43 protein-coding genes and 1 pseudogene (1 of these 44 running past the window's edge) are annotated in these 57,671 nt (G+C 70.7%); 19 read left to right on the top strand and 25 right to left on the bottom strand.

From position 1 onward, the window contains the following. Positions 1–707: 707 nt before the first annotated feature. The 8 genes from AMK21_RS32305 to AMK21_RS32340 all read right to left on the bottom strand — a co-directional run bounded on the left by AMK21_RS32305 (position 708) and on the right by AMK21_RS32340 (position 14,041). Complete coding sequence (locus AMK21_RS32305) at positions 708–2,057, bottom strand: cytochrome P450 (protein ID WP_073882716.1); 1,350 nt, start codon at positions 2,055–2,057, stop codon at positions 708–710. After that, positions 2,054–2,602, bottom strand: a complete 549-nt coding sequence (sgcE6, locus tag AMK21_RS32310; protein WP_073882755.1) for an NADH-dependent FAD reductase SgcE6 — start codon at positions 2,600–2,602, stop codon at positions 2,054–2,056. Before sgcE6 ends, AMK21_RS32305 begins: the two co-directional genes overlap by 4 nt. 118 nt (positions 2,603–2,720) lie before the next feature. Then, positions 2,721–8,594, bottom strand: coding sequence for a type I polyketide synthase (locus AMK21_RS32315; protein WP_199863328.1), 5,874 nt, complete (start codon positions 8,592–8,594; stop codon positions 2,721–2,723). Continuing rightward, entirely contained in the window at positions 8,591–9,718 is a 1,128-nt protein-coding gene (locus AMK21_RS32320) for an enediyne biosynthesis protein (protein WP_383854895.1), read from the bottom strand. Before AMK21_RS32320 ends, AMK21_RS32315 begins: the two co-directional genes overlap by 4 nt. Further along, positions 9,715–11,643, bottom strand: coding sequence for a CRTAC1 family protein (locus AMK21_RS32325; RefSeq protein ID WP_079181312.1), 1,929 nt, complete (start codon positions 11,641–11,643; stop codon positions 9,715–9,717). Before AMK21_RS32325 ends, AMK21_RS32320 begins: the two co-directional genes overlap by 4 nt. A gap of 12 nt (positions 11,644–11,655) precedes the next feature. Beyond that, positions 11,656–12,624 (bottom strand): DUF1702 family protein, encoded by a 969-nt coding sequence (locus AMK21_RS32330; RefSeq protein ID WP_079181313.1) that lies wholly within the window; start codon positions 12,622–12,624, stop codon positions 11,656–11,658. A gap of 78 nt (positions 12,625–12,702) precedes the next feature. Beyond that, positions 12,703–13,701, bottom strand: a complete 999-nt coding sequence (locus AMK21_RS32335; protein ID WP_199863329.1) for a DUF1702 family protein — start codon at positions 13,699–13,701, stop codon at positions 12,703–12,705. A 43-nt stretch (positions 13,702–13,744) separates the two neighbouring features. Beyond that, positions 13,745–14,041: a hypothetical protein gene (locus AMK21_RS32340; RefSeq protein WP_073882720.1), complete on the bottom strand. Its 297-nt coding sequence runs from the start codon at positions 14,039–14,041 to the stop codon at positions 13,745–13,747. A 989-nt stretch (positions 14,042–15,030) separates the two neighbouring features. On the opposite strand from AMK21_RS32340, the gene AMK21_RS32345 reads away from it, so the two are divergent. Beyond that, positions 15,031–15,279: a hypothetical protein gene (locus AMK21_RS32345; protein ID WP_073882721.1), complete on the top strand. Its 249-nt coding sequence runs from the start codon at positions 15,031–15,033 to the stop codon at positions 15,277–15,279. On the opposite strand, the gene AMK21_RS32350 is transcribed toward AMK21_RS32345, so the two are convergent. Continuing rightward, positions 15,256–15,723 carry an acyl-CoA thioesterase gene (locus AMK21_RS32350; protein ID WP_199863330.1) on the bottom strand — a complete coding sequence of 156 codons (468 nt, stop codon included), beginning with the start codon at positions 15,721–15,723 and terminating at the stop codon, positions 15,256–15,258. The genes AMK21_RS32345 and AMK21_RS32350 overlap by 24 nt on opposite strands. 561 nt (positions 15,724–16,284) lie before the next feature. Here AMK21_RS32350 and AMK21_RS32355 point away from each other — a divergent pair. From AMK21_RS32355 to AMK21_RS32365, 3 genes are all read left to right on the top strand, one after another. After that, on the top strand, positions 16,285–16,713 hold the full coding sequence (locus AMK21_RS32355) for a carboxymuconolactone decarboxylase family protein (protein ID WP_234422114.1): 429 nt from the start codon (positions 16,285–16,287) through the stop codon (positions 16,711–16,713). 276 nt (positions 16,714–16,989) lie between these two features. Then, positions 16,990–18,891, top strand: a complete 1,902-nt coding sequence (locus tag AMK21_RS32360; protein WP_073882722.1) for an FAD/NAD(P)-binding protein — start codon at positions 16,990–16,992, stop codon at positions 18,889–18,891. After that, complete coding sequence (locus AMK21_RS32365; RefSeq protein WP_073882723.1) at positions 18,892–20,118, top strand: putative PEP-binding protein; 1,227 nt, start codon at positions 18,892–18,894, stop codon at positions 20,116–20,118. A gap of 485 nt (positions 20,119–20,603) precedes the next feature. On the opposite strand, the gene AMK21_RS32370 is transcribed toward AMK21_RS32365, so the two are convergent. The 3 genes from AMK21_RS32370 to AMK21_RS32380 form a co-directional block, all read right to left on the bottom strand. Next, the gene (locus AMK21_RS32370; RefSeq protein ID WP_073882724.1) at positions 20,604–22,259 is read right to left on the bottom strand and encodes an FAD-dependent oxidoreductase; all 1,656 of its coding nucleotides are present in this window, start codon (positions 22,257–22,259) and stop codon (positions 20,604–20,606) included. Further along, on the bottom strand, positions 22,256–22,816 hold the full coding sequence (locus AMK21_RS32375; RefSeq protein ID WP_073882725.1) for a DUF5987 family protein: 561 nt from the start codon (positions 22,814–22,816) through the stop codon (positions 22,256–22,258). The genes AMK21_RS32370 and AMK21_RS32375 overlap by 4 nt, the downstream gene beginning before the upstream one ends. A 1,637-nt stretch (positions 22,817–24,453) precedes the next feature. Continuing rightward, positions 24,454–25,170 carry a helix-turn-helix transcriptional regulator gene (locus AMK21_RS32380; RefSeq protein WP_073882758.1) on the bottom strand — a complete coding sequence of 239 codons (717 nt, stop codon included), beginning with the start codon at positions 25,168–25,170 and terminating at the stop codon, positions 24,454–24,456. Positions 25,171–26,401: 1,231 nt separating this feature from the next. Here AMK21_RS32380 and AMK21_RS32385 point away from each other — a divergent pair. After that, entirely contained in the window at positions 26,402–27,205 is an 804-nt protein-coding gene (locus AMK21_RS32385; protein ID WP_073882726.1) for a TIGR03084 family metal-binding protein, read from the top strand. An 87-nt stretch (positions 27,206–27,292) separates the two neighbouring features. Here the strand turns inward: AMK21_RS32385 and AMK21_RS32390 are convergent, their stop codons facing one another. Further along, the gene (locus AMK21_RS32390) at positions 27,293–27,700 is read right to left on the bottom strand and encodes an SgcJ/EcaC family oxidoreductase (RefSeq protein WP_073882727.1); all 408 of its coding nucleotides are present in this window, start codon (positions 27,698–27,700) and stop codon (positions 27,293–27,295) included. A gap of 535 nt (positions 27,701–28,235) precedes the next feature. On the opposite strand from AMK21_RS32390, the gene AMK21_RS32395 reads away from it, so the two are divergent. From AMK21_RS32395 to AMK21_RS32405, 3 genes and pseudogenes are all read left to right on the top strand, one after another. Beyond that, entirely contained in the window at positions 28,236–28,646 is a 411-nt protein-coding gene (locus tag AMK21_RS32395; RefSeq protein ID WP_073882759.1) for a RidA family protein, read from the top strand. 195 nt (positions 28,647–28,841) lie between these two features. Then, positions 28,842–30,215, top strand: a pseudogene (locus tag AMK21_RS32400) (NF041680 family putative transposase). A gap of 158 nt (positions 30,216–30,373) precedes the next feature. After that, the gene (locus tag AMK21_RS32405) at positions 30,374–30,595 is read left to right on the top strand and encodes a hypothetical protein (RefSeq protein ID WP_073882728.1); all 222 of its coding nucleotides are present in this window, start codon (positions 30,374–30,376) and stop codon (positions 30,593–30,595) included. 275 nt (positions 30,596–30,870) lie between these two features. On the opposite strand, the gene AMK21_RS32410 is transcribed toward AMK21_RS32405, so the two are convergent. From AMK21_RS32410 to AMK21_RS32425, 4 genes are all read right to left on the bottom strand, one after another. Next, a complete protein-coding gene (locus AMK21_RS32410; RefSeq protein ID WP_073882760.1) occupies positions 30,871–31,170 on the bottom strand; it encodes a hypothetical protein in 300 nt (99 codons plus the stop codon). Positions 31,171–31,229: 59 nt separating this feature from the next. Beyond that, entirely contained in the window at positions 31,230–31,595 is a 366-nt protein-coding gene (locus AMK21_RS36485) for a hypothetical protein (protein ID WP_234422115.1), read from the bottom strand. A gap of 700 nt (positions 31,596–32,295) precedes the next feature. Next, complete coding sequence (locus AMK21_RS32420) at positions 32,296–33,486, bottom strand: acyl-CoA dehydrogenase family protein (RefSeq protein WP_073882729.1); 1,191 nt, start codon at positions 33,484–33,486, stop codon at positions 32,296–32,298. A gap of 123 nt (positions 33,487–33,609) precedes the next feature. After that, positions 33,610–33,828 carry a hypothetical protein gene (locus AMK21_RS32425; RefSeq protein WP_143194909.1) on the bottom strand — a complete coding sequence of 73 codons (219 nt, stop codon included), beginning with the start codon at positions 33,826–33,828 and terminating at the stop codon, positions 33,610–33,612. 538 nt (positions 33,829–34,366) lie between these two features. Here AMK21_RS32425 and AMK21_RS32430 point away from each other — a divergent pair. Both AMK21_RS32430 and AMK21_RS32435 read left to right on the top strand, forming a co-directional pair. Then, a complete protein-coding gene (locus tag AMK21_RS32430) occupies positions 34,367–35,383 on the top strand; it encodes an alcohol dehydrogenase catalytic domain-containing protein (RefSeq protein WP_073882731.1) in 1,017 nt (338 codons plus the stop codon). 249 nt (positions 35,384–35,632) lie between these two features. Beyond that, a complete protein-coding gene (locus AMK21_RS32435; RefSeq protein ID WP_073882732.1) occupies positions 35,633–36,829 on the top strand; it encodes an acyltransferase family protein in 1,197 nt (398 codons plus the stop codon). Between the two features lie 57 nt (positions 36,830–36,886). Here AMK21_RS32435 and AMK21_RS32440 read toward each other — a convergent pair whose 3' ends face one another. The 3 genes from AMK21_RS32440 to AMK21_RS32445 form a co-directional block, all read right to left on the bottom strand. Beyond that, the gene (locus AMK21_RS32440; protein ID WP_073882733.1) at positions 36,887–38,452 is read right to left on the bottom strand and encodes an MFS transporter; all 1,566 of its coding nucleotides are present in this window, start codon (positions 38,450–38,452) and stop codon (positions 36,887–36,889) included. 568 nt (positions 38,453–39,020) lie between these two features. Beyond that, positions 39,021–39,176, bottom strand: a complete 156-nt coding sequence (locus AMK21_RS35205) for a hypothetical protein (protein WP_158070744.1) — start codon at positions 39,174–39,176, stop codon at positions 39,021–39,023. 177 nt (positions 39,177–39,353) lie between these two features. Further along, positions 39,354–40,115, bottom strand: a complete 762-nt coding sequence (locus tag AMK21_RS32445; RefSeq protein ID WP_073882734.1) for a DUF2306 domain-containing protein — start codon at positions 40,113–40,115, stop codon at positions 39,354–39,356. A 510-nt stretch (positions 40,116–40,625) separates the two neighbouring features. On the opposite strand from AMK21_RS32445, the gene AMK21_RS32450 reads away from it, so the two are divergent. The 3 genes from AMK21_RS32450 to AMK21_RS32460 all read left to right on the top strand — a co-directional run bounded on the left by AMK21_RS32450 (position 40,626) and on the right by AMK21_RS32460 (position 44,296). Further along, positions 40,626–42,113, top strand: coding sequence for an FAD-dependent oxidoreductase (locus tag AMK21_RS32450; protein WP_107430031.1), 1,488 nt, complete (start codon positions 40,626–40,628; stop codon positions 42,111–42,113). Positions 42,114–43,154: 1,041 nt separating this feature from the next. Next, positions 43,155–43,409, top strand: a complete 255-nt coding sequence (locus tag AMK21_RS32455) for a phosphopantetheine-binding protein (RefSeq protein WP_073882735.1) — start codon at positions 43,155–43,157, stop codon at positions 43,407–43,409. A 5-nt stretch (positions 43,410–43,414) separates the two neighbouring features. Next, positions 43,415–44,296 (top strand): phytanoyl-CoA dioxygenase family protein, encoded by an 882-nt coding sequence (locus AMK21_RS32460; protein WP_073882736.1) that lies wholly within the window; start codon positions 43,415–43,417, stop codon positions 44,294–44,296. A gap of 222 nt (positions 44,297–44,518) precedes the next feature. Here the strand turns inward: AMK21_RS32460 and AMK21_RS32465 are convergent, their stop codons facing one another. Then, positions 44,519–46,021, bottom strand: coding sequence for an FAD-binding oxidoreductase (locus AMK21_RS32465; protein ID WP_073882737.1), 1,503 nt, complete (start codon positions 46,019–46,021; stop codon positions 44,519–44,521). Between the two features lie 122 nt (positions 46,022–46,143). On the opposite strand from AMK21_RS32465, the gene AMK21_RS32470 reads away from it, so the two are divergent. The 4 genes from AMK21_RS32470 to AMK21_RS32485 all read left to right on the top strand — a co-directional run bounded on the left by AMK21_RS32470 (position 46,144) and on the right by AMK21_RS32485 (position 50,357). Then, positions 46,144–47,412 carry an RNA polymerase sigma factor gene (locus AMK21_RS32470; RefSeq protein ID WP_073882738.1) on the top strand — a complete coding sequence of 423 codons (1,269 nt, stop codon included), beginning with the start codon at positions 46,144–46,146 and terminating at the stop codon, positions 47,410–47,412. A 183-nt stretch (positions 47,413–47,595) separates the two neighbouring features. Continuing rightward, positions 47,596–47,808, top strand: a complete 213-nt coding sequence (locus AMK21_RS32475) for a hypothetical protein (protein WP_073882739.1) — start codon at positions 47,596–47,598, stop codon at positions 47,806–47,808. A 34-nt stretch (positions 47,809–47,842) separates the two neighbouring features. Next, positions 47,843–49,189: an FAD-binding oxidoreductase gene (locus tag AMK21_RS32480; RefSeq protein ID WP_073882761.1), complete on the top strand. Its 1,347-nt coding sequence runs from the start codon at positions 47,843–47,845 to the stop codon at positions 49,187–49,189. A 394-nt stretch (positions 49,190–49,583) separates the two neighbouring features. Next, entirely contained in the window at positions 49,584–50,357 is a 774-nt protein-coding gene (locus tag AMK21_RS32485) for an SDR family oxidoreductase (protein ID WP_073882740.1), read from the top strand. A gap of 518 nt (positions 50,358–50,875) precedes the next feature. Here AMK21_RS32485 and AMK21_RS32490 read toward each other — a convergent pair. The 4 genes from AMK21_RS32490 to AMK21_RS32505 all read right to left on the bottom strand — a co-directional run bounded on the left by AMK21_RS32490 (position 50,876) and on the right by AMK21_RS32505 (position 55,520). Then, positions 50,876–52,135, bottom strand: a complete 1,260-nt coding sequence (locus tag AMK21_RS32490; RefSeq protein WP_073882741.1) for an acyl-CoA dehydrogenase family protein — start codon at positions 52,133–52,135, stop codon at positions 50,876–50,878. Between the two features lie 9 nt (positions 52,136–52,144). Further along, positions 52,145–53,479 (bottom strand): condensation domain-containing protein, encoded by a 1,335-nt coding sequence (locus tag AMK21_RS32495; protein ID WP_073882742.1) that lies wholly within the window; start codon positions 53,477–53,479, stop codon positions 52,145–52,147. Positions 53,480–54,069: 590 nt separating this feature from the next. Beyond that, positions 54,070–54,912: an SAM-dependent methyltransferase gene (locus AMK21_RS32500; RefSeq protein ID WP_073882743.1), complete on the bottom strand. Its 843-nt coding sequence runs from the start codon at positions 54,910–54,912 to the stop codon at positions 54,070–54,072. A gap of 230 nt (positions 54,913–55,142) precedes the next feature. Then, the gene (locus AMK21_RS32505) at positions 55,143–55,520 is read right to left on the bottom strand and encodes a YciI family protein (protein WP_073882744.1); all 378 of its coding nucleotides are present in this window, start codon (positions 55,518–55,520) and stop codon (positions 55,143–55,145) included. A gap of 399 nt (positions 55,521–55,919) precedes the next feature. Here AMK21_RS32505 and AMK21_RS32510 point away from each other — a divergent pair, with 399 nt between their 5' ends. Both AMK21_RS32510 and AMK21_RS32515 read left to right on the top strand, forming a co-directional pair. Next, positions 55,920–57,152 (top strand): cytochrome P450 family protein, encoded by a 1,233-nt coding sequence (locus tag AMK21_RS32510; RefSeq protein WP_073882745.1) that lies wholly within the window; start codon positions 55,920–55,922, stop codon positions 57,150–57,152. Positions 57,153–57,634: 482 nt separating this feature from the next. Beyond that, on the top strand, positions 57,635–57,671 hold the start of the coding sequence (locus tag AMK21_RS32515; RefSeq protein ID WP_073882746.1) for a non-ribosomal peptide synthetase. 3,122 nt of this gene lie beyond the right edge of the window; 37 of the gene's 3,159 nt are visible here — the first part of the coding sequence; its start codon is at positions 57,635–57,637; its stop codon lies off the right edge, out of view.

Below are 57,671 nucleotides of genomic sequence, written 5' to 3' on the forward strand. Positions count from 1 at the left end.
GTTCGACCAGGCCTTGGGCGTGGTGTGGGGTGGTGGCTTTTACGTGCCGTATCTGTCGTAGAGAGTTTCGTAGCACGGCCCGTACGAGTGGTCTCATGGTCTTTTCTCTCTGTTGTGTTTGGTGGGGGTTGGTTTCTCGGGAGGCCGGGTGCTCCGGGTGTGTTCTGCGCGGGGTGGTGGAGGGTGCGCCGGGTTGCGGGATGGGTTTTGTGTTTCTGTTGTCGGGGTTTCGGCGTGGTCTGTGGGTGTGGTGGGGTCGGGAGTCAGTCCGAGGTGCTCTGCCAGTAGGCGGATCAGGGCGGTGGCTGTTTCCCGGGCGGTGGAGGCGTTGTGCGCGGTGGGTGAGGCCGCTGTGCGGAGGTCCGTCGGGCCCGTGGGGGGTGCTGCTTGGGCCGGTGCCGGGGTGGTGTGGCCGCTGTTCCTCGTGGGCTGCCTCCTCGCGGGGGCGGGCCCCCGCCCGGCCGTCTGCCCGGCGTGGTCCGCACGCTCCGTCTGCCCGGCGTGGTCCGTCCGGTCCGTCCGGTCCGTCCGGTCTGTCCGGTCTGTTTGTCTGGGGTGGTCTGTCTGGTCTGTTCGCTGCTTCCGGTGTGTCTGTTTGGGGTGGTGTGTTCGGTGCGGTCGGGCTTGTGGTGGGCGGGGCCGTGGTGGGCGGGGCCGGACGTGAAGGCGTATCACTCTGGGGCCTGTCGGGCGTTCCTGTTCGTCCATCAGCTTGCCGCGCTCACCGTCATCGGGAGCCCTCCGCGCATTCGTAGCGACAGCATCGGCTCGGGGACCGCCCGGTGCCCGGGGGCGGTACGCAGGTCGAGGTCCCGGGTGAGTAGCGCGGTCACGAACACCGCTTCCATCATGCCCAGGCTGCTGCCGACGCAGAACCGCGGTCCCGCGCCGAAGGGAAGGTAGGCGTACCGGGGGCGGCTGGCCACCGCCTGCGGGCTGAACCGTTCGGGATCGAATTGTTCGGGATCCTCCCACAGACGCGGGTTGCGGTGCATGATGTACGGGCAGATCAGGACGTCCGCGTTGGCCGATACCGTGTACCCGCCGACCTCGTCTTGCTGCTGGGCTGTCCGCGGCAGGATCCATACCGGCGGATAGAGCCGCATGGCTTCCTGGACGACCATGGTCGTCCAGGTCAGCCGGTGCAGGTCCTCGATGTTAGGGAGACGGCCGCCCAGGACGTCTCTGGCCTCCTCGCGGACAGCGGCACGGACCTGGGGATGACGTTCCAGCAGGTGCAGTGTCCAGCCCAGGGTGCTGGCTGTCGTCTCGTGTCCCGCGAGGAGCAGGGTGACCAGCTCCTCCCGGAGCTGTCTGCGGACCTGTCGGGGCCGCGTGTTTTGCAGCCGGGCCGCCTCGATGATCCGGGACAGTGCGTCGTCACCCCGCTCGCCGTCGGCCATCCGCGCGCTGCGGTCGGCCACCAGGAGGTCCGCCACCCGGTACAGCTCCCGGCGTGCCCGGCGGAAGCGGGCCTGTGCGGGCAGCGGGAGCCACCCGGGCACCGTGCCCTGGGAGACCATCTCCAGCATCGCCTGGTCCTGCACTTCCTCGAAGGCCGGGGCGAGGGTGTTGTGGGAGGTGAGGTCGGAGTCGAGCAGGGTACGGCCCAGTACACCGAGGGTGAGGCCGGTGATCTCCTGGAGGACGTCGACCGGGCCGTGTCCGGCGTGGGCGCGCAGAAGGGCGACCAGTCTGGCCGCTTCCTGTCCGACCGCGTGTGCTTGCCGGTTGACCCGCCCCGGCTTGAACGCGGGCTGCACCGTCTGGCGCTGGGCCCGCCACACCTCACCGTCGCTGGTCAGCAGGCCGTCGCCCAGGACCCGGCGGGACTGCACGAGCCCGATGCCTTTGTGGTAGTTGGCGCTGTTGTCGGCGAGGACGTGTTTGGCGTAGTCGGGACGGTTGAAGATGTAGAGCTTCCTGGGCCCCAGGGACACGCGTACGGCGTCGCCCAGGGCGGCCGCGTCCTTCATCATCCCCAGGCGGTCCACCGCGAACTTCTTCAGCAGCCCCGGCAGGGCACCGGCCGGCGGACCTGGCGGGTCGGTCCTCATGTCACCTGCCCTTCGCCGTGTTCAGGGGCGAACCGCCGGAAGCGGCCGCCGGTGAACAGCAGGGCCTCACGCAACGGCCAGCGCACCGCGGAGAGCACCTCGCCGAGAAAGATCGTGTGGTCACCGCCTTCGTACAACTTCTTCTTCGCGCACTCCAGATGCGCCACCGCACCGGCGATCAGCGGTGCGCCGGACTTGGGCCCGGGCTGCCAGCCGACGGTGTCGAACTGGCCGGCCCCCACGGGACGCGAAGGGTCGGCGAAGTGGCGTGCCACGGCCTCCTGGCCGGCATCGAGCACCGACACCGAGAACGTCTGCGAACGCTCCAGGCTGCCGTGCATCAACGCGTCCTTGCCGACGCAGACCAGTACCAGGGGCGGGGAGAGGGAGACGGAGGTGAACGAGTTGGCCGTCATGCCCCGCGGGCAGTCCCCGCCGACGGCCAGCACGGTGACCCCGGTGGGGAAGGTGCCGAAGGCGCCCCGCAGTTGTTTTCGGTCCTCCAGATCGACGCGTTCCATGGACGGAACAGTGGTCGGGCTCATGTCTGCCTCCCTGTCAGCGGCCGGGATCCGGCCGCGCAGGACGCCGGCGCTCGTGCCGGCGTATCGGGGATCAGTACGGGTACGGGGGCGGTGACCGGGAGCCGGCCCGTGCGGCCGGTCACGGACAGGTCCCCGCGGCGGTGGCGGCGCTTTCCGCGCCGATGGCGCTTTCCGCGCTGATGGTGCCGATGGTGCTTTCCGTGCTGATGGTGCTTTCCGTGCCGTCGGTGAGGAAAGCGAACACCGCCGGCTCCAGGGTGTCGCGCAGCGCCGTGACGAAGGTGGCGATCCGCAGCCTCCCCGCGGTCAGGACCACCCAGTTGTCCTTGCCCGGCGGAGCCAGGGCCAGGGGTGCCCCGGCCATCAGCCCGGCCTTCCTGAGACATTCCACGGCGCCCCACACACGCGTCGCCGCGGTGTCGGGGGCCTCGCCCGTCTCCTTGGCCACCAGAGCGGCCAGCTCGGCATGCTCACCGAGCAGCCCCGCCCATTCGGTGGTGCCGCGCACGCAGACCGCCTCGATGTCGCAGGCCACGGTCTGCGCGGCGGCGACCCCGAGGGTCACCCCCAGGCCGTGGGCGGCCGAGATTTGGCGGCCGTCGGCGAGTTCGGGGCGCCCGTCGGGCCGGTAGCGCACCTCGACGCTCTCTCCCAGTGCTCGCTGAACGGCCCGTGCGGTGGCCGCACGCCGCTCGTTCCTGGACCCCCCGGCACCGGGCAGGTCCGGTTCGACGGCGACGTCGAGATGGACACCGAGGACCTCCTCCACAGTCCGCTCCAGGTAGGAGCCGAGCAGCGGGGCGACCCACGGACCGGACCCGTCCCTCTTGCGGACGGCGCGCAGGGTGAGCCCCTCCCACCGTTCGACGACAGTGCCGTCGGGAGTGCGTACCGCGATGTCGTACACGTAGGTGTCGCCGTCCCGGTGACGCTCGGTGGCGCAGTAGCGCACCTGTCGCGGCAGATGGCCGCCGGCGGCCATCGGGTACAGCCGCTCGATGCCGGACGGCAGCAGGGTCGCGTCGGGGACACACACCTGGTTGCCGTGCATCAGCGCGTCCCGCATCCCCGGGTCGGCCAGCAGCAGCGTGCCCGGCAGGAACCCGGCGAACCAGCCGGAGGGCTCGGCGACCGCCACATCGGCGTCGACGTGCCGGGCGGCCGCCCGGTGGAAGCGGCGCAGCCGCTGAAAGCGATCGCCCTGGAAGAGGACACCGCCGTACAGGTCGGCCGCCGGGTCCAGCGGAGCGGCGGGGACGTCATCGCCGGCCTGGGCCGGGGGCCCCTGCGGGATGGCGGCCCCCGAGTACACCAGCCGGGCCCGGAAGTGTTCGGCGACGAAGCCGGTGTCCTGCGCGTGAATGACCACGTCCACCGTGTCGGTGTCGGTGACGGTGGCCGCGATCCGGATACGGGTGCTCCCCGCGGGCGGCACCACGATGGGCCGCAGGAACTGCGCCCCCTCGATGACCGGCACGTCACCGCGCCCGGTGACCGCGGACGCCACCTGGACCATGGCCTCCATACCGATCACCGCGGGCAACAGCATGTGGTCGTCCAGGAGGTGGTCGGCAAGGTAGAGATCGGTACCGCCGTTCAGTTCGGTCTCGGTGACCAGTTCGACGCCGTGGTAGCGCACCAGCGGGGACCCGGTGAACCGCAGCAACGGCATCGGCGGGAGGTCGCGGCCTACCGTTGCGATCCCTTCGGTACGTCCGCTGATCACCGTCACCACGGGGGCGTCCGGGTCCGAGATCAGCCGCAGGAGGATCTCGACGCCCTGGTCGGGCGAGACGGGGACGATCCCCTCGCGCGACAGGGACTCCACGACGGAGAGTTTCTCGCCCATGCCGACACCGGACCACACGGACCATTCCATGCACAGGGCACGGCAGCCCGGATTGTCGCGGGCGACCTTCTCGGTGAGGTCGGCCAGCCACTCGTTGGCGGTGGCGTAGTGCGCCTCCCCGCGTAGCCCGGACCGGCCGATGATGCTGCCGAAGGACACCAGGAGTTTCAGGTTCTCCTCGCCGACGGCGTCCAGGACGGTGCGCAGCCCGTCGACCTTGGGGGCGAACGTGGCGTGGAAGGCGTCCATACCGAGGCTGGTGAGGGAGGCGGGCTCGTTACGGCCCGCCCCGTGGAGCACGGCGGTCACGGGGCCGAGCGCGGCGGTGAGCACGGCGACGGCCGCGGCGACGCTCACCGGGTCGGTGACGTCGGCAGCGGCGTACCGCACCACCGCCCCGCTGTCCTCCATACGCCGCAGGTTCGTGGCGAGATCCTCGTCCAGGGCGGGGTCCGACCGGCCGATGACAGCCAGCTTGACGCCGGTCTGCCGGGCCACGGCCAGGGCGCACTCGGCGGTGATGCCCTTGCCCCCGCCCGTGACGAGCAGGACGTCAAAGTCCTCCAGGACCTGGTCGCTACGCCCGGCGCGGACCGGCAGGGCACGGAGCACCGGGACGCGGCGGGTGCCGTCCTGGGCGAGATGGACCTCGCTGAAGCGGGTGGTCGCCGCGACCTCCGCGGCCACCCGCTCCGCGGCACCGTCGGTCACCGGGGTGTGGACGACGGTGGTCCGCAGGTGCGGTGCCTCCAGATGGAGGGTCTTGGCCAGCCCGGCCGCGCCCCGGCCGTGCTGCACCAGGACGAAGCGGCGCTCCCGGTCGCCCGCGAGGGCGGCCTTGGCGCCGTTCAACGCGTGCTCGACCTGCTCCCGGGTGCAGGCGGGCGGCAGGCAGACCAGGACCCCGGAGCCCACCGCGGCGCTCTCCAGGGCGCTGCGCACGTCCTGGGCGAAGGGGTGGTCCTGGGCGGTGAACAGCTCCCAGGAGCCGTTGCCCCCGCCCGGCACGGGGGCGGGCAGCGGGACCTCGTCGAAGTCGACGGCGAAGGGGCGGGCCCACGCGGCGGCGCCGGCCACGACGGGTGCCGCGCCCCCACCGCCCTCTCCCGTCTCGGCGAGGGTGGTGAGCGCCTGGGCCAGTTCGGTCATCGTCGCGGTGGCGAAGTTGGTCGGTACGTGGGCGGCGGTGAGGCCGAGCCGGGCGGCCGCCTGGTTGACGATCTGGCCGACCGTGATCGAGCTCATGTGCAGGTCGTCCAGGAGACTGCTGTTCTCGTCGACCAGTTCGGGCGGCAGTTCCGCCCGTTCGGCGACCAGGGCGCGCAGCACGCCGAGCGCCGACTGTCCCGCCGAGCCGCCGGCCTGTCCGGTGCCGCCGTCGCCGGCGTCCTCGGTCCGGGGGCCGCGCGTGGCGGGCAGGGCGACGTCGGGTGCCTGCTCGCAGGGGTTGGCCAGGAAGCTGAACTCGGCGCCGACCTCCAGCGGCCGGGTCAGCCGGTCGTTGAAGAGCCGCTCGTGGACGAGCGGGGCGCCCAGCACGTAGGCGGTGCCGGCGACCTGGAGCAGTCCACGCAGGGACTCGTCGTCGGTGTCGAGGGCGACGGCCGGCACGTCGGCGGTGGCTGCCGCCATGCCGCTGAGCACCCGGCCCGGACCGACCTCGACGAACAGGTCGACATGGGGGGCGGCCGACCGTAGCGCCTGGGTGAACAGGACCGGGTCGGTGATCTGCCGCCGCAGCAGCTCGGACAGGTCGGTGCCGCTCTCCAGTTCGCCGCCGGTGACGGTGGAAAAGACCCGGCGGTTCACCTCGCCCGTGCCCACGGTGGCGAGCCAGTCACCGAAGGCGTCGGCTGCCGGAGCGACCAGGGGCGAGTGGAAGGCGTGCGAGACAGCGAGCCCGGTGCAGGTGACACCGGCCTGTGCGGCCCGTTCGGTGACAGCGGCGATGGCGTCGACCCTTCCGGCGACGACGGTCTGGTGGGGGCCGTTGTAACCGGAGATGACGACGGGCAGCCCTTCGATGAGCTCCCCGGCCTGCTCGGGGGTGGCGGCCAGCGAGGCCATGGTGCCCGAGGCGCTGTGCTCGGCCATGGCCGCTCCGCGGACCCGGGCCGCCTCCAGCACAGTGGCGGAGTCCAGAGCACCCGCCCAGTGCAGGGCGGAGAGTTCGCCGAGGCTGTGGCCGACGGCGATGTCGGCCTCGATGCCCAGCGCGTCCAGGACGCGCAGTCCGGCGGTGGAGCCGGTGACGATGCGGGGCTGAGCCACGTCGGTGGCGACCATGTCGCCGCCGGCCGGCAGCCCGGCCCGCCCGTACACGTCGGCGGCCTCGGTGAAGCGGCGGGCGAGCGCGCCACCGCCGGCCGAGGTCCCCGAGCCCTGGCCCGGGAAGAGGAACCCGATGCGGGCCCCCTCGCTCGCCCGGCCCAGGACGGCACGGCCGTCCGGGGAGAGCGTGATGCCCCCGTCCCCGGTCGACGCCTCGGCCAGCCGGCGCAGCCGCAGTTCGGCGTCCTGCGGCGAGGTGACCACGGCGGCCGCCCGGTGGGGCAGTTCGCGCAGTTCACGCTGGAGGGTGGCGGCCAGGTCGGCGAGCTGGGCGTAGGAGAGCGTGCCGGCGAAGTCGGCGACCTGGGTGAGGCGTTCCTTGAGCGCCTGCGGTGATTCGGCGTCCAGGAGCAGCAGTTCGGCGTCCTGGAGCGAGTTGGCCAGGGTGATGGCACGGCGGCTGGTGACCTGGCGCTTGGCGGGAGCCGCCCTGTCGAGTACGACATGGGTGTTGATCCCGCCGAATCCCATGGCGGTGATCCCGGCGCGCAGCGGTGCGTTCCCGGGCCAGGCCTCCGCCTTGCGCAGTACCCGCAGGCCGGCCGACTCGCCGGTGAGCAGCTCGTGCGGGTCGACGCAGCCGATGGCCGGTGGCAGCATCGCGGCATCCAGCGCCATCGTGGCCTTGATCAGCCCGGCGATCCCAGCGGCGGCCTTGGTGTGTCCGATCATGCCCTTGATGGAGCTGATGACGGCGCGGGGGGCGTCGGGACCGGCCTGGGCGCGGGCGCCCATGATCGCCCTGAGCTCGGTCGCGTCGCCGACGGCGGTGCCGGTGCCATGGCCCTCGAAGAGGGGGACGGTGTCGATGCCGAAGCCGGCCCGTTCGTAGGCGCGGGCCAGGGCGAGCTGATAGCCCCCGACCTCGGGGCGCGTGATGCCGCCCTGCCCGTCGGAGGACACGCCCCAGCCCGCGACCGATGCGTAGATACGGTGCCCGGCCGCCAGGGCGTCCTCCTCGCGCATCAGGACGACCATGCCGCAGCCCTCGCCGGGCCAGAAGCCGTTGGAGCCCCGGTCGTAGAGCCGCATCTCGTCCCTGGCGAGCGCTCCGGTCTTGGCGAAGCCGATGATCTCGAACGGGTCGATGGACAGGTCCACGCCCCCGGCGACAGCGACGTCGAGGTCGCCGTACAGCAGCGAGGTGGCCGCGGTGGTGACCGACAGGAGCGAGGACGAGCACGCCCCGTCGACGGTGTATCCACCGCCGTTGAGATCGAAGTGGTTGCAGATCCGGCCGGCGATGGTGTTGGACAGACCTCCCGCCAGGGTGTCCTCGTCGACGGCGGGGAACGGCTTCTTGTAGGAGTCCTCCACCCCTTCGAGGAACTCACCCAGGCGCTCATCGCCCCAGCTCTGCCCCTTGAGGGCGTCGGCGAGCACCCGGCGTACGTACGGCCAGCGCAGCCGCATCATGTTGGCGCGGGCGAACTCACCGGTGAGGGTGTTGCCGACGACGACGCCGGTGCGCTCCTTGGGCAGCCCTTCCCCGGCCGGGAAACCCGCATCGGCCAGCGCCCGGGTGGCGGTGTCCAGGGCGAGCCAGTGCGTGAGGTCGGTGGAACGGTAGGTGCTGCCCGCGACGCGGTGGGCGATACGGTCGAACTCCCACCCCTCCAGGACGGCGGCGTTACGGGTGTAGAACTTGTCGGGGACCGTGGGGTCGGGGTCGTAGTAGTCGTCCAGACGCATCCGCACGTCGGGCAGCCGACGAAAGGCACGCCGCCCGGCGATCGCGTTCTCCCACAGTTCGCGCGGGGTGGCGGCGTCGGGGTAACTGCACGACATGCCGACGATCGCGATTCTGCTCATCCTGACACCGCCGCCTTCTTCTCCCGCGCCGCCACCCTGAGGGACGCGCACTTGCCGTGGAAGCAGCTGCCGTCCTGGCACGGCTCCCCGGTGCGAACCGCCGTGGCCGCACCTACGGGAGCGGCATCCGGGACCGCAGAGGACCCCGGAGCCGGTACCGCGGCGACCTGCACCCCGGCCCCTGCCGGGGCCTGCTGCGCCTGCCCCTCCACCGCCGCACGCTGCTTCGCCATGACGTGCAGGCCCCACAGGTAGCCGCCGCGGATCAGGCAGACCAGGGCGGTGGCGAAGAAGATGCCGTACGCGATGCCCAGCCCGGTCAGCACCCCGTACATCGCGGCGACGCCGGCGCCGAAGGCGATCTGGGAGGAACGCTTGGAGGGCGAGGTGCCGGGGTCGGTGACCATGTAGTTCGTGAAGAGGATGAAGGCCACCCCGGTCATCATGCCCAGCGCCGCGGGGATGGAGGTCCCCATCGCCAGGCCACGGATGACCGCCTGGAGGACGAACCCGACCAGCCAGGCGCCGATCAGCCACATCCGGCCCGTCAGCTTCGCGTTCAGCAACGTGCCCAGGACCAGGATGATCGCCGGGAGGACCCAGTCGGCGGGACCGTACAGGTACTCGGTGAAATGGTAGGGCGGGGCGATGCTCGCCCACGGGAAGAGCAGCAGGATCACCGTGATCCCGAAGTTCGACGGGTTCATGTAGTGCCGCATACGTCCCTTGAGCGGGGCCCGCAGCACCCACTTGGTGCCGACGGCCACGATGACGCCGAACACCAGGACCCAGACCCGGTCATTGACGTACGTGAGCATGTTCACCGCGAGACCGGTGATGTGAGCGGGGAAGAGGAACTCCACCATCCCCTTGAGTCCCCCGCCCGCGAAGCGCGGTGCGCGCTTCTCACCCCTGGCGCTGACCGCCTCCAGGCCGATCTCCACCACGTAGGCGGTGAAGACCGCGATGAACGGCCACAGCCAGGGCTGCTCGAAGCCGAGGAAGGTGTACCCGGCGATGTTGAGGACCGAGATCGAGATCGCGAACCGGCGGAGCGCGGTGATGACCTTCACGTCATGCCGGGGGGCGGCAGCCGTGTTCGCCTTGGTTTCGGGCACGGTCACTTCTCCTTCACGTCGGCGCCGAGTTCCAGCGAGTGCCGGCCGGGGGCCAGCTGGAGATCCTTGGTGCGCACCTGCCCGCTGCGGTCGCGCCAGGTCAGATGGGTCCGCACCGGGCCCTCGGCCTCCTGGCCGAGGCCGATGTGCACGTCCTGGCTGCGCTTGCCGGAGTGGCCGCTGCCGCCGTCGACACGGCCCAGGCGGGAGCTGCCGTCGGAGAGGGTCACGGTGACCTGTGCGCCGACCACGGGCGAACCGGCCCGGTCGGTGAGGCTGAGGTTCAGATAGCCGCCGGTGTCCTGGCTCACGTTGCCGTAGAAGACGGGATCCTCCCACTGGCGTGCCACGACCATGTCCAGGCGTCCGTCGCCGTCGGCGTCCCCGGTGGCGATGCCCCGGCTGGGCACGGGCACGGCCAGGCCGAGCTGCTTGGACAGGTCGCTGTAGGCCTCGCCGTCCTTGTCCTGGACGAAGAAGCGCAGGTGCTGGTCGCCGGCGAGGTCGTCACCCTCCTCCACACGGGGCCAGAAGCGGGGGTGCTTGACCAGCGCGTCGTTGGCGGTGGCGAGCTCCTGGAGCTGGGCCCAGCGGTTGCGCTTGCCCTTGACGAAGCCGACGGCCTGGGCGATCTCCTGGATCCCGTCGTTGTCGAAGTCACCCATCTTCACGTCCCAGCCCCACCCCGACCAGGCGAGGTTGAGCGGTGCGCTCTCGTCCTTGTAGGGGGCGACGCCGTCGCGGAACTCGGCGCGCAGGTCGGCCTTGTCACGGGCCGTCGCGATGAACGCGAAGTTCGACTCCTGGATACCGAAGGACGTGGTGATGTTGGAGACGAAAGCGTCGTACAGACCGTCGTTGTCCAGGTCGCCGAAGTCGATGCCCATCCCCTTGAAGGAGCTGCGGCCGATCTCCTTGGACTTCGGAATGGTCGCCGTGTGCCTGGCCTTGACCTCGCTGAACCTGAACTTTCCGGGGGTCGACCGGTTGTGGAGGAGGGCCGCGGTCCCGAAGTCGTGCGCGAGGTACATCTCAGGACGCTGGTCCCCGTCCAGGTCGGTGGCCGAGACCGCCAGCGTCCAGCCCCGGTCGATGCCCTTCGGCAGGACGTTCTTGACCTGCTCGTAGCCCGAGGGGGTCCAGCGGAAGAAATGGCCGCCGCCGCCGTTCTGGGCGTGGGACAGCGAGTCGTTCATCGTCACCCCGCCGTGCACGGTGTCGTCCAGGACGGGACTGTCGGGGAAGTAGTTCCCGATGTAGATGTCGTTGTGCCCGTCACCGTCGAAGTCCGCGACGGCAGCGGCGTTGGAGTTCCACAGCGGGCCGGTGTAGTCCCCGCCGCCGTCACCGGGAACGAGCTCCACGGGCTCGAAGGACTTCGGGTCCATGGCCGTGGTGTCCTTGCCCGGCTCCCTCTTCGCCTGGAAGATCACCGGGGTACGGCCCCAGTAGTAGACGAGCAGGTCCATCGCGCCGTCCTCGTTGAAGTCACCGGGGACGCAGCCGATCGGGGCCATGATGCCGCTCGTGGGCAGCGGCGACACCTCCAGGGTGAACGGCGCGTACGACGCGCTCCCGCGGCCGGGCAGCGGCGCGGGGGTGACCACGGCCCGGTCGATCTGCGGGTCGGTGATGCACAGGTCGTTGGGCAGGCCGTCGCCGTCGATGTCGTTCATGGCGACGCCCGCGCCGACCGAGGAGATCCACGCCTCGATGTGCTTGTAGGCCTTGTTGACCTTACGGACACTCTGTTTCGTGTATCCGCCCGGCATGGCTATCGCCATCGGCCTGAAGGTGAACTTCTCCGCCAACTCCGCCTTATCGGCAGCGCTCGACTCGCCCGGCTTCACCGCATAAAAGGTGCCGACCATGAGAATGAGTGCGATGACTCCGGGCGCTTGCTTCCGCAGCCAGGAAATCGGGTGTGTCATGCCAGCGCCTTTCTACGCGTGCGGAACGGAAATGATCTCTGCGGCGATACGCTGCCGCCAGATCTCGAATGCGGGGACCTCGCCGCCGTCGCAGCCCTCGGGCGCCGCGTCGGTGCACACCCGGGCGGCTTCCCCGGGCGTCCGGCCGCCGCACAGGACACGAGCGGCGACATGCGTGTGGTCGGTCGTCGTACCCGCCCGCTCGCGTGCCTCGCAGGCGAACGCGGAGCCCTGCGCCAGGTTCGGCCGGTACTCACCCGCATGCTTGGCGAAGCGCCGCAGCTCGTCCTCGTCGGCGCTGCCCGCATAGGTGCAGGCGAGCCCGGCGCCGGCGTACATGTCGCCGTGACGGTGGGCGGGATAGGCGTCGATGAGCTCGGCGACGACATCCGGATCGGTGCCGCCGACGAACCACAGCGCACGGCCGACGCCCTGGTCGATGACCCGGGCACTGTAGGCGTCCGGCCCCCCCTTCCAACTGAAGGGGTGCTCCAGGCCGGGATCACGGACGTAGGCGTCGGTCTTGAAGTACGCCTGATGGAAGCCGTACCCGTCCAGGATCAGCCAGCGCAGCACCGGATCGAAACCGGTCACGTCGGGCCACATGAACCGCGGCAGCCTGGCCATCGCCCAGCCGACGCCGACATAGACCATGTAGTTGTGGCGCCGCCCCCCGCCCTCCAGGATCCCCGTCAGCCGCTTGTTGCCGCCCGTCAGCGAGTCCAGCATGACGGCACCCATCCCGGCGCCCTCGTACGCGAAACCCCGAAAGGCCCTGGGAACCGTCTCCAGCCAGTCGGCCGCCTGGTCCGCGGAGCGTGCCTCGACCGCATAGGCGTAACCCTGGAGAAAACTCACCCCGACCGTTTCCAGCTGCTGCTTGGCCTCCGCGTTCTTGATGTGGAACCCGCGTGTTTCCAGCTGCGTTTCCCGGACATTGGGCGTGAGGACTCGGCGCCTCAGCGCACGCATCATGGACACCTGGAATACCGCCCCTCGATCCTTTGCCTGAATTTCCCGCTCGTTAGACGAAGATATTCGACAGAGGTACCCGCGCGGCTACTCCAGGAATGCTTGACGGGAACGGGCGAGAAGTCGCTCACGCACCGCGCGGCGCCACAATTCATAGGCCGGGACATCACCCGCCGCACCCGGCTCGGGCGCGGCGGCGTCGGCGAGCGCGGCCGCCGCCTCGACGGTGATCCCGGCCAGCGCGTGCAGCGCGGTCCGGGTGTGCTCGGGCACGGTGGCGGAGAAGTGGCGGGCCTTCGCCGCGAAGACGGCGCCCTGCGCCACATGGCCGTGCAGCTCACCGGCCTCGACGCGCAGCGCGGCCAGTTCGACGGCCGTGGAGCAGCCCGCAAAGGCGGCGGCGAGCCCGACACCCGCCCACAGATCCGGCGCACGCCCAAAGGCGAACCTGCGCACGGCGGCGCTGACCTGCCCGACGTGCGCACCGTGGATGAACCACAGCGCACGGCCGATGCCCTGGTCCACCGCCCGCCGGAAGTAGTCCGGGTGCCCGTCCCACGCGTAGGGGGTGTCCGGACGCTGGTCGACGACCCAGCGGGCGGGGTCGAAGTAGGCACGGTCGAAGCCGTACCCGTCCACGGCGAGCCAGCTCATCGGCGGGTAGAACTCCTCGCCGTCGAGACCGCCGGGCATGACCCTCCTCCACAACGGCCGGGGCAGCTTCGCCATGGCGAACCCGATGCCGATGTAGTTGAGGAAGATGTGCCGCCGTCCGGCGCCCTGCAGGAGCGCCCGGGTGCGCCCGCCGCGGCCGGGCACCGAGTCCCGGATGACCGAGGCCATGGTCGCACCCTCGTAGGCGAAGCCCTGCACCTGCGGGTCGACCAGCGACAGCCGCCGCTCGATCTCCCACAGGTCCCTGGACTCGATGCCCCACTCGAAGCCGGCCACCACCGCCTGCGGGATGGCCTCCAACTGCCTGGTGGCAGCGGTTTCGGTCACGGGGAACCCGCGTCCGGCGAAGCTCACGTCACGCAGGGACGGAGCCATCAGAAGTCTGCGCACAGAGCCCATTGCCGTTGCCACGCGGCACCTCCTCGACCGGCCACCAGGAAGGGCGGCGGGAGCCTCATCGTCGGCCGACGGCGCGGATCACGGCATCTCCGGAAGTGCGCACACCCCTGCCGCGATCACGGCACTCGGGCGCTCGGCGCTGCCAGGCCGCCCAGGGCGCGACCGGATACCACGGGATGATCCCGCGGCGCGCCAGCAGCCTGACACCCCAGTACAGGACGGTGAACACGCCCGCGACGATCAATGTCACCGCCGTCACGGCAGCCATCCGGCCCGGCCTGGCCGTCAGCCAGACGGACAGCCGGCCGCCGGCGAAGCAGGCCATCAGGAAGAACAGCACCGCGATGACCACCAGCCCACCGACTGCGGCACGAACGCCGCCGCCCCGTACACAGGACTGCCGCTCTGGCCGCGTCACGGAAGAGCCGGCGGAAGAGCGGATACGGCCGCCCGATGAGGAAGCCGCCCACCAGGACACCCATGAACACCGTCCAAGCGTGCGGGAAACACCGGGCCGAACTCGCGAACGGATCACGGGTGGACCCCAGCGCACTGAGCCCCAGCCAGAACATCGACAGCCCGATCACCCCGAACGTGACCACCGACCGCACCGACCGCACCGACCGCCCCGACAACTCCCCCGGAACGCCCTGCGCTGGGGACAACTGCGGCATCGCCCCCCCCAGAGCGACCACCGCCCCGTACACCGCCGACACCACGACCATTCCCAGGAAGAGCCAGCCCAGCGGCCTGAGCGCCTGGACGGCCCGGCCCGCACGGCTGTTCACGGTCCCCAGCAATCGGAGCGACCGTGCCGAACACCGCGATGTTGCACGCGTGAGGGTCCCGGCGAGACCCGACGTGAAGGCGAAGACCGTCCCGCCGCCACCGAGGCAAGCGGGGCCTCCTCCGGATCACGACCGAGAATCGCCCCCGAGCAAGAAAGGAGTTGGCCACGGACGACGACCTCCGAAGCACGGACGCAGCCTACCGCCCCGACGACAGACGAGGACGTGCCCATGCCCATGCCCCACATCACGATCGGCAACGACGAGCCCGGCACCCGCGGTCTGATGACCCACCGCCCCGGCCCCGCCGCGCCGCTCGGCCACGCCGCCGACGTGCTGCTGCGGGAGCCGGCCTCCCTGAGCGAGCCGCGGGAAGCACGAGCTGATCGCCGCCCACGTCTCCCACCTGAACAGCGCCCCCTTTCCGCGCCCGAACACAACACAGCGGCGGCCGCCGCCCAGCTCGACGCCGGCCCGGACGGCGCACCGGCCACTCCTCGGCCGTGCGCCCCGCCGCGGACCCGCGGCCCAGGCGCGGCAACATGTCCGTCCGGTGTGTCCGACGGACGCGGTCGCCGCGGCCCGCGCCGAAGGCGCCGGGGACAACGGCGTCCACGCCACCGTGCAGAACACCGCGGCCTTCCGCACGGACAACCGCTACGTCACCTCTCCGCCCACCGATGGCTGGGCCGAGGAGGCCTGCCACGGCGCAGCGGCCCGCCGCATCACCGAACCGGGCCCCGGCACGAGCCGCCACCCGGACACCCCTGCGGGCGCCTCAGCCCCCGCGAACGGAGGCTGAGGCCGATACCTGCGCGGCGTACGGCTCCAGGGCCAGCCGCAGGGCCTCGGGCACCCTCGTGGGCCGGGTGTCGCCGTTGGGGCCACGCATACAGGCCACTCGCTGCCGCCCACGCGCCACCAGCTTCTCGGTATCCTCGTGCAACCGCACGTAGTCGAAGGTGAAGGCGATCTGCGTCTGGGTCAGCTCCTCCAGACGCATCTGGATCGAGAGCTGGTCGAACGCGGTGATCTCGGCGAAGAACTCGCAGCTCACCGAGACGGTGAACAGCTTCAGGTCGTCGCGGATGTCGTCGAGCACTTCGGGGGCCATGTCCAGCAGGAACATCTCCCTGCACCGGCCCTGCCAGCGCACGTAGTTGACGTAGTAGACGTTGCCTACCAGATTGGTCTCCTCGAATCCGACGAGATGGCGCAGTTCGTAGAAGGGCCGCACGTCGGCCATCGGCGTTTCCTTTCCTTCGTCATCAACACAGACGGCCACCGGTCACGCCCGTTCGTTCCGGCGCTCGACCCCGACGACGCCCCGTGGGGGGTCCGCCGCCAGCAGGCCCCCCCCGTCCCGCCGGGTGTGGTGGCCGGCGGGACACATCGCGAAGACCGGCGAACGGGGCGACCGGATCCATCACCAGGCTTGGTTCGAATCATGGGAAGGGACCCCACAGATACGATTGAGGATCGCCCAACGGTCGGCATCTTTCGGGTTGCTGGGGGATCTCGGGGCCGGACAACCGCGCAGCGCACAGCGCAGTCCACGGAAGCCGGAGCAATCTTGAAGTGGCACGCCGCCAAGGGGGGAGCGGCTGTGAAGGAAGAGGACGACGACCGCCCTGCGGTCTCCCCGTCTCGGCAGACCCCGGGAACGGGGGACCCCACCACTACCGAGGAGAGCCGACACATGCCGCCGATCCCCCTCCACACCGTCGATGGCCCGCCCGCAGCCGGCGGACAGAGCCCGCGCCGCCTGGAGAAGCGATGGGGCAGGGTGCTCGACAGACACCGGGCCATGACCCCCGCACCCGTGGTTCTGGCCGGCGACGCGGCCACCAGCACGGCCACCGCGGAGCACGGCACCTTCGACACCCCCACACGCGAGGAGACAGCCCCGGCCGTGGGCGCGCTCGACGCGTGCGCGAACTGCCGGCCGGCGCACGACGCTGCCGGTGAAGGCGGCGGGCTCCACGACGGCGCGGACCGTGGCGATCCGCCGCGCGGGGGCGGGCGACGACGCGAAGCCTGCCGCCCGGACCCACGCCACCACAGGCACCGCCGCCGAGGCCGCCGAGGCGGGGGACAGGTCCGTGCCCCGGGCTGGAGGCCCACCCCGCCGACAGAGGTGTTCCTCAACGCGGCGGTGAACCTCCACACCAACCACCGCCACCACCAAGCCCGGACGGAACTCGACGTCCCGACCTCACCGGGCCATGACGGCTGATCGCGCCGACCGCGCTCTCCGGGCCGCACCGCAACCGCGCGGCCCCACCGGCGGAAAGGCAAAAGCCGCTCGCGCGGTCGTAGGGCCGGGGCTCGACGGCCGGCGGGCTCGGGTATCGTCCACGCACGTCGAACGCCGCCCGTCCCGGCACCGCAACCGTGTCCCAAGGGCCCGGACGCACGAGCAAGCCGACGTTCCATCAGACAACTTCACGTCAGTACACGGCACCGGCGCCGGCGGCACCGCGGGGTGCCCCCGGTCGAGCGGGGAGGCTTCATGAGTCGAATGGGCACGCGCCCCAGAGTCCTCGTCGTGGGGGCCGGCCTCGCCGGCACCGCAACGGCGATCCGACTGCTCCACTTCGCGCGAAGACCACTGGAGATCGTGCTGCTGGAGCGACGCCCCGACTACCGCTCCGCCGGAGTCGCCTACCACCGTGACGGCAACCCCTGGGACCACGTCTTCAACATCCAGGCCGGCCGCATGTCCGTGTTCCGGGAGGACGTCCTCGACTTCATCCGCTGGGCCAACCAGGAGGCCGACCGCCGGGACTGGCCGCGGCCCTGGGCCGAACGGGAGTTCACCGAACAGGGCCCGGCACCCCGCCGAATCTTCCAGGACTACCTCCAGGACCGGCTGGCCGAGGCCCGAAGGGAGTCCTGCCCCGGCGTGGACCTCGTCGAGGCCAACGGTGAGGCGCTCGACATGGACGCCCGTGACCGGGGCTTCGAGGTGACGGTGGGCCACCTCCGCGCGAACGGCCTCGAGCGCCTGCGTCCCGGGCCGCTCCCGGACACGCAGGTGCTCGGCACGGACCACGTAGTCCTCGCCACCGGCCTCGAACTCAAGGATCCGCCCTTCGCCGCAGAGGTCGCCGGCCACCCCTCCTTCGTACGGAACCCGTATTCCGCGGCGGGAGTCCGCGCACTCGCCCGACTCCCGTCCGACGCCACCGTCGCCATCGTCGGATCCGCGCTGAGCGCCTACGACTCGGCGGGCATGCTGCTGCGCAACGGTCACACCGGGCGGATCCACCTCATCTCCAAGTCCGGAACGATCTTCCGTACCTATCCCGACACCCACGAGCACAGGGTGCTGCGGCTGCCCCGCCCCGATACCCTGCTGGAGCCCTACCGCAACCGGGAGGAATTCCTGGCCAGGGTCGCGACCGCGTGGCGCACAGCGTGCTCGACGGTCCGGGAGGATCACCCCGGCATCGCCCCCGCGATCGTCTCCGAGTGCGTCGCCAAGGCCTGGGAGCCCTACCTCCCTGAGGCCGTCGAACGCATACCCACGAACGAACTGCGCAGCCTGCTCGATGAGTTCGCCACCACCATCGCGGCGTCACGCGTCGGTGCCGTGGAGCACACGATGGGGGTCATCGAACACGCGATGCGGACACCGGACGGGCCGGTGGAACTGGTCCTGGGAAGGGTGCGGGCGATTACGCCCGCGCCGTCCGGGCGACTGCTGGTCTCGGTCGCCGCACAGGACGAGAGGCACAGTGTCGAAGCCGACCTGGTGGTCTCCAACTTCGGCAGGGAGTTCGACTACGCCAAGGTCAAAGCGCCGCTCTGGCGCAACCTCCTCCGCAAGGGCATCGCGGCCCCCCACGAGCGCACCGGGCGCGGCCTGGAGGTCGACGAACGCGGAACGCTGCTGGGCGCCGACGGACGGCCGGCGGGTCCGGTCTCCACGGTCGGCGCGCTGAGGGAGGGAGACGAGATCGTCCGGCACGGCCGAGCCGGCGCGTTCACGTTCAACCTCGCCGCCATCAAGAACCACTCGGTATCCGTCGCGGCCCACGTGGTCGAGCAGCTGGAACTGCGGCAGGACGGCCTGAACGACATCGCGGCCCGCCACCCCCACTACCGGAGCTATGCCAGCAATCCGCAGGAAGCGGCCCGGGCGGCCCTGGAGGAGTCTGTGGTACTGGAAGTGCGAAGGCTGGCGACGCGTCAACGCGAGCAGAGAGAAGCACTCGACTCCCGCTTGAACGCGAGCCTTCCTTCCCTGGCCGGTCTTGCGGCACTTCCGACGGATGTCTCCCGGCCCGACCGCCTGATGAGAGCAGTCGTCAACCGGGTCGCAGTGGAACGGCTCAACGACCTCTCCGTGACGCCACGGCAGCTGCGTCGGCAACTGGGGATCGGGAACGTCGAGAACCTGGAGGGCTAGTTGAACGGGAACGAGCGGCGGATTGCGGGGTTCCTTCTGGCCGGCGGCACCGAGAGCGTGCTGCACGGCATCTGCAACCGGACCAGAAGCCCGCGCGAGGGAACCATCCTCGTCACCCCTTCCCTCGAAGCCGGACTGTACGACGCCATCGTCGCGGCGCGCGCCGTGATCTGCGGCTCCGGCGGGCCGACCGGTCACATGCAGTCCCTGTGCCGCGGCAGAGGGATACCCGTGCTCCGCGTCGACGAGGCGGACCTCGCCGATCTGGACGGCGAGGTGACGCTGTACCTGGAGAGCGCGTCGATCGTCGTGGGACCGCAGCCGTCCGCACAGTCGGCGGACGGGGTGCACGCCCTGGACGGTCTCGGCTCGGCGTGCGCGGTCATCGCGGACCTGCAGGACATCACCACCATCAACGCCTGCGGGCCCGATGCCGCACGGGTCGAGTCCTTCTTCATCCGCGAGGAGTTCCTCTGCCTCGCACTGGGCCTGAGCCCGCTCGACGCCATGGCCGGCGGCCCCGCCGCCGTCGCCGCCTACGGACAGGCCGTCGGAGGCAGGCTCTGCGGCTTCGTCCAGGCCCTCCTGCCCGGCCAACGACTGGTCCTGCGGATGCTCGACCTGCGCTCCGACCATGCGGCCGACGTCACCGAGACCGCCCCGGTCGCGGTCGAGCCGAACCCCGAGATGGGCCTGCACGGCGCACGCTGGCTGCTCGGCTCCGTCGCCTACCGCGACGCATTGCACGCCGTGCTGTCCACCCTGCGCAAACGTCTCGGCGACGAAGCCGACCGGGTAGGGATCTCTGTGCCGTTCGTCCGCGACGAAACGGAGTTCTCCCAGCTCCGGGCGCACCTCGACCTACCGGACGGCGTTCCCCTGTCAGCGTTCATCGAGACGCCCTCCGCCGTACACGCCACCTCCGCGATGTGCGCCGCGGGTGTCAGTGAACTGTTCGTCGGCATGAAGGACCTGGTGCAGTTCTATCTCGCCGCGGACCGGGGCAACCACCTGGTCGCCGACTCCTACCGCACCCGTCACCCGGCTGTCCTGGACGGGGTGCGCAGGGTCGTGGAGGCCGCCCGCGCCGCAGGCACCCCGGTACGGGTCTTCTCCCTGGCATCCGATCTCGACCACTACCTCGACAACCTGCCGACCCCCGACGGCTACATGATGTGCACCGCCGAACTCCAGCAGATGCTCCTGCGGCCCGGCTCACGGACCTGACCGCCGCACCGGGCCGCGTCCGAGGCAATGCCGTTGTCCCGCGCCGCCGACGGCGGCGCGGGACAACGGCATTGCCTCGGACGGCTGAGATCGTGCCCTGTCGAGCCGGTCCGGCTGGAGTGTCCTGCGCGTGCCCTCCCCGGCCAACCGCTCCCCGGTGACGAGGCCGCGGATGGAGACGGGGGGAGGGCGATGACGCCTGCGGCGGGACGGCCGGCTCCGCGGAGCCGGTACACGCCGGGAAGGGGCCGGCCCGAGACAGGGACGTCGGCCATGCGGTCGGGGCGGTGGAGGGCCACTGCCCCGACCGCATGGCCCAGGCGCCCGCCCTGGGGCGGGCGCGGGGGAGCGCTGCCCGCCCCAGGAGCCGTCCGCCCGGCCAAGGGAGCCTTCTCGGCCCGCCGACCGGGAGTGCGCGGCGGGGGCCCGGCCACAGGGGTCTCGCCCCGGGCGGGACCTGCCCTGTCCGCCGCCGGGACCGTCCGCTACTTGCGGGTGAGCAGGGGGAGCTGCCGTCGGACCCCGGCCCGGCCGGAGGTGCTGCCGTCGGGGGTGGGGGCGCCGTAGGTGACGTCGACGCCGCGCTCGCGGGCCGCTTGGACGATCCCGGGGACGGCCCGTTCGGCGAGCGCGGATATGGTGAGCGCGGGATTGACGGTGAGAGCACCCGGAACCGCAGAGCCGTCCGTCACGAAGATGCCGGGGTGGCCGCGCAGTTCGTGCCGGTCGTCCAGGGCGGAGGTGTGCGGGTCGTCGCCGATGCGGCAGGACGCCAGAGGATGGACGGTGTAGGCGCCCACCACATCGTTGGTCCAGGGCGTCACGCGCGACAGCCCGTCACGTTCCAGGATGTCCTTGACGACCGCGTCGGATTCCTCCCAGCCGCGCAGGGTGTTGGCGCTGGGCCGGTAGGAGATCGGGCCCCGGCCGAGCATCTGCTGCGAGATCCGCACGGCGTTCCCGGTCGGCGGGGGCGGTCCGAAGACGCCTTCGTTGTCGTCCTCGACCATCGTGAAGATGGTCAGCCAGGAGCGCCAGCGCCGGACCATTTCGGTCTTCTCCGCGCCGAACCAGCTGGGCTTCGGGGCGTCGGGGACCTGGGCGAGGATGGTGCCGAAGCCCGGCGGGAAGTAGAGCTGTTCGAGGGAGAACCGGGAGTGTTCGGGAAGGTCGCCGTCGAGGTTGTCCCAGCTCGCCACCACCGGTCCCTTGCCGATCTGGTTGGCGAGGTAGGCGATGCCGTCGCCGCGGTCCAGCCCCAGGAGGTCGCGGGCGCGTTCTTCGTTGATCACCGCGTTGTTGAGCCGCTCGCCGTTGCCGGAGAAGTAGCGTCCGACGGCATGGGGCATCCCGCCGAGGTCGGCGGCGGAGCGCTGCAGGATGACCGGGGTGGCGCCTGCCCCCGCCGCCAGGATGACGATCTTGGCGTCGATGACACCGCTGCCGTTGCTCAGGCGGTAGTCCGTGTCATCGATGGTGTTGTAGTGGACGCGGTAGCCGCCGTTCTCGGTGCGGGTGAGCTTCTGCACCTCGTGCAGCGGCCTGATCTCGGCCCCGTGGGCACGCGCGGCAGGAAGGTAGTTCAGCAGGAGTGAGCGTTTCGCGTCGAATCGGCAGCCTGCCATCATCCAATTGCAGTTCGTGCACTTGGAATTGTCCACGGCGGTGGGGACGGGATTGGCGGTCCGGCCGGCGTGGTCGCAGGCCGCGGCGAAGAGACCGCCGGCGTAGCTGACGTCCTCCCAGCTCTGGGTGGTTATGGGGAGTGCCTCGCTGACCACGTCGTACCAGGGGTCGAGGGCATCGCGGCTGATGGCGGCCGGCCACATGCGGCGCCCGATGCTTCCGGTGCGGTCGAAGACGAAGCGGGGCGCGCGGGGCATCGCGGCGAAGTAGACGACACTGCCTCCGCCGACACAGTTGCCGCCGAGCAGGCTCATGCCGTCGCCGACGGTGAAATCAAAGATCCGTGTATAGGAGGAACCGAGGAGGAAGTCGTGCTCGAAGTCGTTCGACTCCAGCCAGGGGCCCCTCTCCAGCATGGTCACCTTCGCCCCGCCCGCGGCGAGGTGGTAAGCGGTGATGGATCCGCCGAATCCGCTTCCCACGATCAGCACATCGGTCTGCTCGATCGCATTCACGCCAGGCTCCCGGAGGGTGTGGTGTCGGGGTGGAGACGGGCCAGGGGGCGACCGTAGGAGAATTCCGAGAAGCGCCACTGCCCGTCTTCGGAGGGAGGTGCGAAGCCCAGCGCGGCCAGGCCCGGGTGCCCGGCGGCGATGGCCTCGGCGGTGTGCAGGTGGGCGCCGGTGTCGAAGGCCATGTTGCTGAACAGGGCAAGACTGACCCAGATATCGCGTTCGGGGTGTCCGGGAGCGGTCAGGACGGTCACCAGGTGCGTCCGCTCGGTGTAGGACAGGGCCACGAAGGGCGGCACCGAAGCGTCCGGTTGCGCGGCAGCGTACAGCCGGGCATGGGCGTTGAGAGCATCGGCGAAGTCGTCCAGGGCATCCGACAGCCCGGTGGCGGGGGTCTGGAGCAGTTCCAGAGCGCCTGCCGCCACTGCGCCGGGACCCGGCACGACTCCGGCCACCGCCCGGTCCCCCTCGTGCCGTTTCGCACCGGGGACTATGGTGTCGGCGAAGGCTTCCAACGTGCTGACTTTGTCCTGATCGAGCAGCGGTTGAATGGATGACATTCCTTCTCCATTTCGACGCGCGGGGCGGCATGGAGTCGGTTGCGACTCGTCATGTCGAGAACCTCTCCGCACAGATCCTCCGCCGCGGAGATGGGTCGGGCATCTCCGTCATTGCTGTCGTCGGCCCGCCGAAAAGGACGGCATCTGCCCACGGGCCGTGCATGGCCAACATCGGTGTCGTGGCTGTTCGGTCCCTCCTCCGCAAGTCAATGAGGTCCGGAAATGCCGATCGATTTCGCTTCGCGCCAACACCCGGTACGCGGGCGTGACCGGCGGATCCGATGTCGGAGCGGCAGTGCACTGTGCACAGTGCACTGTGCACAGAGTCAGGGGCGACAGGAACGCCGAGCGGCGCAGCAAGCTCCAGGACCGAAGACCCCGGGCATGGGCGACACCGGCGCGATTCCCCATGCGCAACCTGTTCCACCTCTCCCGTGAATTCCATCGAATCACCGGAATCCTGCTGAAATCTTTTCTGTTCGCACGGTGAACAGGAATTTGTTCGGCCCCTCCTGCCACCGGCACGACGGCCACGGACATCAGCTGTGCGGTTCCCGGACGGCGTCGGCCGTTCACGACGCGGAACGTGCCGCCGGGTGTCCGGTACCTGCTGCGTGAGCTGCAGGTCCTCCGTCCCGTAGCCGCTGCTGACCGCCTCGGCGGCCCCGCTCGCCACCGCGGTCCCAAACCCGCACCACGGAAGGAGACCTCTCAGGGCGGCGCGAACAGTGTCGGCCGAAGCGGTCCGATGGTTCTCGCCATCCGCCCTTCGGGGGCCTCGGAACCAGGATTTCTTCTTCGGGCCCGGGGGAGCGGCACGACATCTCCCGTATTTCCGAACCGCTCGGCAACCCCGGGGTCGCCGCACCATCTTCCGGCGGCCCGGACGAACTCCTGACGGCATGACGGCGGACAGCGCGTGCCGGGTGTGCGTGATGCAAAACGACTGCGAGCACGACCGTGTTCGCAAAAGCCCGCCGATCACCGGTGTGCGTTCTCATTCGTTCGCAGCAGAGAGAACTCCGGGCCGCGCATCTGTGGGTAGCCGAGCACCATCAGGTCAGATCCAGCCATGCCGCGAGGAGCGCTCACCCGTGTCCTGCGACCCGGAGGTTCCGCGAGGCGAAGCGGAAATGCTGATGTGTGTCCGAGTATGGAGAGCACGCGAGGTACCCGGCGAATTCTCCGGACCGGAAACGGGAGTTCGCGAAGCACCGGAACCGCTCATGCCTGCCGCACGTCGACGGAAAACGCGTGCCCGGTACCGGCCGGCGTCACGGCATTCTCCGGCGGGGGCCGCCCGGTTTCCCGCCGGAGCCCTGCGGCCCGCCGAAGACGCCTCGGTCGCCCTCGTCGTCCGGCAGGGGCCCGTCGACCGCGGCGAGACGCCGGCCCCTGTCAGCGAGGGCCGGGCTGCGGCACCGGCGGCGGAAGGCCGCCCGGCACGAGCGGACCGCCCGGCAGGCGGGCCCGTCGCACAGGAGGCGGCCGGACCGGCCGCGCGGCCCCGCAGGCGGAGAGCAGGTGCCGGGCCACCGGATGACGGCGGATCCGGTGCTCACGCCCGGGATGCGGGGCGCGCCGGCGGCCCACGTACGGTACGCCGGATGCTGTGGCGGGGCCGACGCCCCGCCGCATCATCCGGCGGCCCGGACGATGTCCGCCTCGAAAGCCTCCGACCGCACGCGCTGCAGCGCCACCAGTATCGGGGGATCGAGAGTTCGCATACCCCGCAGCCGGAAATCGGTCGGGCCGACCGATGTGTCCCGGCGCACTTCCAGAGGGCCGAGGGAACCCACGTGAACCGCTTGGTCCTCCGTCAGCGCTTCGCAGGCATGTCCTGGAACGGAATGCCCTAGAAGAAACCATGTCCCAGCCGGAACTTCTGTGATTTCAAAAGCTCCAGGGAAAGGGAGAACGGTGCAACTCACAGGCTTTCCCTCGGGCACCCGGGTGGGGAAGAGCCCAAGAAATATCAGCCCCAGATCCGCGCCTTCGGGTGCAGTGACCGAACCGTACACCGACCCCCCGGCATCCCGCTTTCCGGCAGCTTTTACCGTACCGACGAACCCATTGAATCGCCGATAGACAGAAGGTGCTATTCCGACGCTGCCGGAAAATCTTGAGCTGAAGGTTCCCACACTGCTGTACCCGACCATATGGCTGATAGTGGTGACCGTGAGATCGGTCGTCAGCAGCAACCTTTTTGCCTCTCGGATGCGCATCGCCGACAGGAAACGGCCTGGTGAGACGCCTGTCACCCTCTGGAATTCGCGGGAGAAATGAAATTTGCTGTACATGGCGAACCCGGCTATATCGTCAATGCTCAGCGGCTCCGAGAGGTTCTCTCGCATGACCTCTATGGCCCGCTCGACGGCATCGATAATGGTAGGCGCCACGCGTTTACCGCTCTCCATTTACCCTCCCAGGGCAGTGAGAAGGCGATCAGGTCGATTGAATTCGGGGTCATGGGACCACCGAACGATGGGCGACCTAGAACGCTCACAGCGGAAAGGAACATTAGCAGTACGCCTCGCACCTGAACAAGCATACTTTTTATGTTTCGAATGCATACGCCATGGGCATATGTTTTCACCCGTCGGAGCGTCTTGAAACAGCAATGTCGGAGATGTTGCGGACCCCTCCGGCGTGGACTATCGACACAACCAATTCGCCCGCAGAACAATCCTTCCCGACTTATTCGTCCATCCGATAGGAACCGCTATGAGCGGACGGTGACCACGGGCACCGCAGGGTTCGCCCGGTCCGGGCCGCGACACCGTCGGTGATCCACCGAAATACGCGGCCGAGAGCGTCTTGGCGCCCCGTCACGAGCACCCGGCGCCGGCCCGCGACCGCATCGGCGCGGTCCAAGGGGACCAGCGGCGCCCCGCGCGGCCGCCGATCCCGCGAAGCCCGGCGCCCCGGGCGCGGTGACGAGCGGCAGGCGCCGCGAGCCCCCGGTGCCGCTCACGCCGCATCGCCCACCCGGCGCGGGCTCGGCCGGCGGGCCGGGCGGAACTCCGGGCCCAAGGCGTCGACAGCGCGGAGGCCCTGGATGCGAGGGAGGCGCGCGCCGCACGGGCCCAGGCGACTGCTGATGAACGGCGACTCGTGGACCGCGAGCAGGTGATCCCCGCGGACGCTGTCGCACGGGCCCCACCGCCAAGAGCCCCGGTACCGCGGCGGACGACCCCGCGCAGGCGCGCACGGTTCTCCGGGGCGGGCCGCGGGGCGATTTCGAAGACGAACGCCCTGCGACACCGCACACAGTTCACCTGCGGGCCCGTAGTGCGAGCTCGAAGAGACCGGATCCGATTTGAGCGAGGCCGGATTCGCCATGCCCTTCTCGGTCACCTTGCCGGAGTTGTTGCAGTTCCACAGTGCGCTCTGGGCGTTCTGTCATCCATGAACTGCGATGCTATGCGGCGTAACTGGCTCCGACTTCCTCCACGATGCGGTTCTCTACCGGCCTCTGATCCGGATCCATAGCCGTCCGGGTGAGCACCGAGAGAGAAGGACCGGACGGCGGCCTGCCACACACTGGGTGCCGGAGATATCCGCAACGAGTGGAGGGAATTCCACATGGCGAAACAGAGGGACGTCCTGGCGGATCTGGTCGAGGAAGGGGACGAGATCGATGCCCTGGTCGCGGAGTTGGGCGACGCCGAGTGGAACGCGCCGACCCCCGCCGAGGGATGGACGATAGCCCATCAGATCGCACATCTGACCATGGTCTTCGAACTGGCGGAGAAGGCCGCCGCCGACGCCCCGGCCTTCGAGGCCAAGGTCGCCGGGCTCGGTCCGTCCTTCGACGCGGCGGTCCAGCAGGGGCTCTCCCCCTACCTGGCGGACGGCCCCGCCCGGCTGCTGGAGCGCTGGCGGACCCAGCGTGCCGCCACCGAGCAGGCCCTGTCCGCCGTCGCGCCGGGGCAGATCGTGCCGTGGCTGGTGCGCCCCATCCCCGCCGCGGTGCTCACCGCGGCGGGGATGATGGAGACGTTCGCACACGGCCAGGACGTGGCGGACACACTGGGTGTGCGGCGGACGTTCACCGACCGGATCCTCCACATCGCCGAATTCACTGTTGCCACCTGGGATTTCGGCTATCAGTCGCGTGAGCTGACAGCGCCGCCGACCGGGTTCCGATTCCGTCTGACGGCGCCCTCGGGGGAGGTGTGGGAGATGGGGCCCGCGGAGGCGCGCGAGCTTGTCGAGGGCCCGGCGGTGGACCTGTGCCTGCTCGCCACCCGGCGGCGCCACCGCGCGGACCTGGCCCTGACCGCCACCGGCCCCGAGAGCGACCGGTGGCTCGACATCGCCCAGGCCTACCGCGGCCCGGCGGGCCCCGGCCGCCGGCCGGGACAGTTCGCCGAGGTGACCGGATAGCCCGGCGCAGGCGGTGACGGAGACGAAAAGGGGCCGGGGGCCCGGGGCGGATCGCCCCGGGCCCCCGGCCCGTCCGGTGGAGCGGTCTCAGTTGACCGGAGTGTTCTGGTAGGCGGCGAGCTGCCACCCGGTCCCCTCCTTGACGACCACCCAGGTCGCCCGAATGGAGCGCTCCGCCGAGACCTCCTTCTCTCCGGGCAGCAGAATGCCTCCCGCGGTGACAAGAACCGCGGAGTCCGGACCGAGGGACTCGACCGAAATCGGTTCACCGGTCACGCGCGTCCCCTTGTAAGGGCCGGCGAACGCCTCGGCCATGAACTCTTCGACGGCCTCGCGACCCTTCTTGAAAACCCCGGGCAGGATCAACGTGCCCTTTTCGGTGAATACTGCGGCGAACTTCTTCGCGTCGTGGACCGCCCACGCCGCGACAATCCGCTGCGGAACTGCCGCCGCACCCGCCTGGTCGGTATGGGTGGAGCCGGTCGTGTTCGGCATTGCCATCTCCCTCTGGTACGCGTGTTTCCCGGTCCGCGACAGCGTGGCAATTTTCTTCCCACCGGGACAACTCCGACGATGCCATCGCATCGAGGAGCGTCCGGGGCCGGGCTCGAAATAGCGGCGCCCGCACCGGAGAAGGGGAATGGCGGAAAGGAACCCGGGGTGGATTCACCTTTCCTGGAACGTGCTCCTGCGGGACAGGGAGCCGGCGGAAGAGGACCGGGGAGTGCGCAGGAGGGCGGGCAGCCGAAGACGTGCGCACACGGTGCGGCCGCATCGGCTTCGGTGCACGGTCCGGTCGGTCCACCGGACGCCGCCCCGGGCGGGCTGCGGCCGGGCCGGCCCATGGGGAGGCCCGCCCGCAGGACCCGGCCGGTCCGCGGTCCTCCATGCCGCCTTCCACCACCAGTCCGAGCCCCGGCGGCTGAACCGGCCCTCCTCAGCTTGTTCTTCAACCTCACGTCGCTGCGGAGTGCTTGCCGGTGGGGAAATTGCGGTGCGTGCTGGCACCACGCTGGTCAGACTCGCTGGCATGACTGAGAAGATCACCCGCATCAACCCCGAGCAGCTGCATGAGACACCCGGCTACCACCACATCACCGTGGTGGAGGCAGGCCGTACCGCCTATCTGGCTGGGCAGTGCCCGCTTGATCGGATTGGTGGCCTCGTCGGTTCCGGTTCCCTTGAGACGCAGGTCGACCAGGTTGTCGCGAACGCGCTCACTGCTTTGGCAGCGGTGAGTGCCCAGCCCGAACATGTGGTGCGGTCAGTGATCTACGTGCGGAGCGATGAGAGGGACATTCTCGGAGCCGCATGGCGTCGGCTCACCGGGTCTGCCCTGGGTCCGGCGTTCACCACCGCCAGCACGCTCTTGGGCGTCGCCCAGCTGGGCTTTCCGGGACAGCTCGTCGAGGTGGATCTCACCGTGGCGCTGCCTGACTGACTTCGAACGGCGTATCGAAACTGGGTAGCCCAGCTGGGCATTCGCGGGACACTGGGGCGGCCTTCGTCTGATCATGTGCTCCGACCAAGGTGCACCGATCGAGACGAAGGCCGTAAAGGTGATTCTGCTGCCTGACGCCGGTCCCGGGGAACGTTCGCGCAAGCGTCACGCTTCCGGGAGGAACTATTCGACTGCCTGACCGTGCGGGGGGACGAGCTGTTCGAGCTCGTGGACGCGTTGCTGTGCGCGGACGGCCCGGTGACCTCGCCGGTGGATTTGACGCTGGTGGCCGAGCACCGGCGGGGGCACGGCGCGATGTACAAGGCGCTGAACCACGGGAACGTGGACGTACCCCGGGCGGCAGGTGCTGGCCGGTCTGCCGATGCCGCGGGCCGCCGACGGGCGCCTGGTCCTGGCCGTCGACGCCAGCAACTGGCTTCGCCCCGACGCGCCGACCAGCGCGGATCGCCTCTTCTGCCACGTCTACGGCCCAGCGGACGGTCCTCGGACCAGTTCATCCCCGGCTGGCCGTACTCGTTCGTCGCCGCCCTCGAATCGGGCCGGACGTCCTGGTGCCAGTTCCTGGACGCCGTCCGCCTCGGACCCGAGGACGACGTCGCCGAGGCCACCGCCTCCCAGCTCCGCCGGGTGGTCACCGACCTGATCGAGATGGGCCGCTGGCACGTCGGCGACCGCGACATCCTCATCGTCTTCGACGCCGGCTACGACGCCCCACGTATGGCCCACCTCCTCGACGGCCTCCCGGTCGAGGTGCTGGGACGGATGCGCTCCGACCGCGTCATGCGACGGCCGACGCCCTCGCTCAAGGAGTACGCCCTGGCCTACCCCCAGGGCGGGCGACCGCCGAAGCACGGCAAGGAGTTCCGCTTCGCCAAGCCGGACACCTGGGGCGAGCCGGACGCGGCCACGACGCAGGTCACCGACCGATACGGCACCACCCGCGCGATGGCCTGGGACCGTATCCACCCGCGCCTGACCACCCGCTCCGCCTGGATCGACCGTACCGGCGAACTCCCCATCATCGAGGGCACACTGATCCGCCTCCAGGTCGACCGGCTGCCCGGCGGAGGAGACCCGCTGCCGCTCTGGCTGTGGTCGTCCGCCACCGGCCTGAACTGCGAGGACGTCGACGTGCTCTGGCAGGCATTCCTGAGGCGCTTCGACCTGGAGCACACCTTCCGGCTGATGAAACAGACCCTCGGGTGGACCCGCCCGAAGCTGCGAACCCCCAAGGCCGGCGAGCGCTGGACCTGGCTGATCATCGCCGCCTACACCCAGATCCGCCTTCTGCGCGAGGCCGCCGCCGACTTGCGGCGGCCGTGGGAGAAGCCCGCCGAGCCCGGCCGACTCACCCCGGCCCGAGTCCGCCGGGGGTTTCGAAACCTCCGCCCGCACCTGCACTGCCCGGCCCGCGCGCCAAAACCCTCAACCCCCGGACCTGGCAGGCTGCTTGGCTTGAAAAGCTGGCGGCCCGCCACCCGTTACGACGTGGGTAAAACCGTGAAACGACCAGAGAGCATCACCGAACGAAACCGACTCAAACCATAAAGAACAAGCTGAGAACCTGTTTTCGAACCTGCGTCAGCAGGATGTGATCGGCAAACGGGTGCTCCAGAGGTTGCCCGCGCGGCCACCTCGCCGTGGCGGGGAAGGGATCGAGGCTGATGCCGGAATCAGCTGGCACCACAGTAGAGAGGAACCGCACGATGGAGACATCTGAGCTGGAGAGCAAGGTCCAGAAGCTGGAGGAGGGTCTGGCCGTGCAGGAAGCGACCATGGCCGGAGCGCAGGCGACGCAGGCCGCCACGCAAGCGGGGATGACCTCGACTTTCGCCGCCACGCAGAGCGGGACGTGGGCGGTGATGGCCGCGGGCAGCGCCGCCCTGATCGTCGGAATCTTCCTCGGAATCGCCATGGCCAAGGACTGACGGGCCCACTCCCGCCCTACCGGGAACACCGTTGCTTGCGCCGCCCCCGTCGGACCCATGGCCTGGCGGGGGCGGCGTGCTGAGAACGGCTGGCTTGGCTCGCAAGGACCACACTCTGCCTGCGATGAACGTTCCCCGCAGGGGCCAGGGAATGCCCATGGCAGTCCGGGATGACCCGTTTGCGACGGGAAGCGGCGATGCCACGCCAGGGATGGATGCCGCTCAGCGGCCGCGCGTCACGGCTCCCCCTGCACGTGGCGGGTTGCCGAACGATGTCAGGAGTCGTGCTGGTCGCGGCTGCCGGACTTGGCCAGTCCACGGCTGATCATGTAGCCGATGGTCAGGAGCACGATGTACAGCCAGGCTTTGTCTGCCCGGAAGTAGTCGGCATGGTCGTCCTCGGTGCCTACGACCATCGAGGCGATCAGGACGGCGATGACGCTAGCGATGTAGACGAAAAACTCGGTCGTCTTCAGGGCCGACTTCGTCTCGGTCGCCAGGCGCCGGGTCTTTTTGCCAGCAGGGTCTACGCCGGTGTGGTGGCCAGGGGAGCCGGCCGGGTTCGCAGTGGTCATGGCATGCATCCATTCCTCTGTGCGAAACAACGTCCGGTACAAGCAAAACCCCGTCTGGCCTATAGCGCAACGGGAGCATGTAACCGGCCGGTAGGTTTGCACCTGAACAGCCTGCGTGCCTCCATACTGTTCGCCCCCTTAGGACGAGTGGAAATTCTGAGAGCTGAAACGGATGCCCTCGCAAGTGGCCCGCGCGAGCGGGGCGCGGTGGTGATGGGCAGGCGGCTCGGGCTCTTCTTGCCCCGAGTGAGGCGCCTGGTGGAATCGGTGCGCTGGGTAGTGCGCTCGTGCACCAGGCCGGCCCCCTTGAGGCGGGCCGGCGCGAGGTCGAGGAGGCGGTCAGCACGGTCTGCTTCGGCAAGACGGTCGCGGAAGTCGGCCAGCACGCTGTGGTGGAACCCGGGGTCGTCCAGCTCCATGGCCATGGCGTACTTGAAGTCGATGCGGCGGCGGACCGCCTCGGCGGCCTGCCGGTCCGAACAGTCCGAGCAGGAACTGCAGCACGCAGACGGTGGCCAACTGGGCGGGCGACAGGCCCGGGCGCCCGTCACGCGGGTACCAGTCGGTGAAGTCCTCGTCGTGCCACAGCCCGTCCAGCCGGTCTCTCACCCACATCGCCGTAGTGCCACCCGGGTTGCTCGCCCGCGCGATCTGTGTGGTCAGAGAGGGGACTTGCTCACCGGAACGGGGGCGGAGCGACAACGGGCACCTCGACAGCTGCATCGGTCACCGGAACTACCCGAGCATGCCCGTTGGTCATGCCGCCGCACCGGGAAATTCCAAGATCCCCGACAGAGTCAAGCTCAGGTCCTTCGCGGCTGAGGCACCCGGCACGGGTGCCTCCGGCTCCCGGCGCGCACCGACTCCCCGACGTCGCTTTCCGTGAACGCCACCGCCGGCGAGTTCCGCACGCACGGTGACGGCAACCATTCTGACGGCGAGGACCACTGCCGGCATCCGCTCGAACCGGGCCCCGCGGGGCCGGGCGGCGGCGGGTGCCGGTCGGTGAACGATGTCCCAAGCCGTGCCGCGGAGATCGGCGACGCCCGGTGCGAAGCGGCGGGGACCGGAACGGAGCAGCAGCCACCGTCCCGGCCCCCGGCCCTTCTGCGAGGAGAGGGACGCTCAGAGGTACTGGGTGTTGGGGGCCAGCCCGCACATGATGCGGCCGTACAGCTCCAGGTTGGTGTTCGGGTGCATGATGGCGTGGAGGTTCAGCGTCTGGACATCGCGCTCGATGCGCTGGATGGGCACGTGGGTGTAGATCGACGAGCCACCGCTCGCCGTGTTCAGGATGTCGACGGCTTCCTTGGACCGCTGGCACGCCGCGCCGGTGTCAAGCCGGACGCGGGCGCGTTCCTCCAGCGTCCACGGCTCACCGGATGCGTTCTTGGCGTCCACGAGGTCGGCGATGCGGTACACGTGGAACTCTGTCTCGTCGATCTTGACCGCTGCCTCGGCGACCTGGAGGTGCGTGAGCGGGGCCTCCCTCTGGTCGGTGTACTCGGTGTAGGTGATCTTCCGGCCGGGCAGCCGCTCGAAGAAGACGTCCTTGGCGCCCTTGGCCAGACCCAGCGCGGTCGCGCTGACCGTGGCGCACGCCGTCGGCATGATCGGCGCCCGGTGGATGAGCGCATCGGCGTTACTGCCGTGACCGCTGTGCCCCTGGAGGATGCCGCCCAGCGGGATGTACCAGCCATCAGGCACGAAGACCTCGTGGGCGACGGTACTGACACTGCCCGAACCACGCAGTCCGGCGGTGTGCCAGTCGTCGTCGATCTCCAGCGAAGCCAGTGGAATCAGCGTCATGACCGGCTGGAAACTGCCGTCCGGCATGGCCAGCACCGCCGCGTTGGTGTTCCACTTGCTGTGCTTCGCCCCGCTGTTGAACGCCCACCTGCCGTTGACGACGATGCCGCCCTTCGCCGGCGCCGCCATGGCCGTCGGACTGATGATGCCGCTCACCAGGTCGTCCGGGGAGGCGAACACCTCGTCCTGCACGGCGTCGGAGAAGAGCCCGGCGACCCACGCGCTGATGGACCACACACCGGCGGTCCACGACGCGGATCCGTCTCCCCTGGCCAGTTCCGCGAGCACCTCTACCTGGGTCCTCATGTCGGACTCGTAACCGCCGAGGCGGGCGGGGAGCCGGGTGCGCAGCAGTCCGGCCTCCGCCATCGCCTTGACGGTGCCCTCGTGCAACTGACGATTCTCTTCAGCCCAGGACGCGTTTTCGCGGAGCGTCGGCACCAACTTCGCTGCGCGGGCAACGAGGTCGGCGCGGCTCGGTGTGGCCGCAAGCTCGGTGATGTCCACAGTCTCTCCTTGGGAAGCGGCGACAGGGGGGTTCGGCGGGTGCCCGGTGATCGGAGTCCTGGATCACCGTCGCAGGCACCGGCGTGCGTGACATCTCGCGGATTGCGGGTTGCGGGCAAGCGATCACGGGCCCGGGAGCAAGGACTTGACCATCGGGCGGACCCGGGCCACCGGAACGTGCGCGCGCCCGCCGTGCGGAACTCCGCGCCGCGCTCCGGCGTACGCCGGTGAGCCGGTCGCGGTCCACGACGACGGCCCCGCCACCATGCCGGCCGGGAGCCCCCGCAGCCAGAGCCCCGCGACGCTTCCGCCCAGCACCACCACACGACCCCCGACGCTCACCCGTCGAGGCCCCTCTGCGAAACCCATCGGCTGATCTCGCAGCACATCCTGCCGCGCGCCGCCGCATCTCCTGGCCTGCGCTGCCGGAGAAGAACCTCCCCGGACCGACACCACTGCTCGGGGCAGCGGTTCGAACCGGGCCCGGAGGGGCGGGCCGCCCAAGAGCAATCCAGGAGATGCCGGGCGCCCGACCGGGTGTGAGGCTGACGCCGGTCGAAGCTCTTCGGACGGAACGGCCCACCACGGCCGTGCCCGCCTGACGGCCGCCCTCCGCTCCGAGGAACTCCTCACCGCCCGTCCGACGGCCTCGCCCCGGCCGTAGCCGACAAGGCGCATCCCGCCCTCGGCCACGGCGGCCACCGCCGCATCGACATGCCCTTGGCGCGGGAGCAAGCCCGGACCGAGCCCCTCCAACCCCTCACCCGGTTCCCCGACCACCGTCCGACAGCGGGCCCGGGGACAACGAGCCGCGGAGCCCTCCACCACGAACGGCCTTGCGCAGCCTTCCCGAACGTCTGAAGCCGGAGAGTGAACGCCCATGAAAGCAGCCGTCATTCCCGCGATCAACGCCCAGTGGGAGATCAAGGAGGTCGCGACCCCCCGGCCGGGCCCCGGCGAGGTGCTCATCAAGGTGCACGCGTGCGGGATCTGCCACAACGACATCTGGGTCGCCCAGGGCGTCTTCCCCTTCCCCGCGTGCGATCCGGCGATCACCGGACACGAGGCGGCGGGCGAGATAGTTGAACTGGGTCCGGGCACCACGACCCGCCAGGTGGGCGACCGGGTCGGCACCACCTGGGTCCAGGCCGCCTGCGGCCGCTGCTCCTACTGCCGGCGCAACCTGCCGCTGACCGGCCAGTCGGCCATGACCTGCACCGCACCGGTGATGACCGGTCTGAACGTACAAGGAGGCCACGCCGAATACCTCTGCGTGGCCGCCGCGAGCACCGTACTGCTCCCCGACGGGATCGACTACGCGAGGGCCGCGCCCGTCCTCTGCGCCGGCTACACGGCCTGGAGCGCGCTGCGCGTGAGCGAACCGCAGCCGCACGAGCGGATCGCCGTTCTCGGCATCGGAGGGCTGGGGCACATGGCCGTGCAGTACTCCCGAGCCTGCGGGTTCGAGACCGTCGCCATCACCCGCTCGCCGGACAAGCACGAACTCTCCAAGAGCCTCGGGGCCGACCTCGTCGTCCGTGACGGGGCGGAACTGCGCGAGGCCGGCGGCGCCGACGTAGTCCTGGTGACCGGTACGTCGTACGAGGCCGCCACGGACGCGCTCCAGGGACTGCGGGTCGGCGGGCGGATCGTGCTGGCCACCATCGACCCGTCTAGCTCGTTCACCATCGGCCCCACCACACCCTTCTGGGCGCGGGGCCAGCGGGTGCTGGGCGCCACCCACAACGGGTTGCGCTATCTGACCGAGGCGCTCGACCTGGTCGCGCAGGGCGCGGTGACCCCGATGATCGAGGTCTTCCCGATGGACAGGATCGCGGACGCCGTCGACAAGGCGGCGAAGGGGGACGTCCGCTTCCGGGCCGTCGTGACGTACTGACCCGGCATCCCGGCGCCGCCGCCGGGGTGTGCACGCGATGCGCCCCCAGATCCTGCCGCCGGGCGGATCACCGGATGACCGGCCGGACCGCGCGAGCCCGGCGGAGCGGAGCAGACCCAGCACGCCGAAAGAACGGTCAGGGAGATACCGCACTCTGGAAGACGCCGACTCGTGGCACAGCCCGGACAATCCACTTCCGAGACCGCTTGCGGCTCTCTTCCGGTCCTTTTGACGACGAGGCAGGTACGCATGACAGAGGCAGCGGCACCCAGTCCGGGCAGACTTCCTTCCCTGACCGCGTTACGGTTCGTCGCCGCACTCCTGGTCTTCGTCTTCCACGCGCACTACCTGGGCATATTCGGCGATACCTCGGTGCAGAAGGCGTACACCTTCGTCACCAGCAGTGCCGGCGGGATCGGCGTCTCGTTCTTCTTCGTACTCAGCGGGTTCGTACTGACGTGGGCGGTGAAGCCGGCCGACACGATGGGCAAGTTCTGGCGCCGGCGGTTCTTCAAGATCTTCCCGAGCCACGTCGTGGTCTGGACGATCGTCCTCGCCATGCTGTTCGTATCCGGCACCGCGATCGAGGCCGGGCCCGCCACGGCCAACCTCTTCCTGGTGAACGCCTGGGTGCCGGACATGAACAACCTCATGTTCGCGGTCAACGGGGTCACGTGGTCGCTGTCGGCGGAGATCGCCTTCTACCTGCTGTTCCCGTTCCTGATCACCGGTATCAACAGGATCCGGGCCAACCGGCTCTGGTTCTGGGCCATCGCTGTGTCGGTGTTGGCCCTGTCGGTTCCCCTGCTCTCGAAGGCCTTCCTGCCCGACGCTCCGATATTCCCCGGATACGATCAGTTCTCCTGGCCGCAGATGTGGTTCGCCTACCAGTTCCCGCTGGTGCGCTGCCTCGAGTTCATCGTCGGCATCCTCTTCGCCCGTATCGTCCTGAGCGGGCGATGGGTCCGCCTCGGCCTGGGGCCGGCCGCGCTCGGCGTCCTCGCGATGTACGTGGCGGCGCTGTGGCTGCCCCCGCTCTGGTCGTTCGCCGCGCCCTACGCGTTCCCGCTCGGGCTGCTGGTCGCGGCCGCCGCCGCCGCCGACCTCGCCGGCCGAGGAACACTGCTGACCCGTCGTCCGCTGGTCTGGTCGGGCGAGATCTCGTACGCGTTCTTCCTGATCCACCTCAACGTGCTGAACTCGGCGCAGGCGGCGCTCAAGGGACAGTGGATGGGGTACGGCGCCTTCGAACGGACGTCGTTGAGTACCCCGGTGGCGGTGCTGTTCCTGCTGGGCTGCCTGGCCGTCAGTATCGTCCTGGCCTGGCTGCTCCACCGGTGCGTCGAGATGCCGGTCACGCGGAGGTGGTCCAGCTCCCGGCCGCACCGGCCGCCGGTGCCCGCGGTCGGCACAGGTGAGGTCAAAACCACCACGACCACGGGCTGAGCCGGGTTCGGCGCTCCGCCCGGTACCCGATGCGGGGGTACCGGGCGGAGTACCTCATCAGGATTCGGCCGCCTGGGGGCGCTCGGTGACCGGATCCAGATCGTCGGACGCTGACGGCGTCGCCGCCTTCTGACCCAGCGTCATCCACACGAGGACGAAGATGGCCGCGATGATCACGATGCCGACGACGGCCACCATGTTCAGCCCGTCGGTGAAGGCGTTGCGGGCCGTGTCCAGCAGCGACTGGGCTTGGGCGGCCGGGAGCTTGGCGGCGGCGGAGACCGCTTCGGCCAGCGTCTGCCGGGCCTCGGCGACCGGAGAGTCGGCCATGCCGGACTGGTAGACCGCTCCGCCGACGCTGCCGAGCAGGGCGAGTCCGAGGGTCGAGCCGAGGAGGTTGCTGGTCTCCGACATCGACGCCGCCGAGCCCGCCTTCTCGGGCGGGGCCGCCCCGACGACCAGGTTGGTGCCGAGCATGAACATCGGCGCGATGCCCAACGCCACCAGCGCCACGCTCAGTGACACCAGGCCGGGGCTGCTGGTCCTGGTCACGGTGCTGAGCACGATCAGGCCGATGAAGCACAGCGTGAGCCCGCCGAGAATCGCGGTGCGCGGTTGGATCCGCCGGACGATCACCGGTGTGACCAGGACTCCGACGGCGATGGCCACGCCGGTCGGGGCCTGCCACAGCCCGGCCTCGGTCGGCTCCAGCCCGAGCACGCTCTGGATGAACTGGCTGGTCAGCAGGCCCATCCCGGCCAGTGTTCCCGAGGCGAGCAGCATGGCCAGCAGGGAGCTGCTGAACCTGATGTTGCGGAACAGCCGCAGGTCGAGCAGCGGGTTGGGCAGGCGCAGCTGTCGACGGGTGAACACGACACCGAACGCGACGCCGACGCCGACGGCCACGTACGCCCCCACCGGGGAGCTGGTGTCACCGGCGGCCAGCTGCTTGATGCCGTAGACCACCGGCAGGACCGCGGCCAGCGACCACACCACGCTGACCAGGTCGAGGCGCTTGGCATCGGCGTCGCGGTACTCGGGCAGCAGGATCGGACCGGCGATCAGCAGGAGCAGCATGACCGGGATGCTGATCAGGAACACCGAGCCCCACCAGAAGTGCTGCAGCAGGACCCCGCCGATGACCGGGCCCAGGGCGGCACCGCCGAAATTGCAGAACGCCCACAGCGAGATGGCTGTGCCCATCTGCCTGGGGTTGCGGAACATATTGCTGATCAGGGCGAGCGTCGACGGCGACAGCGTGGCGGCGGCGATGCCCAGCAGGGCACGGGCGATGATCAACATCAGCGGGCTGGTTGAGAACGCCGCGAGCAGCGAGGCGGCGGAAAAGGCGCTCGCACCGATCATAAGGAGCTTGCGACGGCCGATCCGGTCACCGAGAGTACCCATGGTGATCAGAAGGCCGGCGAGCATGAAGCCGTAGATGTCGGTGATCCACAGCTGTTGAGTGCCGGTCGCGCCCAAGTCGGCGCTCAGATGGGGCAGTGCCAGGAACAGGACACCGATATCGAAGGCGACGAGCAGCGTGGGCAAGGCCAGCGCGGCCAGGCCCAGCCACTGCCGGCGCCCGGCCAACGGGGCCGCGTCCTGAGTCGTGTCACTCATGAGGATCCTCTCTCGTTCACCACCGCGGGCGGCACCCGCGCATGGCGCCGTTACGCGGTAGTCGGAGCAGGCTTTGAGAATCCGACACGTGAGCCGTACGCAGTCGCGGACAGCTCGGGTTGAGCGGGAGCGATCATGCCGCAGGCCCGCCGGCCTCGCGGTGAAGTGCGGCGCGGCGCCCTGAACTGCGCTGCAGCCCCCTCCGGCGCCACCCCGCAGAAGTCTGCGGAGAGGGTTGGCTCAAGGGCACCGGGGCGCCGGAACGCAAGCCGCAGGCGCAACCCGGGCCCCGGCCGGTGTTCCCCGGCGCAGGTGCTCGGACGCAGGCGGTCTGGCATGGACACGGGCGGACTTTTCGGCACGGGCCCATCCTGCTGGTTCACCCCCTCGCATACGCCGCGGTCACCACCGTGGCGGGACGGGCGAGTGCGGCGGGCCGATCGAGCCCGTCCTGCGCCGTCGGCCGGCGCGGTCAGGAACCTTCGGCGCACAGGCCGGCCGGACAGCGCGTCCCCGGCGCCGGTGCGCAGCCGGTCGGCATTCGCCGGCCCCGGCGCACCCCGCGCCGTCAAGGGGCGCCGCCCCGGGGGCCGGCATGGCCACAGCCGTCGTTGCCCGCGCCGGTCAGGCGCAGGTGCCCGGTCAGCGGGACGGCGAGCCCGGAGCGGTCGGCGAGGCGAACGAGCGGGACGAGCACACCGCCGGCCAGGGGGGCAAGGACCACTTCACCGAAGGCTGCCCGCACTCCGCAGGAGCCGCGAGACGGTGCCCTGACGAGATGCCCTGCCGACCGTGCGCCGGTGGTCCCGGAACACGTCCGTCACCGCAGACCGCAAGGCATCTCCTCGTACGGGGTGCGGCCGACAGCCCTCATCGGCCGGTGGACGCGGACTCAGGCCCCCTACTGCCGGATCGCCCCGGTCGCCGGGTCGAACCGCCCGGCGTGCGGGTTATCACCGCTCCGGCGTGCCGTGAACTCCAGGTACGCCTGCGCGAGCAGCAGGTGGACGATCCACACGCCCCAGCTGGTGGCCTCGATCAGGACCTGGATGTTCACCTGCAGGCCCCAGTTCAGCATCATCCAGGCGACGATGCGCCCGTAGGTCGTGAACAGCGCGAGCGAGAAGCTGTAGACCATCCAGCGGCGGTGCTCGGCGTAGCGGCCCTGACGGGCCTTGCGCCAGGCGTACAGCGTCGTACCCAGCCACAGGACCGCACCGAAGGCGAGGCCGGTACTGCCTTGGTTGGCGCGGTGCGGCACCAGCACGAACAGCACAATGAGCGTCGTCGGGATCACCGCGCCGAACACGTACAACCGGCCGACCATGCGGTGGACCCTGGGGCGCGTACGGCGCAGACGGGGCCAGGCCTGGAGCATCATCGCCACCAAGGCCAGGTTGCCGGTGACCACGTGGGCGACCAGGAACGCGAAATGCGGCTGGAAGCCCGGGTCGAGCTGGCTCCGGGAGACGTCGGGATCCGTGGCGAAGTAGTGAGGGAAGGAGTAGAGCAGGTTGAACAGCACAGCCCCGCCCACGACGGCGAACCAGGGGTAGTACCTCTTCCACCAAGGCCGCTCCCCGGGTGCCGCGGGCCGCTGGTCGATGTCAGGTTCCTCCGCAGGGGTCATCTGGAGGCCTGTCTGTCGTCTGTTCTGAGACATGCCTGTCCTCGGCTCTCTCACGGCTGGGGTGCAACGCAGCTAGAGCATCGGACCCGAGGGCCCCGGCGGGCATCTTCGTAAGTGCTGTGTTATGAGGTCCCCAGGCACGCCGGTGCCCGTTCACCGGCACCGGTGCCCGCAGCGAACTCCAGCGGGACACCCCGGTCACAGAGGCCTCACACCTGAGCCCACCGCCCACGCGTTCGGGACACGCACACCGGCCGGCACCGGCACCCACCGGCCCGCAATCCAGGAGATGCCCGGCCCCGGCCCCGGACCACATCGTGAAGCCATGGGCGACGCCGGGCGAACGTCGTCCTGGCCGGCCACGGCGCGGAACGGCCGGACGGCGGCAACCGGGTGCCACCCGTGCCGACCGGCGTGACCAGCCGGTTCGCCGACCGCCCGGGGGGCGGTCGGCACGCTGACCCCCGGGGACCTGGCGACCCCGGAAACCCCAGAACCACAGACTCCCAACATCCCCAGCACGATCCCCAGGAGGTGGGCAAGATGCCCCAGGAAACACCCCGGTCGGCGGCCGATGGCGACCCGACCCGCGCCGTCGTGCTGGGCGGCAGCATCGCCGGGCTGTTCGCCGCCCGTGTGCTCGCCGAGGCCTACGACGAGGTCCTGGTCGTCGACCGGGACACGGTCACCGGAGTCGACGGCCCACGCCGCGGACGCCCCCAGGGCAAGCACATCAACGCCATGCACGTGCGCGGCCGGGTGGTGATGGAGGAGCTCTACCCCGGCATCACCGACCAGCTCATCGCCGACGGCACCCCGATCGGCGACTACTCCGGCTCGGTCCGCTGGTACTTCCGCGGCCGCCCCGTCAAGCGCGCCGACATCGGCTACATCGCGGTGCCGGCTTCGGCGCCGCTGATGGAGCGCCGGATCCGCGAACGCACGGCCGAGCTGGCGAACGTCCGGTTCGTCGAGCGCTGCGACATCCTGGGCCTGACCGTCACCGCCGACCACGCACAGGTGACGGGGGTCAAGGTCCAAAGGAGCGGCGCACCCGGCGAGACGATCACGGCCGACCTGGTGGTCGACGCCACCGGGCGCGGCTCGCGCACCCCGGTGTGGCTCGAGGAGATGGGCTACCCGCGCGTCGAGGAGGAGCGGACCAACATCGGGCTGGGCTACGTCACCCAGAACTACAAGATGAAGGCCGACCCCTACGACGGCGACCTCGCGATCATCGCTGTCGCCTCCCCCGAGGTCCCGCGCGGCGTCATCTTCACCAAGACCGAGGGCGACACGACCCTGATGACCGTCTACGGCATCCTCGGCGACCACCCGCCGACAGACCAGCAGGGGCTGTACGAGTTCGTCAAGCGCCTGCCGGTCCCGGACATCCACGAGGCGCTGAAGCACGCCGAGCCGCTGGACGATCCGGTCGCCTTCCGGTTCCCCACCACACAGCGCCGCCGGTACGAGCGGATGGGCCGGTTCCCGGCCGGCCTGCTGGTCATCGGTGACGCGGTGTCCTGCTTCAACCCGGTCTACGCACAGGGCATGACGGTCGCGGCGCTGTCCGCCCTCACCCTGCGCCGCCACCTGCACTCCGGTGCCACGCCGGACGCGCGGCAGTACTTCCGCGACCTGGCACGCGACGTCATCGACCCGCCGTGGGAGATGACGCGCACCGTCGACCTGGGCTTCGACGGCGTCGAAGGCAAACGGGACCTCAAACTGCGCATAGGCCAGCGCTACCTGGCGATGGTCCAGGTAGCGGCGACCCGGGACCGCTCGGTGACCCGCGGCTACATGCGCGCCGCCGGGATGCTCGACCGGCCGGAGCAGCTGATGCGCCCCGGCATGATCCTCCGGGTCCTGCTGAACGCGCTGCGCGGCCCGGCCGGGCCGGCCGCCGTGCCCCCGGCCGTGGCCGAAGCCCCCCGACCCGGCCGGCACCCCGCCGACCGGGTCCCGGCGACCGGATCCGCTGAGCAGACCCCGGCCCCGACAAGCAATGAGAACAAGAGCCCGTGACCCCGATGAGGACCGGGACACCGCCGGACGCGGCATCGGCCGTGTACGCCAGGGCTCTTCGCGGCCATGGCGCGCCGCATGACGCCGCCGTAGGCCAAAGGGTCGACACCCCGCGCCCACCTCGCCGGACACCGGCGCGGCCGGGCCCGCGGCCTGCCCGGCGACGGCAGGGACCCCTTCACGGCGAACAGCAACGACGCGTGGCAGTGGCGGAGACCGTGGATACGCGGGCACCTGACCGGGCCGTACTCCTCGGCGGCCGGCCCGGCCGCGGGCACCGGCCGCAGCCACCGGAAGGCACCGGGGTCCCACTCGCCGCCCTCGGGGCCGCCGAGGTCCCGCCTCACCCCCGGGGACCGGCTCCCGATGCCGAGGACCCCGCGGACGGCGCTGACCTGCCCGGCCTCACCGCGCAGCCCGTGCCGCCATGATGCCCCTCGCACCCGGCCGGTGCCGGCGTCGTCCGTCAGAGACCCGTCCGCCGGGCTGCGCGCGACCCCGCGCGTCGCTCGTCGACCGGCTGCCGCTCCCGCGGGCGCGACGAGAGGGCAGTTCAGGAGATGCTTCCCGGGCGCCACGGCTGCGAAAGTCGAACCCGAGCGTGTCAGGACTCGAGGAGGGGCGATGGAGAAGGCCACCACGTTGCCCCGAACCGAGCTGCCGAGCCGCGGCTGATCCCGGCCCGCCGGCGGGGCCGACGCGCAGTCGGCGCAGGACCGGTGACGGCTCGGCACCGAGGTTCTCGAATCGCTGTGCGGACCGGGTCCGCCGCGGACACGGGCGCCGAAACGTGCCCGGGGCACCGCCCCGCCTCGGCGCGCGGTGTCCGGGCACGGAGGAAGCCGCCGACCTGCCGGCCGGTGCCGGCGGTGGCACGTCGTTGCACCCCGATGTGCCGGTCCAGCGGATCGAGCGGGACACCAAGGCGCCGAAACAGCACGCGATCATGCACCGGACACGAACCTCGAACTGTACGGGCGGGTGGCCTGCGGGCACGCCCCCAACACCCACCACCTCTCAAACGCAGTGAGGAGCAGTGACATGACCACTCCGCAGCCGTCGGCCACCGCGGACATCGCCCAGCGGGTCGCCGCCATCTGGGCCGAAGTCCTGGGCCCGGGATCCGATCGGCCCGGTGCCACGTTCGTCGAACTCAACGGACAGTCCATCGCCGCCGTGCGGATTGCCGCGGGGGTCGAGGAGCAACTGGGCATCACGCTCGACATCGGCGACCTGTTCGAGGACCCGGACCTGGAGACCCTCACCCGGGGCATAGTGGCCCGCATCGAGGGGTGAGCGGTATGGCCGAACTGACCCACCTCAACCCCGCCACCCCGCTCGACGAAGTCGTCGAGATCCTGGAACGCGACGGAGCGGTGATCATCGAGAACTTCGTCGATTCCGATACGCTCGCCGCGCTCCGGGCGGACCTCCAACCGGGCCTCGAGGCGGCCGGCTACAGCGAGAGCGGCTACGACGGGAAGAAGACCAAGCGGCTGTCCAGCCTGTTCCAGCGGTCGCCGCGCCAGATGACCAGCGTGGTCCTCCAACCCCAGTTCCTCGGCGCGGCCCGGCGCCTGCTGCAGCGGACCACGCACATGTGGATCGGCAAGCTCCGGATGGAGGTCACGCCGAGCATCCAGATCAGCTTCACCCAGGCGATAAGAATCGATCCGGGCCAGGGCCGGCAGCCGTTGCACCGCGACGACGCGATGCATCTGTGGCGGCACCCGGGGCCACCGTGCCGGCTCCAGCTGATGCTGGCGATGACCGACTTCACCAGCGCCAACGGCGCGACCCTGGTCATCCCCGGCAGTCACCACTGGGACGACGAGCGGGCTCCCGCCTACGCCGAGGCGGTTCCGGCGGTCATGCCCGCCGGCTCCGCCCTGCTCTGGCCGGGCGGGGTGTACCACGGCGGCGGAGCCAACACCACGGACTCGCCGCGCTACAGCCTCTCCGTCGCGCTCGACCTGGGCAACCTGCGGCAGGAGGAGAACCAGTACCTCGCCGTCTCCCGGAAGACCGTACTGACCCTTCCGGAGGAGGTGCGGAGGCTGCTGGGCTGGGACCGCTGCCCGCCCGGCCTCGGCCAGGTCGAGACGCAGGACCCGCACCTGCTGCTGGAAAAGACGCCGCAGGAGCTCGCCACCAGGCCACGCGGCGCCAATCCGCTGATGTAGCGGTCGTGAGCGAAAGCAGCCGGTGCGCCGTCGCGGAAGCGGGCGCACCGGCTGCTTCCGTCTGCCGGGCGGCGCGAGTGCAACTCCCCGACACAGCCGCCAGCGGGCGGCCCGCTCCAGCGCGGCGGCCAGGGCATCACAACGCCGCTCGTGCCGCGGCAGCCGCGTCCCCTCGCGGCGTCCCATGACACCGCACCAGCGCAAGGGGGACCTGCCGCCCGCTCAGGGCAGGCGGACGGACAGCCCGTGGCGGAACACGTCGAGCGGGTCATAGACCTGCTTCGCGCGTTGCAACCGGGCGTAGTTGTCCTTGAAATACAGCGCAGACCAGTCGATCCCCGACGTGTTCCACGCGGGATCGGCCAGATCGGCGTCGGGGTAGCCGATGTAGGAGCCGTCGTTGGTGCCGTCCGGGACCGGCACGCCACCGGAGTGCGCGTAGACGTCCCGGTAGTACGCGCGCACCCAGGCCAGGTGACGCTCGTCGTCTGCCGGATCGGTCCAGGAGCCGGTGCTGTAGGACGCCTTGAGGATGCAGTCGCGCTGCGCCACTGCGGTGGCGTCCGGGGCGACGGCGTTCACCTTGCCGCCGAAACCGGTCAGAACCAGGCATCCCATGGGGTTCTCGTAGTCCGACGACGACAGATGGCGATGGATCGCCGTGATCTGCGCGTCGGAGAACCCGCGCCGCAGATAGCCCGCCTTGTTCTTGTACCGGCCTTGCGGATCGCTCGGCCAGCTGTAGGACGGCAGCCAGGTGTCCAGCCACGGGGAGGTCTCGGAGGTCGCCGACATCGGATCTGCGTCGATTCCGCGGGTTACCGCCGCGGTGTGGGCTTCGAGGACCCCGGCCGCATCCGGCGCGTCGTCGGGGATCACCGAGGTCAGGATGAACATGGTGCCCGAGCGGTGGGTGATGATCAGGTTGCTCCACAACGCCGCGCCCGGTGCGCCCGGCTCGCTGTTCTCCTCGTACCAGGTGCAGTAGTTACGCAACAGGGTGCGGAAGTCCGCGTCCGAGATCGCGTCCCAGGACCACATGGTGTCACGGCGCAGCACCGCTCGCGGCGCGCGGGGGAGTTGCCGGGCCGGGTCGCCGTCCGGCGTCCCCGGCGTGCGCAGCCAGTACTTCGTGACCACGCCGAAGCTACCGCCCCCGCCACCGGTGTGCGCCCACCACAGATCGTGGTGAGGGTCCTCGGGCCGGTCGGTGCCCACCACGGTCCGGGCCCGGCCGTCCGCGCCGACGACGATCGCCTCGACCGCCGTGACGTGGTCCACCACCAGGCCGTCGCGCCGGGACAACGGACCGTAGCCGCCGGCCGCGATGTGCCCGCCGGCAGCCACCTCGAAGCAGGTGCCGGCCGGGATGGTCACGCCCCAGCCGTCGTGCAGTGTGCGGTAGACGTGGTCCAGCCGCGCTCCGGGCTCCACCACGAAGGCGTCCCGCCCGGCGTCGTGGCCGACGTGGTTCAGCGCGGACAGGTCCACGAGCACCTTCACCTCCGGATGCGCGGTGAAGTCCTCGAAGCAGTGACCGCCGCTGCGCACGGCGATCCGTCGCCCGGCGTCCACGGCCGCCTGGACCGCGGCCTGCACATCGGCGGCATCGGTGGCGAGCAGGACCTCGTCGGGCCGGCCCACGAAGCGATGGTTGTAGCCCTCGACGAGGGCGGGGTAACGGTGGTCGTCGCGGGTGACTACGGCGGCGGTCGTGTCCGTCATGGCTGCCTTCCTCACTGGTTCGCGGTCTCTGCCCCGACCGTGCCACCGCCGGCGGGCGCCGGGCATCTCAACGTGTGCGCACCTCCCCGGGCGGCCGGGCGCCCCGCATATAGAATGAGCTGGTGCGTTCCGACCAACGCCTGGAAAGCCTGCTCGCGGAGCTGCGGCCCTCGGTCCTCGGCGCCCTGGTCCGGCGCCACGGGCAGTTCGACGGCTGTGAAGACGCGGTGCAGGAGGCGCTCGTAGCCGCTGCCACGCAGTGGCCGACCGAAGGCGTCCCGGACAACCCGCGAGCCTGGCTCCTGACCGTCGCCGGACGCCGCCTCACCGACCACTGGCGCAGCGACCGGGCCCGCCGCACCCGTGAGGCCACCGTCGCCTCGATGGCACTGCCCGAGGCGACGGTGGCCCCGGCCCCCGACGACGAGGACCTGGTCTCCGTCGACGACGACACCTTGATACTCCTGTTCCTGTGCTGCCACCCGGCGCTGACCCCGCCCTCACAGGTGGCCCTGACCCTGCGCGCGGTCGGCGGCCTGACCACCGAGGAGATCGCCCGCGCCTTCATGGTCCCCCCGGCCTCGATGAGCCGTCGCATCTCCCGGGCCAAGCAGCAGATCAAGGACGCCGGCATGACCTTCCACATGCCGCCGGAACCCGAACGCCCCGAACGCACCAGCGCGGTCCTGCGCGTCCTCTACCTCATCTTCAACGAGGGCTACACCGCCACCGCCGGACCCGACCTGCTGCGCCCGGACCTGACCGCCGAAGCCATCCGGCTCACCCGCCAGGCCCACCGCGTCCTGCCGGACAACGGCGAGGTCGCCGGACTGCTGGCGCTGATGCTCCTCACCGAAGCCCGCCGCCCGGCCCGTACCCTGGCCGACGGCACCCTCGTCCCGATGACCGAGCAGGACCGCTCCCAGTGGAACGGCGACCTCGCCGAGGAGGGCCTGGCACTGGTCGTCGAGGCCCTGTCCCGCCCCGGCGTCGGCCTCTACCGCCTGCAGGCCGCCATCGCCGCGGTGCACGTCGAGACCCCCGAAGGCGGTGAGACCGACTGGCCGCAGATCCTGGCCCTGTACGACCTGCTGGAGCAGATCGCGCCCGGCTCGGTGGTGCGCCTGAACCGCGCGGTGGCGATGGCGATGGTCAAAGGCCCCCGCGAAGGCCTGCGGCTGCTGAAGCCACTGGAGCGGGACCGTTGGATGACCGGCAGTCACCGCCTCAGCGCGGTGCGGGCGTACCTGCTCGAGATGGACGGCGGTCTGGACAGGGCACAAGAGGCGTACCGGACCGCGGCACGGCAGGCGGCAAGCGGGCCGGAGCAGCGATTCCTCATGGAGCAGGCGGAGCGGGTGGGAGCGGCCCTGGAGCACCGGACGGGGTAGGAGAGCGCGGCTGGACTCCCACCGGGACCCCGTCCTCCCGGACCACCGAGATCCAGGTGTCCCCGGTGTCCGAACCCCGTGGCCCTGCCCCGGGACATCGCGAGCAGGAAACAGATCCCGACCCGCGAAGGAAGACCACGCAGTCGTCGCTGCACCGAGCAAGTCTCCGCCAGGACCGCGTCGATGAAGCTCGAACGGCACCACGGCCGTCAGCTCGCCCAGAACGCCCGCGCCCGTCAACGGCGGCAAAACCCGCACAGCCCCTCACCCCGGAACGCCGCGCTCCACCGGCACCACGGTCCGGGCGACCGGGCCGGGTCGAGCGCCTCCGAGCCCGCGCTGCTGTCGCTGAGCACTCTGGCGGATGCTCGCGCGACCGCCCGGCTCGCACCCTGAGGAGCAGATCCGCCCGGACCACCAAGGGGAGTTCATGCTCGACACCTCGCCCATCGCCTTCCCTGGCGACCCCGCCTACGATGCCGCCACCAGCGTGTTCAACCTCGCCGGCCCGGCACACCCCGCCGCCGCGCTCACCGCCACCTGCCTCGCCGACGTGCGGGCTGCGATCAGCCATGCGTCGGCACGCGGCCAGGGCGTTCGCGTCCACACCACCGGCCACTCCGCCGGCGCGGCCACCTCGATGACCGGCGCCCTCCTGATCCGCCCCATCCTGTCCGGCGGCGTCGAGATCGACCCCGACCGCCGCCTGGCCCGCATCCCCGCCGGCACACCCTGGAGCGCCGTCGTCCAGGCCGCCGCACCCCACGGCCTCGCCGCACCCCACGGCACCTCGGGCACCGTCGGCGCCATCGGCTACCTGCTGCACGGAGGCGTGAGTCTCTACGGCCGCGAACTCGGCCTCGCCGCCAACCACATCCGCTCCGTCGAACTCGTCACCGCAGACGGACACGTGCGCCGCGTCAGCGCTGCCGAGGACCCCGAACTCTTCTGGGCCGTACGCGGCGGAGGCGGCGGCTTCGGCGTCGTCACCGCCGTCGAGATCGAGCTCTTCGCGGTGACCGACCTCGTGGCCGGCGCCGCCTTCTGGTCCTGGGAGCACGCCGAGGCCGTGGTCGGCGCCTGGTACGACTGGACGCTGGACGCGCCCGACGAGGTCTCCACCTCCCTGCGCGTGATGAACCTGCCGGACCTGCCGGAGATCCCGCCGATGCTCAAAGGCGGCCCCGTGGTGTGCGTCGCCGGCGTCGCCCTGGCGACCGCCGCCGCCCGCGACCTGCTGGACCCGCTGCGCAAGACCGGCGAGCCGGTACTCGACACCTGGCAGGACTGCGGTCCCGAACAGGTCCCGGACATCCACATGGACCCCGACGAGCCCGGCACCTTCATCGGCGACCACCTGCTGCTCGCCGAGCCGGGCCGCGAAGGAATCGCCGCATTCCTGCGGATGACCGGCGAAGACTCCGGCTCGCCCCTGATCGCCGCCGAGCTGCGACAACTCGGCGGGCGCATGGCCGTCGCCGCCCCGGCCGGCGGCGTGCTGAACCGCCTGGACGCGCGCCTGGCCTACATGGGCGCCGGCGTCCCGGAACTGCGCGGCACGCCGGAGGAGATCATCGAGCACTGCGACAAGGTGCGCGCCGCCCTGGCCCCGTGGGACACGGGCCGGACCGCGCCCGGCTTCGTGAAGGGTCTGGACCGGCCGCGCGGGCACCTGTCCGAAGCCGATCTCCGGGCCGTCGAGCGGATCCGGGCGCGCGTGGACCCCCACGGCCTGTTCCGGGGCGACACGATGCCCGAGACCGTGATCGTGCCCTGACATCGGCACGCAGGAAGACGCCCCGGGGCCTGGTGCCCTGCGATCGTCGCAGACATGCCCCAGGTGATCGCGGACGTCTCCGTCTCCCCGACGTCGCAAGCTCCGAGGACAGCTCCGACCGCCACCCCCCTGGGCACCGGCGGCGAACGCCTCCACCGATGGCCGGCCGCTGCCGCCGCGCCCGATGCCCGGCGGACAAGTGCTCGCCGCCGCCCTGGCTGCCGGTGTGCTGGACGAACTGCGCCTCCACGTCGTGCCGCTACTGCTCGACGCCGGCCGCCCGCCGTTCGCGGAGCCCATGGATCCCGCGATCGCGTGGGAGACGACGCGCGGAGCTGCCGCCCGGCGTGACCCATGCATTCCATCGCGTTCCCAAGCAGGAAGGAAGGCACAGATGCTCTCCGACAAGGTGATGCTGGTGACCGGCGTCGGCCCCGGCCTCGGCCGCGAGATCGCGGTCCGCGGCGCCGCGGCAGGAGCCGACGTGGTCCTGGCGGCCCGCACCGAGACGGTCCTGACGTCGGTGGCCGCCGAGGTCGAGTCCCACGGCCGCCGGGCGCTCGCCGTCCCCACCGACATCCTCGCCCCGGACGCCTGCCGAGCTCTCACCGAACGTGCCCTGGACACCTTCGGCCGGGTGGACGTGTTCGTCAGCAACGCTTTCGCACCCCCGGCGATGGGCGACCTGGCGACGATGGACCTGGACGCCGTGCGCGCCTCGCTGGAGACGGACGCCCTGGCCGCGCTGCGCATGGTCCAGCTCCTGGCGCCGACCCTGACCGGACACGCCGGTTCGGTGGTGATGGTCAGCTCGGCGGTGGTGCACCACTCCCGCCCCCACTTCGGCGCCTACAAGGCTTCGAAGTCGGCGCTGCACTCACTGGCCGGCAGTCTGGCCACCGAGCTGGGTCCGAGCGGCGTCCGGGTCAACACCGTGGTGCCGAACTACATCTGGACCGAGGGGCTGAAGGGCTGGTTCGCGATGCAGGCCGCTGAGCGGGGAGTGTCGCTGGAGGACGTCTACGCCGAGACCGCGGCCGCGTTCGACCTGCGCCGGCTGCCCGACCCGGGCGACGTCGCCAACGCAGTGCTGTACCTGGCCTCGGACCTGGCCAGGGCGATCACCGGGCAGAGCCTCAACGTCGACGCGGGCGAATTCCACTCCTAGCAGGGCCCGGCCGCTTGACACCGGCACAAGGACGCCACGGCGACAGCGGAAGGCCGGCACCGGTCACGACCGCGAGAGGGATCTGCCCCCGCGGACAGCCAGATGGCCGCTCGGACCGGGCGCCGGCCCCCTTGCGGGGAACGGGCGGGAGCCGGCGAGAGCACAAGGGGCACGCGGCACCGACGAGGGCGACGTGATGGCGCCAGGCCGCTCAGGCCGGGCGCGCCCTTCGAAGCGGACCGGGCCGCCGGGCCACCACGTCCTCCCCGCCGCCCGGCCCGGCCCCGATCACCGGCCCCGGGGCCGTGTCCGCAGGGCTCCGGGGCCGGCTCGCCCGCCTCCCGACCCTCATGGACGAGGCCCACCGCGCCCGGACCGGCCGGCGGTGCGGACCCCGGCGGACACGGCCAGGGCCCGCACCCCCTCCATCTCCTCGCACGAGGGCGGCGCCAACGGCTTCCCCGAACACCAATCACCCGCGCCGGTGGCCGACCGCGACCACCGGCATCGGCCGGCCACTACGCATCCGGTGCGGGCCGACGACGCGCGCTCGCCAGCCTGAGCTGGGCGAACCCACGGTTGGCCACGGTAGTGAGCAGCACGGCGGAACTGGCGTGCGTACGCCCGGTGGAGAGGTCGCGCCAGACCCGTTCCAGACGGGTTCCCTCACGTACGGCATGGCTGCCGGCGGTCGGCTGGAGAATCTCGTCAACGGCCCTCCAGGCCAGCTCCGTTGCCTCCCGGCAGGTGATCGCGATCCGCATGTCCTCCTCGGCGGTGAACGCCCCGACCGGCAGCCCGGACAGCTCGTGCCAGCGCCGTGACGCCGCGAGAACCAATGTCTCGGCGGCGTCGATCATGCCGCTGGCCTTCCCGTACCAGAGCTGGAAGTCGGGATCCTCCGCCCTGGGCACGAACGGTGGGATGATCGTGGTGCGGGAGAACATCAGCTCCGTGTACGCGTCGAGCGCGCCCTGGCACATGCCGACCGCGATGTGCGCACCCTCCAGGGCCATCGAGCTCGCCGGCGCGCCCCCGTACTGTGGGTGCGCGTGCAGCTCGCGCCCCGGGGTGCCCTCGGTCACCGAGATCTCCTCGAAATTGACCACGATGCCGAAGTGGTCGGGGATGTGCCCGCCGGAGATCCGGATGCTGTGCGAACCGCTGCCCTTGAGACCCAGCTGCCCGCCCCAGTCGTCGAGCATCTCCCACTGATCGCGGGGTGCGATGAACAGCAGCCGGCGTGGCGGGTTCGCATCATCCCCGGCGATCACGGTATTGCCGATCAGATGGGTCGCGTACGGCGCGCCGGAGCAGTACCTCCACACACCGTCCAGGATCCAGCCGCCGTCCTCGGCGCGCGTGGCCGTTCCGTACGGGGCGTTGACGAGCGGCGCGATGAAGTCGCCGCCGCCGAAGATCTCGGCCTGCGCCTTCTCCTCGAACATGCTGCCGGCGAACAGCGAGTGCGCGGCCCCCAGGCAGAACATCCAGCCCGTGGACGGGCAGGCGCGGCACAGGACCATCGCGACCTGCAGGAACGTGTCGAACCCGAACTCGTAGCCGCCGTACCGCTTGGGCACCGTTATGCGGTAGAAGCCGGCGTCCCGGAACGCCCGATGGGTGTCCTCGGCGTAATAGGTTCGCTGCTCGGTCTCCTGCTGGCGCGCCACCAGGTCGGGCACCATGGCCCTGGCCCGCTCGATCAGCACGGCCGGAGTGACATCGGCCTCGTACCCCACGGCCGCGCCCCGCGCGACGTTCCCGGTCTCGGTCATGGCCGGGCCTCAGATCGCCGAGTCCGGGCCGGCGACCAGTTCGCCGATCACCTCGAGGAACCCGGCTGCCTGGTCCTCGACCTCGGCCCGCTCGAAAAGGTGACGGCTGAAGCTGAGCCCGCCGACCACTTCGGTGTCACTCAGGTGCATCGACCAGATCATGCCGTCCGGAGTGTCGGAGCCGAGCGGCTGCGGGATGACTCGCCGCCAGATCGCCGTGTACTCGAGGTCGCCGATCCGGTCGCCCTGCATCAGATAGGGCGGCTGGACGGCCTGGAAGAGGGTCGGCACCGCGTCGGGGCCGGCCGAGGACATCAGCTCGGGCGCCTCGGCGAGGATGTGCAGCAGCGGCAGCTCGTGCGAGAAGGCACCGATGCAGGCCTTCCTGCTGCGGGCGACGACATCGCGGAAGGTCCGGCATCCGTCCAGGTTCACCCGCAGCGGGCTGAAGTTGAAGAACGACCCGACCGTGGACTGGAAGCGGCGCTCACGGCCCGGCGTGAAGGTGGGCACCACGATGTCCGTCGCCCGGGTGCGGCGGTTCACGAAGACGGTGAACGCGGCGAGCAGCACCATGAACGGCGAACTGCGCGTCTCCTTGGCCAGCCGGGACACCTCCGCGCTCAGGCGCGCGTCGGTGGTGAACCGGTGATAGCTCGTCGCGGGGGACTGCCCGGTGGGGTGCACCGGCGCGACCAGGATCCTGGCGTCGCGCAGCGTCTCGCGCCAGTACGCCCGTGAAGCGGCCACCGCCGGCCCGTCGGCCTCCTCCTGCTGCGCGACGACGTAGTCCCGGTACTGGGCCACCTCGGGCAGTTGCGGCTCGGTCCCGGCCGCGCGAGCTGTGTAGCACTCCGCCAGGTCCCGCAGGATCACCTGGATCGACCAGACGTCGGCGGCGCTGTGATGGGCGCACAGAACCAGAACGGAGTCCTGCTCGTCGAAACGGCCGAGCACGGCCCGCAGCAACGGGACCTGGTCGGCCGGGAACGACCGGGTCTCCGCCTGGATCATGAGCTGCTCGGCCCGCCGGTCGCGGTCCGGACCCGGCGGCTCGTCCAGGTCGACCAGCTCCAGCTCCGGCTCCACGGCGGGCAGCACGCTCTGCGCCCCCCCGTTCTCCAGGTGCACCACGGTGCGCAGCGCCTCGTGCCGCTCGACCACATCGGCCAACGCCAGGCGCATGGCCCGCACGTCGACGCGGCCTTGGACCCGCCACGCGAAGACCTCCGTGTAGTGCGGCCCGAACGGCCCGGTCTTGAAGCCCTGGGCGAACATGCAGAGAAACTGCTGCTGCAGTGAGAGCGCCGCAGTTGCCTGCTGCGATCGAGAAGTCGTGGTCATGTGCGATCTCTCCTCAGAAAGGCGGACGCTGCCGTTGTGGAGGGCATCGATCAGCGTGTCGCGTACGGGTTCGGCGGCGACCGGCCATGGCGACCACCCCCTGGTCGTCCCGCCGGACGGCACGCTGTGCATGCCGGCCGGGCCGATCGTCCGGTTCTTCGCGACCGGCGTGAGGGCCGGGTACTGCGCACGTCCGTCACGAACGGACCGGCCGGCCGGAGCGGTTCGCGCCAGGGAAGAGCTCCCGCTTGCCGAAGAACAGCGGGGCGTCGCCGGACGGCAGGACCGGGCGCAACGGATGGGGCCGACGCACTGCCACGCGGCCGCGTCTCGATTCTCATCACCGCTTCGAGGGGCGCGCATCTTCGTGATTGCGCCCCCGCCCACCGCCACGACCGGCGGATCCGACCAGAGGACGACGGCCGCCCGTCCGCACCCCATGGCAGGCCCGAGCCGTCGACCGGGGCAAGCACGGCTCGCAGATCCACCTGATCACGAAAACGGTCGGGTCTGCCTCGCGGCCGGGGCCGGTGATCCACCGCAGGCGGGCACCAGGCTCACGTATCCCTGCCGCACCGCGTCCCGGCAGGTCAGTTCCGGGGCTTTTGGACGGTGACGACCGCATAGCCGATCTGCTCCGCCCCCGGTGCGAAGAAGTTCTCCAGCGTCTCCCGGAGACCGTCGACGGCGGCCTCACCGAACCGGCCGACCAACTCGTCGCGCCGCGTATCCACGGCCTGCAGGTACTTGGGGCCCATCCCGAACACCCGCGGCCCGCACTGCAGGTACTCCGCCGGCTCGAACCCGACCTCCCGCAACGTGTCCAGCCACTCGGCCACCGACAGCATCCGCTTCGCCCCGAAGTCGGCGGCGAACCGGTTGGCGGCCGCGGCACCGAGCCCTTCCCGGGTGGGCTCCGCCAAGGACAGCAGGCCGCCGGGGCGCAATGCCCGGTGCAGGTTGCCGAGCGCATGCCCGAGGTCACCGACGTAGACGAGGGACTCCATCGCCACCACCGCGTCGAAGCTGCCGTCCGGGAAGTCCAGCGAACCGTAGTCGCCGACCCGGAACGTGACCTGGCCGGCCAGCCCGGCCGCCTCAACCCGGGCCTGCGCCTCGGCCACCTGGCGGGTGCTGATGTTGACGCCGGTGACCTGCACCCCGTACTCGGTGGCGAGCTGGATGGCCGGGGCCCCGAGGCCGCAGCCAACGTCAAGGACCCGGTCCCCCTTGCGCAGCCGCAGCGAGTCCGCCACCTTGCGGGTCAGCCGCTGCGCCGCCTCGATCAGCGGAGCCTCGTCCTGGTCGTCGTACCAGTAGGCCAGATGCACCTGCCCGTCGTTGAACACATTCGACATGTCGGACGACTCGTCGAACATCTCGGCGATCTCGTCCGTCTCCGGCGTCCGGCCGGTGGCCGTCGTGCTCTCCATGGCTTCTCCTCCCGCGCTGGGACCAGATCCACCAAGCGCTGCTCCAGAGTCGCAGCGGTGCCAGGGGCGGACATCTTCCTGCTTGCGCGGCCGCCGCGACGACGACGCCCCCGGCACCGCCGGCGGAGGGCGCCCGGCACGGCATCGGACGGACCTCGGCGGCCGGCCGCCGAGTCACAGTGCGCCGCCCCCGGCTCCCGTACGGGAGCCGGGGGCGGCAGTCGCCCCGGTCAGGTGTTGCCGTCGGGCTTCGGCGCGAACCCGTCGTGCAGGATCGGCCACATCTCGACCGGGCTCTCGCGCGCCCACGGCATGTCCGCCGCGATCTCGCGGGCCCGCTCGGCCGACTCGACCTCCAGGAGGTAGAGGCTGCAGACGAACTCCTTGGCCTCCAGGTAGGGACCGTCGGTGGAGAACGGGGCACCGTCCTTGTTCCGTACCAGCGAGGCATCGCTCCTGTCGCCGAGGCCGTAGGCGGCGAGCAGCTCTCCGGAGGCCCGGTAGCGGGAATTCCAGGCGTCCTGGGCGGCGATCTCCTTGTCCAGGACCTCGGCCGGGATCGAAGCCCACTTCTCCGCGTTGCCGTAGATCATGAGCAGGTATTTCATGTCAGCCCTCAGCCTCCTCGGGCCTCACACGCGACGACCCGAACGAATGTTTCAAGTCCGGTGGAAGCGATCGACTGGATCACGTTACGCACCTTACGAAAGGCCACTGTACGAGATCCGGCGAAGGTCGCCCGGGGGCCACGAGGAGCGCGCCGGCAAACCGTGCTCCAGCTCGCGACCTGCGGTTTGTGAGTAATTCCGGTGCGGGAGAGACCGGTTGGGGCGACAGGCGGACGCTGCCGGTCCGCCCGGGCCCGCGCATCCGGACAACGACCGGCACCCGCCTCACCGCGACCGGCCCGTTCGACAGGAGCCGAGTCCGCACCGTCGAAGACGCCCCCCGGGTGCACCCCCGCACACCATGGGAGCGGTACCCATCCGTCCCCACAGGAGGCAGACGTGGACGACGAGCTCTTCGTCATCGATCCGGCCGGGACCGACATCCACGGCGAGGCGGCCCGACTCCGGGCCCGCGGGCCGGTCACCCGGGTGCTGCTGCCCGGCGGAGTCGAGGCCTGGTCGGTGACCGGCTATCACGCCGCCCGGCAGGTCCTGGCGGACGAGCGGTTCGCCAAGAACGCCCGGCGGCACTGGCCCGCGTACATGGAGGGCACCCTCGGCCCGGACTTCCCGCTGATCGTCTGGGCTCGGATGGACAACATGTCCACCGCGGACGGTGAACCGCACGCCCGCCAACGACGCCTTGTCACCGGTGCGTTCAGCCCGCGGCGGATCGCCATGCTGCGACCGCGGGTCCAGCGGATCGTGACACACGCGCTCGACGAACTGGCCGACCACGCGGCCCAGCGGCCCGGCGAGCCGGTCGACCTCAAGGTGCGGTACGCGCACCCGGTGGCCTCGCGGGTGATCGGCGAACTGCTCGGCGTGCCCGACGGCGACCCGGACGGCATCCTGGACCGCGCCGGATACGTCGAGCCGAACCCGCAGAAGGCAGCAGTGGAGTTCGCCGCGCTGCGGAGCAAGATCGAGGCCCTGGTCGCGCACAAGCGCCGGGAACCGGGGGAGGACCTGATCAGCGACCTCGTCGCGGCCGAGCCGGGCGGTTGCCCGGTGACCGGGGCGGGCGGCGGGTCCGACGCCGAACTGGTCGGCCTGGCCCAGCTGATGCTCAACACCGGCGCCGAACCGGCCAGGAACCTCATCACGAACACCGCGCTGGCGCTGCTCACCTGGCCCGGCCAGCGCGCCCTGGCGGCGGGCGGCGAGGTGGACTGGGACGACGTGGTGGAGGAGACGCTGCGCACCGACGCACCGGTGGCGCACCTGCCGTTCCGGTTCGCGACGCAGGACGTCACGATCGCCGGCGTGACCATCTCCCGGGGCGACCCGGTGGTGGTCGGCTACGCCGCGACCGGCCGCGATCCCGAACTCCACGGCGACGCCGCGGGGGAGTTCGACGCCCGGCACGCGGACAAGCGGCACGTGGCCTTCGGCCACGGTGTCCACCGCTGCGTCGGCCCGGCGCTGACCCGGATGGAGGTGCGCATCGCGGTGGAGGAGCTGTTCACGCGCTTCCCCCGGCTGCGGCTGGCGGTGGAGCCGGGCGAACTGGCCGGCCAGGGCACCTTCATCATGAACGGCCGACTCGAACTGCCGGTCCATCTACGGTGAGGACGAGCGACCCCTCCACGCACTGACACGGCGTCATGCCCACCCCGGGGAAACCGGATCCACCGACCGGACCACGCCGACACGGAGCTGACGGGCCACCGGCAGAGCGGCGAGGGCCGGGCCCCCGGCGGACGGGTGGACGAGCCGGTGCGACGGCGGACCGCCGGCGGCGACGAACGGTCCGACGAACGTGGCATCGCCACCGCCGGGGAAGAGGGAGACAGCCGCCGAGCCCGCCGTCCGCGCCTCGTGATCGCAACCGGGCGGGCCGATGGGCGACGGCGCCGGGCCATGCCGGCGTCATACCCAGAACCGATGCGGGGGACGGCGACGACAGCCGCACTCCAGGAGATGCCGCTGCTGGAAGCGGTCGTCATTGTGTAGTCAGGGAGCCTCTCGCCGCGCACCGAAAGTTCCGGTGCGGCGCGGTGTGCGGTCTGCCCGATCCCCCTGCGGCGCCGAGTGATCGATGGAGGCTGTCCATGACCGACCCCGCGTACCGGCATGTGCCGGCGACCG

Origin of the sequence: Streptomyces sp. CB00316, assembly GCF_001905595.1 — a bacterium.
Taxonomy (GTDB): Bacteria; Actinomycetota; Actinomycetes; order Streptomycetales; family Streptomycetaceae; genus Streptomyces.

Coding starts and splice junctions, on each gene's coding strand:
- AMK21_RS32315 (WP_199863328.1), bottom strand. CDS start 8,594: ATGAGCAGAATCGCGATCGTCGGCATGTCGTGCAGTTACCCCGACGCC.
- AMK21_RS32435 (WP_073882732.1), top strand. CDS start 35,633: ATGACAGAGGCAGCGGCACCCAGTCCGGGCAGACTTCCTTCCCTGACC.
- AMK21_RS32505 (WP_073882744.1), bottom strand. CDS start 55,520: ATGAAATACCTGCTCATGATCTACGGCAACGCGGAGAAGTGGGCTTCG.
- AMK21_RS32440 (WP_073882733.1), bottom strand. CDS start 38,452: ATGAGTGACACGACTCAGGACGCGGCCCCGTTGGCCGGGCGCCGGCAG.
- AMK21_RS32405 (WP_073882728.1), top strand. CDS start 30,374: ATGGAGACATCTGAGCTGGAGAGCAAGGTCCAGAAGCTGGAGGAGGGT.
- AMK21_RS32395 (WP_073882759.1), top strand. CDS start 28,236: ATGACTGAGAAGATCACCCGCATCAACCCCGAGCAGCTGCATGAGACA.
- AMK21_RS32385 (WP_073882726.1), top strand. CDS start 26,402: ATGGCGAAACAGAGGGACGTCCTGGCGGATCTGGTCGAGGAAGGGGAC.
- AMK21_RS32495 (WP_073882742.1), bottom strand. CDS start 53,479: ATGACCACGACTTCTCGATCGCAGCAGGCAACTGCGGCGCTCTCACTG.
- AMK21_RS32500 (WP_073882743.1), bottom strand. CDS start 54,912: ATGGAGAGCACGACGGCCACCGGCCGGACGCCGGAGACGGACGAGATC.
- AMK21_RS32485 (WP_073882740.1), top strand. CDS start 49,584: ATGCTCTCCGACAAGGTGATGCTGGTGACCGGCGTCGGCCCCGGCCTC.
- AMK21_RS32465 (WP_073882737.1), bottom strand. CDS start 46,021: ATGACGGACACGACCGCCGCCGTAGTCACCCGCGACGACCACCGTTAC.
- AMK21_RS32380 (WP_073882758.1), bottom strand. CDS start 25,170: ATGCGAGAGAACCTCTCGGAGCCGCTGAGCATTGACGATATAGCCGGG.
- AMK21_RS32410 (WP_073882760.1), bottom strand. CDS start 31,170: ATGACCACTGCGAACCCGGCCGGCTCCCCTGGCCACCACACCGGCGTA.
- AMK21_RS32355 (WP_234422114.1), top strand. CDS start 16,285: ATGACCCCCGCACCCGTGGTTCTGGCCGGCGACGCGGCCACCAGCACG.
- AMK21_RS36485 (WP_234422115.1), bottom strand. CDS start 31,595: ATGGCCATGGAGCTGGACGACCCCGGGTTCCACCACAGCGTGCTGGCC.
- AMK21_RS32480 (WP_073882761.1), top strand. CDS start 47,843: ATGCTCGACACCTCGCCCATCGCCTTCCCTGGCGACCCCGCCTACGAT.
- AMK21_RS32445 (WP_073882734.1), bottom strand. CDS start 40,115: ATGTCTCAGAACAGACGACAGACAGGCCTCCAGATGACCCCTGCGGAG.
- AMK21_RS32390 (WP_073882727.1), bottom strand. CDS start 27,700: ATGCCGAACACGACCGGCTCCACCCATACCGACCAGGCGGGTGCGGCG.
- AMK21_RS32430 (WP_073882731.1), top strand. CDS start 34,367: ATGAAAGCAGCCGTCATTCCCGCGATCAACGCCCAGTGGGAGATCAAG.
- sgcE6 (WP_073882755.1), bottom strand. CDS start 2,602: ATGAGCCCGACCACTGTTCCGTCCATGGAACGCGTCGATCTGGAGGAC.
- AMK21_RS32360 (WP_073882722.1), top strand. CDS start 16,990: ATGAGTCGAATGGGCACGCGCCCCAGAGTCCTCGTCGTGGGGGCCGGC.
- AMK21_RS32350 (WP_199863330.1), bottom strand. CDS start 15,723: ATGGCCGACGTGCGGCCCTTCTACGAACTGCGCCATCTCGTCGGATTC.
- AMK21_RS32325 (WP_079181312.1), bottom strand. CDS start 11,643: ATGACACACCCGATTTCCTGGCTGCGGAAGCAAGCGCCCGGAGTCATC.
- AMK21_RS32455 (WP_073882735.1), top strand. CDS start 43,155: ATGACCACTCCGCAGCCGTCGGCCACCGCGGACATCGCCCAGCGGGTC.
- AMK21_RS32305 (WP_073882716.1), bottom strand. CDS start 2,057: ATGAGGACCGACCCGCCAGGTCCGCCGGCCGGTGCCCTGCCGGGGCTG.
- AMK21_RS32475 (WP_073882739.1), top strand. CDS start 47,596: ATGAAGCTCGAACGGCACCACGGCCGTCAGCTCGCCCAGAACGCCCGC.
- AMK21_RS32450 (WP_107430031.1), top strand. CDS start 40,626: ATGCCCCAGGAAACACCCCGGTCGGCGGCCGATGGCGACCCGACCCGC.
- AMK21_RS32375 (WP_073882725.1), bottom strand. CDS start 22,816: ATGTCATCCATTCAACCGCTGCTCGATCAGGACAAAGTCAGCACGTTG.
- AMK21_RS32490 (WP_073882741.1), bottom strand. CDS start 52,135: ATGACCGAGACCGGGAACGTCGCGCGGGGCGCGGCCGTGGGGTACGAG.
- AMK21_RS32460 (WP_073882736.1), top strand. CDS start 43,415: ATGGCCGAACTGACCCACCTCAACCCCGCCACCCCGCTCGACGAAGTC.